The 55,933-nt window shown below is 42.1% G+C and carries 36 protein-coding genes; 18 read left to right on the plus strand and 18 right to left on the minus strand.

Annotated features, from left to right (window positions below; translation table 11 throughout):
* A partial coding sequence (locus WCM76_09975; protein MEI6765958.1) for a hypothetical protein occupies positions 1–220 on the minus strand: 220 nt, incomplete at its 3' end.
* A gap of 1,198 nt (positions 221–1,418) precedes the next feature.
* On the opposite strand from WCM76_09975, the gene WCM76_09980 reads away from it, so the two are divergent.
* From WCM76_09980 to WCM76_10005, 6 genes are all read left to right on the plus strand, one after another.
* Entirely contained in the window at positions 1,419–2,996 is a 1,578-nt protein-coding gene (locus WCM76_09980; GenBank protein MEI6765959.1) for a class I SAM-dependent DNA methyltransferase, read from the plus strand.
* Positions 2,997–3,015: 19 nt separating this feature from the next.
* Positions 3,016–3,933, plus strand: coding sequence for an ORF6N domain-containing protein (locus WCM76_09985; protein MEI6765960.1), 918 nt, complete (start codon positions 3,016–3,018; stop codon positions 3,931–3,933).
* Between the two features lies 1 nt (position 3,934).
* Positions 3,935–5,161 carry a restriction endonuclease subunit S gene (locus tag WCM76_09990; protein MEI6765961.1) on the plus strand — a complete coding sequence of 409 codons (1,227 nt, stop codon included), beginning with the start codon at positions 3,935–3,937 and terminating at the stop codon, positions 5,159–5,161.
* A gap of 98 nt (positions 5,162–5,259) precedes the next feature.
* Positions 5,260–5,604: a hypothetical protein gene (locus WCM76_09995; GenBank protein ID MEI6765962.1), complete on the plus strand. Its 345-nt coding sequence runs from the start codon at positions 5,260–5,262 to the stop codon at positions 5,602–5,604.
* A gap of 48 nt (positions 5,605–5,652) precedes the next feature.
* Entirely contained in the window at positions 5,653–6,678 is a 1,026-nt protein-coding gene (locus WCM76_10000; protein ID MEI6765963.1) for a virulence RhuM family protein, read from the plus strand.
* 1 nt (position 6,679) lies between these two features.
* Positions 6,680–9,919 (plus strand): type I restriction endonuclease subunit R, encoded by a 3,240-nt coding sequence (locus tag WCM76_10005; GenBank protein MEI6765964.1) that lies wholly within the window; start codon positions 6,680–6,682, stop codon positions 9,917–9,919.
* 51 nt (positions 9,920–9,970) lie between these two features.
* On the opposite strand, the gene WCM76_10010 is transcribed toward WCM76_10005, so the two are convergent.
* Both WCM76_10010 and WCM76_10015 read right to left on the minus strand, forming a co-directional pair.
* Positions 9,971–10,654, minus strand: a complete 684-nt coding sequence (locus WCM76_10010; protein MEI6765965.1) for a helix-turn-helix domain-containing protein — start codon at positions 10,652–10,654, stop codon at positions 9,971–9,973.
* A 1-nt stretch (position 10,655) separates the two neighbouring features.
* Positions 10,656–11,891, minus strand: coding sequence for a site-specific integrase (locus WCM76_10015; GenBank protein MEI6765966.1), 1,236 nt, complete (start codon positions 11,889–11,891; stop codon positions 10,656–10,658).
* 479 nt (positions 11,892–12,370) lie between these two features.
* Here WCM76_10015 and WCM76_10020 point away from each other — a divergent pair, with 479 nt between their 5' ends.
* A complete protein-coding gene (locus tag WCM76_10020; GenBank protein MEI6765967.1) occupies positions 12,371–28,654 on the plus strand; it encodes a T9SS type A sorting domain-containing protein in 16,284 nt (5,427 codons plus the stop codon).
* A 196-nt stretch (positions 28,655–28,850) separates the two neighbouring features.
* Here WCM76_10020 and WCM76_10025 read toward each other — a convergent pair whose 3' ends face one another.
* A complete protein-coding gene (locus tag WCM76_10025) occupies positions 28,851–30,038 on the minus strand; it encodes an ATP-binding protein (protein MEI6765968.1) in 1,188 nt (395 codons plus the stop codon).
* Positions 30,039–30,223: 185 nt separating this feature from the next.
* Between WCM76_10025 and WCM76_10030 the strand changes: the two genes are divergently transcribed.
* Positions 30,224–32,059, plus strand: a complete 1,836-nt coding sequence (locus WCM76_10030) for a peptide MFS transporter (protein ID MEI6765969.1) — start codon at positions 30,224–30,226, stop codon at positions 32,057–32,059.
* Between the two features lie 137 nt (positions 32,060–32,196).
* On the opposite strand, the gene WCM76_10035 is transcribed toward WCM76_10030, so the two are convergent.
* Both WCM76_10035 and WCM76_10040 read right to left on the minus strand, forming a co-directional pair.
* Positions 32,197–34,299, minus strand: coding sequence for a hypothetical protein (locus WCM76_10035; protein MEI6765970.1), 2,103 nt, complete (start codon positions 34,297–34,299; stop codon positions 32,197–32,199).
* Positions 34,300–34,317: 18 nt separating this feature from the next.
* Entirely contained in the window at positions 34,318–35,172 is an 855-nt protein-coding gene (locus WCM76_10040) for a hypothetical protein (GenBank protein MEI6765971.1), read from the minus strand.
* Positions 35,173–35,401: 229 nt separating this feature from the next.
* On the opposite strand from WCM76_10040, the gene hpt reads away from it, so the two are divergent.
* The 5 genes from hpt (at position 35,402) to WCM76_10065 (ending at position 39,248) form a co-directional block, all read left to right on the plus strand.
* A complete protein-coding gene (gene hpt / locus WCM76_10045) occupies positions 35,402–35,941 on the plus strand; it encodes a hypoxanthine phosphoribosyltransferase (protein ID MEI6765972.1) in 540 nt (179 codons plus the stop codon).
* A 58-nt stretch (positions 35,942–35,999) separates the two neighbouring features.
* A complete protein-coding gene (locus tag WCM76_10050) occupies positions 36,000–36,596 on the plus strand; it encodes an adenylate kinase (protein MEI6765973.1) in 597 nt (198 codons plus the stop codon).
* A 73-nt stretch (positions 36,597–36,669) separates the two neighbouring features.
* Positions 36,670–37,674, plus strand: a complete 1,005-nt coding sequence (gene obgE, locus WCM76_10055; GenBank protein MEI6765974.1) for a GTPase ObgE — start codon at positions 36,670–36,672, stop codon at positions 37,672–37,674.
* A 9-nt stretch (positions 37,675–37,683) separates the two neighbouring features.
* Positions 37,684–38,283, plus strand: coding sequence for a phosphatase PAP2 family protein (locus tag WCM76_10060; protein MEI6765975.1), 600 nt, complete (start codon positions 37,684–37,686; stop codon positions 38,281–38,283).
* 77 nt (positions 38,284–38,360) lie between these two features.
* Positions 38,361–39,248: an SPFH domain-containing protein gene (locus tag WCM76_10065; protein ID MEI6765976.1), complete on the plus strand. Its 888-nt coding sequence runs from the start codon at positions 38,361–38,363 to the stop codon at positions 39,246–39,248.
* 20 nt (positions 39,249–39,268) lie between these two features.
* Here the strand turns inward: WCM76_10065 and WCM76_10070 are convergent, their stop codons facing one another.
* Positions 39,269–40,489: a DEAD/DEAH box helicase gene (locus tag WCM76_10070; GenBank protein ID MEI6765977.1), complete on the minus strand. Its 1,221-nt coding sequence runs from the start codon at positions 40,487–40,489 to the stop codon at positions 39,269–39,271.
* A 74-nt stretch (positions 40,490–40,563) separates the two neighbouring features.
* Entirely contained in the window at positions 40,564–40,989 is a 426-nt protein-coding gene (locus WCM76_10075) for an Rrf2 family transcriptional regulator (GenBank protein MEI6765978.1), read from the minus strand.
* Positions 40,990–41,357: 368 nt separating this feature from the next.
* On the opposite strand from WCM76_10075, the gene WCM76_10080 reads away from it, so the two are divergent.
* Positions 41,358–42,701 carry a hypothetical protein gene (locus WCM76_10080; GenBank protein ID MEI6765979.1) on the plus strand — a complete coding sequence of 448 codons (1,344 nt, stop codon included), beginning with the start codon at positions 41,358–41,360 and terminating at the stop codon, positions 42,699–42,701.
* A gap of 194 nt (positions 42,702–42,895) precedes the next feature.
* Complete coding sequence (locus tag WCM76_10085) at positions 42,896–43,372, plus strand: Rrf2 family transcriptional regulator (protein MEI6765980.1); 477 nt, start codon at positions 42,896–42,898, stop codon at positions 43,370–43,372.
* Here WCM76_10085 and WCM76_10090 read toward each other — a convergent pair.
* From WCM76_10090 to WCM76_10115, 6 genes are all read right to left on the minus strand, one after another.
* Positions 43,369–43,746, minus strand: coding sequence for a hypothetical protein (locus tag WCM76_10090; GenBank protein MEI6765981.1), 378 nt, complete (start codon positions 43,744–43,746; stop codon positions 43,369–43,371). The genes WCM76_10085 and WCM76_10090 overlap by 4 nt on opposite strands.
* Positions 43,747–43,838: 92 nt before the next feature.
* Complete coding sequence (locus WCM76_10095) at positions 43,839–44,513, minus strand: YceI family protein (protein MEI6765982.1); 675 nt, start codon at positions 44,511–44,513, stop codon at positions 43,839–43,841.
* A 23-nt stretch (positions 44,514–44,536) separates the two neighbouring features.
* A complete protein-coding gene (locus WCM76_10100) occupies positions 44,537–45,121 on the minus strand; it encodes a YceI family protein (GenBank protein MEI6765983.1) in 585 nt (194 codons plus the stop codon).
* Between the two features lie 197 nt (positions 45,122–45,318).
* On the minus strand, positions 45,319–45,783 hold the full coding sequence (locus WCM76_10105) for a pyridoxamine 5'-phosphate oxidase family protein (GenBank protein MEI6765984.1): 465 nt from the start codon (positions 45,781–45,783) through the stop codon (positions 45,319–45,321).
* An 8-nt stretch (positions 45,784–45,791) separates the two neighbouring features.
* Entirely contained in the window at positions 45,792–46,493 is a 702-nt protein-coding gene (locus WCM76_10110; GenBank protein ID MEI6765985.1) for an outer membrane beta-barrel protein, read from the minus strand.
* A gap of 15 nt (positions 46,494–46,508) precedes the next feature.
* Positions 46,509–48,080 (minus strand): S8 family serine peptidase, encoded by a 1,572-nt coding sequence (locus WCM76_10115; GenBank protein ID MEI6765986.1) that lies wholly within the window; start codon positions 48,078–48,080, stop codon positions 46,509–46,511.
* Between the two features lie 133 nt (positions 48,081–48,213).
* Here WCM76_10115 and WCM76_10120 point away from each other — a divergent pair, with 133 nt between their 5' ends.
* Positions 48,214–48,879, plus strand: a complete 666-nt coding sequence (locus tag WCM76_10120) for a DUF2461 domain-containing protein (protein ID MEI6765987.1) — start codon at positions 48,214–48,216, stop codon at positions 48,877–48,879.
* 11 nt (positions 48,880–48,890) lie between these two features.
* Here WCM76_10120 and trxB read toward each other — a convergent pair whose 3' ends face one another.
* The 3 genes from trxB to WCM76_10135 all read right to left on the minus strand — a co-directional run bounded on the left by trxB (position 48,891) and on the right by WCM76_10135 (position 53,211).
* Positions 48,891–49,820, minus strand: coding sequence for a thioredoxin-disulfide reductase (gene trxB / locus WCM76_10125; protein ID MEI6765988.1), 930 nt, complete (start codon positions 49,818–49,820; stop codon positions 48,891–48,893).
* A 138-nt stretch (positions 49,821–49,958) separates the two neighbouring features.
* On the minus strand, positions 49,959–50,831 hold the full coding sequence (locus WCM76_10130) for a DUF4249 domain-containing protein (protein ID MEI6765989.1): 873 nt from the start codon (positions 50,829–50,831) through the stop codon (positions 49,959–49,961).
* A gap of 13 nt (positions 50,832–50,844) precedes the next feature.
* Complete coding sequence (locus WCM76_10135) at positions 50,845–53,211, minus strand: TonB-dependent receptor (protein ID MEI6765990.1); 2,367 nt, start codon at positions 53,209–53,211, stop codon at positions 50,845–50,847.
* A gap of 310 nt (positions 53,212–53,521) precedes the next feature.
* Here WCM76_10135 and WCM76_10140 point away from each other — a divergent pair, with 310 nt between their 5' ends.
* Positions 53,522–54,889: a hypothetical protein gene (locus WCM76_10140; GenBank protein MEI6765991.1), complete on the plus strand. Its 1,368-nt coding sequence runs from the start codon at positions 53,522–53,524 to the stop codon at positions 54,887–54,889.
* 107 nt (positions 54,890–54,996) lie between these two features.
* A complete protein-coding gene (locus WCM76_10145; protein ID MEI6765992.1) occupies positions 54,997–55,401 on the plus strand; it encodes an SET domain-containing protein in 405 nt (134 codons plus the stop codon).
* Positions 55,402–55,432: 31 nt separating this feature from the next.
* On the opposite strand, the gene WCM76_10150 is transcribed toward WCM76_10145, so the two are convergent.
* The gene (locus WCM76_10150; protein MEI6765993.1) at positions 55,433–55,810 is read right to left on the minus strand and encodes a hypothetical protein; all 378 of its coding nucleotides are present in this window, start codon (positions 55,808–55,810) and stop codon (positions 55,433–55,435) included.
* Positions 55,811–55,933: the final 123 nt, after the last annotated feature.

Here is a 55,933-nt window from a genome sequence, read left to right on the forward strand (position 1 = left end):
CGAGGTGGTCAATTTGAACCGGCGCACACTGGATATTTAGAGCGTTTTTTCCACCGTAATCAACAGAAACAGTAACCTTTGTGCTTAGAAATTTTGCAGTTCCAACAAGTTCACAATAGACATATTTTGTTGTTAACGAGTCTCCTGCTGCTTGGCAATATACCTTCGGCGAAGCGCAGACCAATAGTGAAACCAAGGTTATTAACGCTAATCTTCTCATGGGAATAGGTTGTTATTGTTTCTCAATTACTAATCTGTCAAAGTTTCAATAAAAATTATGATTGTGGAGTGTCAAACTGGCTATTATCATGTTTTCGCAAAAATTCCAGTCAATGAAATTGCCACTTCAAATATAAAAAAATATAATATCAGCGCCGATTTATTTTGTTTAATATTTCAGAATTTGACCAGCGCCTGAACCAATCTTAACATTTGACTAAGCTTCGCTTTCAACTTTGGTCTTTCTCGATCCTTTAGCAATCCCTCCACTCTTTTACCCCCCATAACGGCATCATTACGGTAAAAAATGGGCAATAATCGCCCGGAATAAGTCCCGCACAACTTTAAATCACTCTATTTCAACACACTAAATAGCAGCGCATCCAGGAATATGCCATTTTCAGTTGGTTTTCGGTAGATTTTAGTAGAAAACCACCGTTTTTTGGTAGATTTTGGTAGAAAAGCACCGCTTTTTGGTAGATTTTGGTAGAAAAATATCGTTTTTTGGCAGATTTTGGTAGAAAAGCATCGCTTTTCGGTAGATACATTGCGGTTTTAAGTAGTAACTATCCTTTTGCAGGTAGAAATAGGCCGGAGCATGGCAATTTTTAGCAGAAAAAGGCTTTTTTATTTTGCCGAAACAAGCAATTGACAGAAATCGTACAGAATTTGACAGGAATTGACAGGAATCGTACAGAATTTGACAGAAATCATACAGAATTTAACAGGAATCGAGCAGTTTTTGACATTTTTTGAACAGCCTCTCGTAATTGGGAAATATGCACCGTCCTGAAAAAAATAAGGCTCCTACAACGGATATCCGGTTGGTTTTGGCCGTTTACCCTCAAGATATTAGTAAATAATTCCTTCTTTGACCCCTTGGATAAAATTAATTTGGTTGAAATCCTCCCGATCTGCTGCTAAATTCAAAATTTTAACCGGGGAATCACCTGTCATAGATAAAAAGTCGCATCCCTTAGTTTTAAAAATGAACCGTGACCTCCCCAACAACATATTTTATCCAATAATGCCTCGCTTGCACGATTCAATCGGAGTATTCTCTGTATTTTCAACGCAAAAAAACGGGCAGGTGTGCCAATCAGGTTGTTTTTACCTCGTAATGTATGGCTACATTCAAAATATAAAACTTAAATTAGCAGACTTGTTATAATGTAACCTGAAAATATTGACACCGATTCATGGCAAAGACTAAAAAAGAAGAACAGGAAGAGCCCTTAGAGAAGAAATTGTGGAAAGCGGCAGACAAACTGAGGAAGAACATGGATGCTGCCGAGTATAAGCATGTGGCATTGGGTCTCATCTTCCTGAAATATATTTCTGATGCGTTTGAGGAAATGTTTCAGCAGCTCACATCTCAAAAGAGCGATGGCGCTGATCCCGAAGATAAAAACGAATACCTTGCCGAGAAGGTTTTCTTTGTGCCGTCTGATGCACGTTGGACTTATATACAGGGCAGGGCAAAGCTTCCAACCATCGGTAAAGATATTGACGATGCAATGGATGCCATTGAAAAAGACAATCCATCTCTAAAAGGGGTCTTGCCGAAAGTATTTGCACAGGAGAAATTAGATAAAGCTAGTTTGGGCGGTCTGGTTGATCTTGTCAGCACCGCGACTCTGGGCACAAAAGAAGCTCAAAGTAAAGACCTGCTTGGAAGAGTGTTTGAATACTTCCTCGGTGAGTTTGCATTGGCGGAAGGTAAAAAAGGCGGACAGTTCTATACGCCCGGAAGTGTAGTGAAACTCCTTGTTGAAATGCTGGAGCCTTATGAAGGCCGGGTATTTGACCCCTGTTGCGGCAGCGGCGGAATGTTTGTGCAGAGTGAAAAATTCATCAAACATCATCAGGATTATTATAAAAAGAGCAATGGCAATAAGCTTTCCCTGAACCCTTCTGACCACATTTCGATATACGGGCAGGAGAGCAACCAGACTACATGGCGGCTGGCAAAGATGAATCTTGCCATACGAGGAATTGACAGCAGTAATGTGAAGTGGAACAATGAAGGCAGTTTTCTGAATGATGCACATAAAGACCTGAAAGCCGATTATATCATTGCGAACCCACCCTTTAACGACAGCGACTGGAGTGGTGAACTCCTACAAAAAGATGCCCGGTGGGTTTATGGTGTGCCGCCAGCAGGAAATGCGAACTACGCATGGATACAACATTTTCTTTACCATACTGCGCCTAATGGACAGGCGGGCTTTGTGTTGGCGAAAGGTTCTCTGACCACCAAGACAAGTAATGAAGGCGAAATACGAAAGGCTCTTATTGAGAACGACCTGATCGATTGTATCGTAAACTTGCCGTCTAAATTATTTTTGAATACGCAGATTCCGGCTTGCCTGTGGTTTTTAAGTCGCAACAAACAAAAGCGCAAACGTGAAATACTTTTTATTGATGCCCGCAACCTTGGCTTTTTAAAAACACGAAAGAACCTTGAGTTTACCGATGAAGATATTGCTAAGGTAGCAAGCACCTACCACAACTGGCGGGCTTCGGTGGTTGAGCCTGTCGAATCCACCGATTATCAGGACATACAGGGTTTTTGCAAAAGCGTTTCTATCGAAGAGGTGAAAGCCCTGAATTATGTTGTTACGCCCGGCAGGTTTGTTGGCTTGCCCGATGATGAAGATGATTTTAATTTCCCCGAACGCTTCAATGCGCTGAAATCTGAACTGGAAAAACAAATTGCGGAAGAAGCAGAATTAAATAAACGGATTGCAGAGAATCTTAGTAAAATCAATGTGTGATTAAACGTTTTATGAACTCATGACAAACAATAAAATAATAAATCGGATAGATATTGAAAACCGCATCTTTACTGCCCGGGGCTTTCAGGTGATGCTCGACAGCCATCTGGCAGAACTGTATGGCGTTGAAACGAAATTATTAAACAGAGCCGTCAAGCGTAATATTGGACGTTTTCCTGCTGACTTCATGTTCCTTCTTAATGAAGAAGAATGGGAATCTTTGAGGTTCCATATTGGCACCTCAAAAATTGATTCTTTAAGGTTCCAAAATGGCACCTTAAACACCGGTCGTGGACAACATCGTAAATATTTGCCCTACGTATTTACAGAACAAGGAGTTGCAATGCTCTCCGCAGTGTTGAAAAGCGAAACAGCCGTTAAAATGAGCATACAGATCATGCAGGCTTTCGTGGAGATGAGAAAATTCATTGCAGATAATGCAGTTGTTTTTCATCGTCTGGACAAGGTTGAACGCAAGCAGATCGAAACTGATGAAAAGTTCGACCGTATTTTTACAGCATTGGAAAAAAAGGAACTGCAACCCGAAAAGGGTATTTTCTTTGATGGCCAGATTTACGATGCCTATTCCTTTATTGCTAACCTCATTCGTAATGCTGGCAAATCAATTATCCTCGTTGATAATTACATTGATGATACTGTACTCACTCTTTTTATAAAAAGGAAAAAAGGTGTACAACTCACGATTTACACTAAAGCATTAAGCAAGCAGCTTCAATTAGATATTAGCAAGCATAACGCCCAATATGAACCGGTACAGGTAAAGGAACTGAAACAGGCGCACGACCGCTTCCTGATTATTGACGAAAAAGAACTTTATCATATCGGTGCTTCATTAAAAGACCTCGGTAAAAAATGGTTCGCTTTTTCTAAAATGGATACCGAAACTTTAAGTTTGCTGAAAAAATTGAAGGGTTAATATGAGTGAGTGGAAAGAAACTGAAATAGGAAATCTCCCAAATGATTGGAGTGTCGCAGAATTAGGTGAAATATGCACTGTAATTACTGATGGTTCTCACTTCTCACCTAAAGTAGAACTTTCTCAATATTATATGGCATCAGTGAAGGATATGCGATACAACTACTTTGAATTTGAGAATTGTAAAACTATTTCTGAGAAAGATTTTAATTCATTGGTTCAAGCCAATTGCAGCCCTAATAAAGGAGATATTTTAATTTCAAAAGACGGAGCTAATTGTTTGGATATAATTTTTGTCTACGCTCAACCTGAAAAGATTGTATTGTTATCATCAATTGCGATTGCAAGATTGAAAGAAGGTTTTGATCCATATTTCTATATGTATTACTTGCTTTCTCCTATATCACAATACTTAATGAAAAATAGTTTTATTTCAGGCACAGCAATTCCTAGAGTAGTATTAAAAGATTTTCATAAAGTTTCAGTTCCTTTAATATCCTACTCAGAACAGTGCGCTATATCATCAATCCCCAGCAGCCTCGATGATAAAATAGACTTACTGCACCGCCAAAACAAAACCCTTGAGCAATTAGCCGAAACACTTTTCAGGCAGTGGTTTGTTGAGGAGGCAGAGGAGAGTTGGAAAATTGTAAAATTGAGTGCGTTAGGGAAAATAATTTGCGGAAAAACCCCGTCTAAAAAGATATCTGAATATTTTGATGGGGAAATTCCATTTATTAAAATACCAGACATGCACGATAATGTATTTGTTTTTAGCACTGTTGATAGCCTCACTCAATCGGGCGCTTACTCACAATATAATAAAAACCTTCCGCCGAAATCTATTTGTGTCAGTTGTATCGCAACCGTTGGGCTTGTCGTAATGAATGCGAAAACGGCTCAAACCAATCAACAAATTAATTCAATTATTCCCGTAAAAGAGTTTTATACGTATTTTCTATTTTTGAAAATGAGCCGTATGAAGGATGAATTACTGGCTATGGCGAGTGGTGGTACAGCAACAGATAACTTAAATACTGGTGATTTTTCAAATATCGATATTAATCTACCTCCTGAAAATATGCTAATAGAATTTAATGAAAGAGTTAATTCAATATTTGAAAAAATATTTACAAACCAATTACAAATCCGCAGCCTTACCCAACTTCGGGATACGTTATTGCCAAAGTTGATGAGTGGGGAGGTGAGGGTAAAGAATGAAAAGTGAAAAGTGAAGAGTGAAGAATTGAAAGTATGTTTAGCGAAACGAATAAATACAAAAACAAGGGGCATTTCTTCTTTCAGAGAGGGGATAATTTAGCGTTTGTGAGCAAAGATGTTCCTGAATTGCCGGGGATTTACTATATTCTTCGTTTGGCAAAAGGGCATGTTGATCTGGTTTACATTGGTAATTCAGGAACCATCACACAATCCGGCATTTTTAAAGAACAATTATTGAAGGGCAGGATCAATAACAATCAGGATGGATTAAACCGTCAGGAGTTCTTTGATAAAAAAATGGCCGTGGGAAAGATTGATGGCCTCGACATTTATTGGTTTGTTACAATGGATGAAACTCACAACGATTTACCCGGATACGTTGAGGGATTATTAATGCAACGGCATTTTGAGGTGCATGGGAAACCGCCACTATGGAATAAATATTTTTAACTTTATCGTGATTTGTATTTGCTTAGTGAAAAAATAGATATTGAATAAATGAAAAATAAAAGTCTTCAAATACGAAACAGCACGGCTGAGTTTCTGATTTTCACCTCACAAGCAGGTGAAAATGGAATAGAAGTACGTTATCAGGATGAAACGATATGGTTATCCCAAAAAATGATGGCGGTTTTGTTCGATTGCAGTGCGGATAATATTTCACTTCACCTGAAAAATATTTTTAAAGAACATGAATTGGACGAGAATTCAGTAACCGAGGAATTCTCGGTAACTGCAACCGATGGTAAAAACTATAAAACAAAACATTATAATCTTGACGCCATCATTGCTACCGGTTATCGTGTAAACTCACAAAAGGCAACCCAATTCAGGCAATGGGCAACTTCGGTATTAAGAGATTTTGCTATTCGCGGTTATGTTCTGGATAAGGAACGCCTGAAGAATGGGGCATTTCTCAGCAAAGAATATTATGAAACCCTGTTGGCCGAAATAAGAGAGATTCGGGCAAGCGAAAGAAGATTTTATCAGAAAATAACCGACATATACGCCACGGCAGTTGACTACAACACGGATGACACGGTAACACAAAACTTTTTTGCCTCTGTTCAAAATAAATTGCACTTTGCTATTCATGGGAACACTGCCGCCGAACTGGTAATGAACCGTGCCGACAGCAAAAATCAAAACATGGGATTAACCACATGGAAGAATGCGCCGTCAGGAAAAATTATCAAAACCGATGTTTCTGTTGCTAAAAATTATCTGAAAGAAACAGAACTAAAGAACCTTGACCGTTTTGTTACCATGTATCTGGATTATGCCGAAACACAGGCAGAACGGAGTATCCCCATGACGATGAAGGACTGGGCAGACAAGCTGAATGCGTTTTTGCAGTTCAATGAAAAAGACATTTTAAAAAATGCAGGTAAAGTTACACAAGCGATTGCCAAAGCATTTGCTGAAAATGAATTTGAAAAATACCGCATTGTTCAGGATAAACTTTTTGAAAGCGATTTTGATAAAGCCGTGAAGAAACTCAGTCCATCAACAAAGAAAAAATAATTTGAAACCCATCACTGAAAATATCATTGAAGCCTCAGCGATTGAAATGCTGCAATCGCAGGGATGGGAATATGCCAACGGCAAAGAGCTTTCGCCCGAAGGTTTGTTTTGCGAACGGGAAAGCTATCAGCAGATCCTCCTCACAAACCGTTTACGTTCGGCCATAGCAAAAATAAATCCGCACATTCCGTTAGAAGCTCAGGAAAACGCTATTCAAATAGTATTGCGGATATATTCACCCGTGTTGTTGCACAACAACGAAGAGTTTCATAAATTGTTAGTCGAGAAAGTTAAAGTTCCGTATCAGCAAAACGGTTACGAGCGCAGTCATGAGGTAGCATTGATTGATTTTGAGAATCCGGCGAACAATCAGTTTTTAATAGTCAATCAATACACCATCATTGAAAACAATCAGAATAAACGGCCTGATGTGTTACTTTTTGTAAACGGGTTACCGTTGGTGGTGATTGAGCTTAAAAATGCAACTGACGAAAATGCCAATATTCTGAGTGCATACAAACAAATTCAAACGTACAAGGCGATTATTCCAAGTCTTTTTACATACAATGCCGTCTGTATTGTTTCAGACGGTCTGGAATGCAGGGCAGGCAGTGTTTCTGCCGACCTCAGCCGCTACATGACATGGAAGAGTGCAGACGGAATAAAAGACGCTTCACGCTTCAAACCACAGTTGCAAACCTTGTTGCAGGGCATGATGCAGCCATCTACCCTGCTTGATCTGGTACGCAACTTCATTGTATTTGAGAAAACAAAAAAAATAGATACAAAAACAGGACTGATACAGATATTCACCGAGAAAAAATTAGCAGCATATCATCAATACTACGCCGTAAACAAAGCGGTTCAGTCCTCAATTATTGCATCAGGCGTGACCGGAGATAAACGTGGTGGCGTGGTATGGCACACACAGGGTTCAGGAAAAAGTTTAAGCATGGTTTTTTATTCGGGCAAGCTGATAACCGCACCCGAAATGCAAAACCCGACCATCGTTGTCATTACCGACCGCAATGATCTGGACGACCAGTTATTCGACACATTTGCCGCTTCCGTGCAGTTGTTACGTCAAGAGCCTGTACAAGCCGAGAGCCGTGAACATTTGAAACAATTGCTGAAAGTGGCCAGCGGTGGTATCGTCTTCACTACAATTCAGAAGTTCATGGTTGATGCTTCGGCAAGTTCTGCATCCGGCTCTGTGTATGAACAGCTCTCCGACCGAAAAAATATTGTAGTGATCGCTGATGAAGCCCACAGAACGCAATACGGCTTTGAAGCGAAATTGGTTGACGAAAGAGATAAGAAAACGAAAGAGATTATTGGTAAACGCATTGCCTTTGGCTTTGCCAAGTACATGCGGGATGCCCTGCCCAATGCTACTTACATAGGTTTTACAGGCACTCCGATTGAAGGCACGGACGTAAATACACCGCAGGTTTTCGGCAACTACATTGACCGTTATGATATCAAAGATGCCGTTACCGATGGCGCAACAGTAAAGATATTCTATGAAAGCCGCCTTGCAAAAGTAAATCTTGATGAAGAAGGTAAACGCCTTATCGAGGAGTTTGATGCTGATCTGGAGCAGGACGAAGAAATCACCGAAAAGCAAAAAGCGAAGGCCAAGTGGACTAAGCTGGAAGCCATTGTTGGTAATAAAGATAGGATAGTCAATCTGGCAAAAGATATTGTTACTCATTTTGAAAAACGACAATCCGTTTTTGATGGTAAGGCAATGATTGTAGCCATGAGCCGGAGAATCGCAGCAGATATTTTTAAAGAGATTATTGCTATTCGCCCGGAATGGCAGAGCGATGATATGACGAAGGGTACTATCAAAGTGGTTATGACCACTAATAGTGCCGATGGCCCTGAAATTGCGAAACATTATACAACCAAGCAACAGCGAAGGGATTTATCAGAACGCATGAAAGACCCTGCCGACCCTTTGAAAATTGTGATTGTTCGGGATATGTGGCTTACCGGATTTGATGCACCCTGCCTCAACACCATCTACGTTGACAAGCCGATGCGTGGTCACAACCTGATGCAGGCAATTGCAAGGGTAAACCGTGTTTTTAAAGACAAACCCGGCGGCTTGGTGGTGGATTATCTGGGCATTGGCAGTGACCTTAAAAAAGCGCTTTCCTTTTACGGTGAGGCTGGTGGCAAAGGTAATCCGGCGGAGAACATCATCAAGGCTGTTGAAGTATTTAAAGAAAAGCTGGAAGTGGTTCAGCAGATGTTTGACGAAGACAGCAGCACCCGCAAGGATATTTTGGTTGAAGAACCCGAAGCATATTACGGAAGCAGCAATAAATTCAACTACAAACGATTTTTTACGGTTGATTCAAAAGAAAAACTCTCCATCATACTGCAAGCGGAAGAACACATTTTTGGATTGCAGGAAGGCAATGAACGCTTTATTCGTGAAGTCAGTTTATTAAGTCAGGCTCTTTCATTGTGTATCACCAGAGATGAAGTTCAATCTCATTTGCCGGAAGTGGCATTTTTTCAGGCGGTACGGGCACGACTGGTGAAGTTTGAAGTGCCGGGTACAGGCAAGTCGGATATTCAGGTTGAAACGGCCATCAAGCAAATTGTTGATGAGGCATTGAGTTCAGATAAAGTGATTGATATTTTTGAAGCCGCCGGAATCGACAAACCGGAGATTTCAATACTGTCCGATGAGTTTCTTTCAGAGGTGAAAGGGATGAAGCATCAGAATATCGCGCTGGAATTGCTGAAAAAGATATTGAATGATGAAATAAAAACAAGGGCAAAGACCAACCTTGTAAAAAGCAAGAAACTACTGGAAATGCTGGAAGGTGCGATAAAACGCTACCAGAATAATTTATTGACAACAGCAGAGATCATTCAGGAACTCATCAATATTGCAAAAGAAATAAAGGAAGCCGATCAGGAGGGTGAACGTCTTGGTTTGACGAAGGATGAAGTAGCTTTCTACAATGCTTTAGAAGTAAATGATAGTGCCGTGAAGGTTTTAGGCGATGAGCAACTGAAAGAAATTGCCAGAGAGATCACCGACAAAGTCAGGGCAAATGCAACCATTGACTGGACGATCAGAGAGAGTGCAAGAGCAAAACTGATGGTAATTGTAAAGCGGACACTCACAAAATGGGGATACCCGCCCGACAAGCAGCAGAAAGCAATTGATACGGTTTTGAAACAAGCAGAGCTGTTGGCGGATTATTTCACGAAGTAATAAAACATCTTTTGAGCGAGTTGAATAGATTTTTGAATGCCATCAACTATTTCAGCTATTTTTCTTTCTTCCCAATTTCGGTTTTGCCTCAAGCACCGCATATATTTCACTTTTTTTGAAAAACACCCGGCTGTTAATACGGTGAACAGGCAATTTCCCTGATTTCATCCAGTCATGCACGGTTTTCAAAGAAACAGAAAACAATTTCGCCACATCCTTACGCTTTAATAATATTTCTGTATCGTCAGCGCTTGATGTCTGTGGTACTGACTTTGAAATGACTTCCGAAAAAATGGACTTTAAATCTTCAACATCATTTTCCGTCAGTACTTTGTTCGTCTTTTGTTTGAATGCTGCCAAAAGATCGGGAGTTGGCTGTTCTTGGTGTGCAGAAATGACCAACGGTGTTTGCAATTCCTTTTCTGTACCAAGTAGCTCATCCATTATGAAATATTTATCACGGAGGATTTTCACGTAGTCAGAAAGCTTGTTGACGGTTTCCTCAAAAATGTTTACCGTCCGGCCATCTTGAAGCGATGGATTTGCTGCATTAAAAATTCGTATTTCAATCGCAATGTATTTAAGTATGCCAGAAACCCTTTCGAGATAATTAATTATTTCGGTTGTCCCGGAAAATTTTTCGATGTTTTCATGCAGTGCCGTCCTCGCATCAATGTATTCTTCGGAATTTAATACAAAGAATTCTACCATCTCATCTTTATGTGCCTTGTCCATGTTAAACGGTTTGAAGTTTCATTTCGGTGTTCCAGAATTTGCCAAGCAAGTCCGCATTTTGCTCCGGTGAAATTTTAAGATATCTTGAAAAAGCTTTCTCAGTCCGGTGTCCTGTGATTCTCATAATTGAAATTGCAGGGAATCCGGCAAGAAAAAGATTCGTTGCAAAGCTTCTGCGGGCGGTGTGCGTTGAAATCAAATCAAATTTCTTAAAAGTAGTTTTTATTCTTTCGCCACCCTTGTTTTTTGTAATCTGTATATCATCATTTATTTTTGCCAGCGCTCCTATTTCCTTCAAATACTCATTCAGTTTTTGGTTCGATATTGCCTGTGGCAGTTCATTACTGTACTTCTCCATAATCGCGCTTACCCTTTGATGAACAGGCACTACAACTACCTCATCAGTTTTTTGAGTTCTAATTTTAATAACCCCGTTATTGAAATTTTCGGGGCGAAGCTGAGAAAAATCCGAAAATCTTAATCCAGTATAGCAGCCAACAATAAACAAGTCTCTTGCTTTGTCGAGTCTTTTTGAGTAATCCAATGGCAAATTATAAAGCAGGTCAAGTTCCTGTTCACTCAGATAGATTGCTTCCGTATCTTCTGTAACGACTTTGAATCGTTTGCTTTTATAATCCATTTTAGTATTAAACCCTCTTTCAGTGGCTTCGTTCAAAAATACTTTAAGAATTTTGATGTGCTTACCGATAGTGTTTGTACTAAGTTTTTTTTCTTTGATGAGGTACTCTGAGAAATCATTATAAAAATCAAGATTGATGGTATTAAAATCAAGATTCTTTTTCGTCAGATCTTTATAGTCGTTCAAAATGTTCAGCGTTGTTTGATATGCCTTGATAGTACCCACCTGTTTCAATGTTTTGACAGAATCTATAAACTGTTTAATAAACGAGAACAAATTTAACTTTGCCTTCTTTGTAACAGAAAAGCGCTCATCAAGTTTTTCCTTTAATAATTGAAGACTTATAAACTCATCTCCCGTCTTTAGCTGCCTGTAAATATTCATTGTGTCCTCGCCGATTTTATCTAAAAAACCATTTAACTCCATCGAGCCAGCAGCAGAACCGACAGACCGTTGCTTTTTAGCATTCCATAGTATGGGGCGGATAGATTCGCCCGAAGAATACTTCAATCGCTGCTTGTCATAGCTAAAAAAAAGATAGATCAAAGTTTTGCCTTTTGCATTCGGATTTTTCAAATAGAAGTTTACTTCGGCCATACTGTCTTTATTGGGTTACGAAGGTAAACTAATAAATCAAACGGGGGGACACTGGGGGGGACAGATTTCACTTAATTCAGCTTTATTTAAGGTAATTCAGCTTCCACACAAATCACGTTAAATACTGATAACATGATGATTATTAGTTACCTTAGATGTAAATGTAATTTATAGGTTCAAGTCCAGGATGGACCATCTCTTCCAACAATTTCTTCCAGACTGCCGGTCGCACTGCTACAACCGGTGCGACACATTGCGGTATTAATTTAAACTCAACGAATCTCAATAATTTCACGATAACGGGAAATTACGTTGGAGGAGGTGCTGCCTCCTGTGGCGGCTCTGCATGGAGCATTTCCGGCGCCGTTGCGAATAGATTTATCGGTATAAATTTAAACGTTGGAACAACGGCAACAAGTAATATCAACAACAATACAATAAAGAACTTTTCATGGTCATCATCCAGCGGTGCTACTACTTTGCCGGGTGTATGGTGTGGTATCTATGGTGCAGCCGGGAACCTTAATGTTGGATCTACTACAGGCAACACTATTGGTAATTCCGGCACCGGATCCGTTCAGGTTACCATTTCCACAAGCGGAGGTATAAGTTTTGGAATTGGCAATGCATCTGCATCTGCCATTAATATCTCAAACAATACCATCGGGTCTGTAACCGTACTGGGTTCATCAACATCCGTTTCTCATAGTTTTGTGGGTATTCAAAGCACAGGCGGCACAATGACCTTGAGCACAAACACAATTGGGAATACCGGCACCGCTAACAGCATCAACGCATCCACGGCCTCAACAAGCACTACGGCACAGCATGTGGCGGGAATTCTGTATTCCGGCACTTTGCCCGTCAGCATTACCAATAATGTTATTGCTAACCTGAACAACGCGTATGCAGGTACCGGCACTACTACGTTTTATGGACAAACCCGGGGCATTGTTGTTTCCGGCGGAACCCCAACTATTACTGGAAATACGGTGCGCGATCTGTACAATGCTTCGCCATATTTAGGAACCGCTAATCTTGCAGTGCTGATTGGAATCAGCCAGACTTCGACCACTGCGGGTTTGACAATGTCGAATAACACTATTTATGGGCTTTATAGCAGTGCCGGCACGGCAGCAGTTTATGTCACGGGTATCTATCAGAGCGGTGCTGCAACGGGTACAAATATCGTTGACGGGAATTTTATCCATAGCTTCTCACTTGCAACTACAGGTGCTGCTTATGTGACAGGCATCGAAGCAGCCGGTGGTCTTTCGACCTATTCAAACAATATGGTTCGTCTCGGTATAAAGCCCGATGGCACTGCGCTTAGTAATGCCGGCGGATTTTACCTGCGAGGATTTTATGTAAACAATGCCACGGTTTCCAACTTCTATTTCAACAGTATTTATATTGGAGGAACCACAGCAGGCGGCGCGTTGAATACATTCGCATTTTTGCAGAATGTTGCACCGGGAAGCGCATCAACCAATATTCAGAATAATATTTTTGCGAATGTTCGTACCGGCGGTACCGGAAAGCATTTCGCCTGCGTGTGGAAAACTGTTTCCAATAATGTTTCTGATTATAACCTGTATTATACGAATGGAGCAACCAGCTATTTTAGTGTTGACGGCGGAACCACCGTGCTTTCAACTCCCTATATGCAGAAATTACGTGAAGCATTCGGCTCACAGGAATTGCATTCAGGAATCGGTGACCCGAACTTTGTATCGCCTGCAACAGATGCTGCAACAGTAAGCCTTAAAGTTCAGGGAAATACTGCAGCTGAAGGTGCCGGTGTTGACATTAGCGGTATTACTGCCGACCGCGAAAATGATACGCGCAGCTCGCCTCCCGATATTGGTGCTGATGAAGGAAGTTATACCGCTGTTGATGTTTATACCCCGAACATTTCTTACACAAATCTGATTAATACCGGCTCAACATCAAACAGAACATTGTCGGGAGTTATAATAACAGACATCAGCAGCGGAGTGCCCACTGCAGGTGGCAATGTCCCACGGCTATGGTTCAGGAATCTTACAAAAGCAAGCTCATGGGCTTCTTCAGCCGGTACACTGAATTCAGGCAACGGGAATAACGGCTCTTGGAGCTTCACGATTGATTATTCCTTAATTGGTGGTACACCTTCACCCGGCGACCAGATACAATATTATGCTGTTGCACAGGATCAGGCCGGATCGCCATATGTCTGGTACAACCCTTTTACAGGAGCATCGCACAGTAATGTGAATACACAGACAACTGCCCCCACGACACCGGCTTCGTATTACATCTCACTTTCGGGAAGTGTCAGTGTGGGGAGTGGTCAGACTTATACAACACTCACGGCGAATGCGGCCACAGGTCTGTTTTATTGGATTAACCTTGTTGGGATGTCAGGCGATCTGACTGCCTTGGTGACCTCCGATATTACAGAACCCGGTACGGTTGCACTCAATCAGTGGGCAGAATACGACGGTAGTGGATATAAATTAAAGATACAACCATCAGCGGCGACAATCAGAACATTGTCAAATACCTACGCCGGTAGTCTGATACGGCTTGACGGCGCCGATCGCGTAACCTTCGACGGTAATTACGGTAGCAGCGGCCAGTACCTCAGGTTCAGAAATACTAATGGCTCGAATGCAACCTTTGCTTTTCTGAACGATGCGACGAACAACAATATCAAGAATTGCATTATAGAAAGTAATAATACCGGTGGAGGTTCAGGAACCATTCTATTTAGCACGAGCACCGGAATTGCCGGCAATGATAATAACACTATTTCGGGTTGCGATATTCGTGACAGAAGTGATGTTGCCGGTGTTCCTGCCAATGCAATTTATTCAACTGGAACTGCCGGCGCAACAAATTCTGACAATACTATTCTTAATAATACAATCCGCAATTTCACTACCACGGCATGTTATATTCCTAATTCCAATAATGGCGATAACTGGGTAATCGACGGGAATAATATTTATAATGAAGCAGCCCGCACCACAACACTTGCATGCGTATCTATTGTGGCAGGCAACAGCCATATCGTAAGGAATAATAATATCTATCAGACTGCAGGAACAAATTCCGGAGCGTTTACCGGTATTTCAATCACAAGTGGAGGCACCGGTTTTACAGTGAGTAATAACTTTATTGGTGGAAGTAGTACAGGCTGCGGAGGAAGTCCGATCACAAACAGCGGAGCTGTTTCCATTACCGGAATAAACATAGCGGCAGGAAATTCTCCTGTTACAGAAATTCAGGGCAATACGATTTCAAACTTGAATATGACAAGCACCGGTGCGTCAGCTTTTGTCGGGATTAACCTCTCTACAGGTGTCGCGAATATAGGAACTACAACAGCAAATACCATTGGCGGCAGCAGCACGGCGATCAGCTTTGCCGGTACAGGCGGCTTTTACGGTATTTTCGTGAATACTACCGGAGCCGGATCAGATATTTCAAAGAACCTTATTTCTAATATCACGGCATCGGCAGCCACGGCATTTAAAGGAATTTACGCGGTGGTCGGAACAGGCTCTGCCACTTCATTACAGAACAATACAATAAAAAGTATTACGATGAGCAGCGCCGGGGCAAGTTCATTCAAAGGCATTGATCTGGGAACAGGTATGTTCAATTGCGGTGGAATTACAGGCAATATTATCGGTGATGCATCATCAGCCAACAGTATCAATGTTTCTGGAACAGGCACTACCATTGGTATAAACAGTGTATCTGCAACATCTGCGTTGGTAATTTCAAATAACACTATTGCAAATCTTACGGCAAGTGGTACAGCGGCTACAGTTGCAGTTCGCGGTATCGTTCATAGTGCCAACTGTGCATTGACAATGAATGGAAATGCAATTTACAAACTTACAAGTGGTTCGGCAATACTCACAGCCGGCTCAACATCTGCAGTGCTCGGTATTGGAGTCACTTCAACAACCGCCCCGATTAATATTTCTCAAAATACGATTCACTCGCTGAACAGCACCGCTGCAGCTGCAGCTGTTTATGTTACAGGAATTTATCTGAGTGGTGCAGCCGGGGCAGGTAACTATATTTCGCGGAATTTTATTCACAGCCTGGGTGTTGTTTCCGGCGGTTCATCTTATATTTCAGCGATTGATATCGGTGCCGGAGCCAACACGGTTCACAATAATATGATCAGACTGGGCATTATGGATGACGGTACTGAAATACAGGGTGGACATACCATCAGGGGAATTTATAAAAATACAACGACCAACAATCTGTTTTATTACAACAGCGTTTACATTGGAGGCTCTGCGGTGACCGGCATTGCCAACACAAGCGCGTTCGCGAGAGTTCAAACCGGAACTGACGAATTAAAAAATAATATTTTTGTGAATAACCGCAGCAATGGTACCGGAACCGGAATTCACAGAGCTATCTACATTAACGCTACAACAACTTTTACCAGCAATTACAATATGTTGCAGGCAACCGGAACCGGCGGATATTGCGGCTTTGACGGTACCGTTGACAGAGATTTACTTACTGACTGGAGAACCGGTTCGGGGCAGGATGCGCAAAGTGTATACGGCGACCCGAAATTCATCAATGCTACCGGAAATGCCGGTGCCGTCAATCTCCACCTCAGCACTTCACTCGAAACACAAGCAGAAAGCGGCGGAACCAATGTTGCGATTATTGATGATTTTGATGCTGCCGGTTTACGCGCTTCGGGCAATTATCCCTTAGGCGGACAGTTGAATGGTGGAGGTACGGCTGTTGATATTGGCGCCGATGAAGGCGATTTCAAACCTCAGGATCTTACACCTCCCGTAATTGCATATACGGCATTAGCGCATCAGACTACTTTTACCGCGCCTGTTTTATCGGGTGTTTCAATTACTGATGCCGGTACAGGTGTGAATGTTACATCAGGTACGAATCCGAGAATTTATTATAAACGAAGTTCGGATGCAAACACCTATAATGATAACTCAAGTGTTACTGATGGCTGGAAATGGGTGGAGACCGCAAGCGGTGGTACGCCTTTTAGTTTTACAATCGATTACTCAAAATTGAACGGAGGGGCTGTCGGCCTCGAAGGGGCCGTGATACAATACTTCATTGTGGCTCAGGACAACGCTACGGTTCCCAATGTGCAGATCAATTCCGGAACATTTAATACTGCCGCTGCAAGTGTTGCACTTGTGGCAGGTAACTTCCCGCTTACGGGCACTATCAACAGCTACGTAATAAAGATTTTCAATGGCACATATACAGTGGGCACCGGGGGGACTGCACCCACTCTTACCAATAACGGCGGCTTTTTCCAGATGATAAATACAGGTTCCCTTTCGGGAAATGTAACCATCAATGTTATCAGCGATCTTACGGAAGACGGCACAAATGCTTTGAATCAATGGGCAGAATCTGGTGGCGGCGGCTATTCCGTCAAGATTATTCCGAATAGTTCAACAGAACGTCTGATTTCAGGAGCAGTTGCCAATGCCATGATTCGTATCGACGGTGCGGATAGAGTGACATTTGACGGGCAGTACAGCGGCGATGGTTTGAAACATCTGAGGATAAGAAATACCAATACGGCGAATGCTACTTTCAGCTTTAGTAACGATGCTTCCGGCAATGCTATTCAAAACTGCTGGGTGGAAAGCGCAAACACAAGTACTGCCGGTGGTGCAATAATTATTGGTACCACAATAGGAGCCACCGGAAATGACAATATCACCATAAAGAATAACAAAATTGGAAGTTATACAACAACGTATCCGGCGAACTGCATCTATTCTCAAGGGACAAGCGCCAAAGTAAATAACGATAACTCTATCGAAGGAAATGAATTTTTCAACTTTAGTAATATCGGAATCTATATTGCGAGTTCCGGATACGGAAATGGCAGTAACTGGGTGATAAAGAATAATTCATTATACAACACAGTCGGAACTTTTGCAACGGTGAAAGGAATATCTTTTGATGCAGGACCTAATTCTGATAACAACCTTATTGAAGGTAATTATATTGGTGGTTCAGCTGCATCCTGCGGCGGCGGCGTATGGACCAACACCCTGGCCGGCTCTTTCTCCGGCATTTATTTAAATGTTGGAGAATCTTCGGTTTCAACAGTGCAGAACAATGTTGTTCAAAATTTGCTGTTCAGCGCTTCAACAAGCGGTGTTGATGTATGGGGCATCAATGTTGTTGCGGGTTCTGTAAATGTCGATAATAACACTATCGGCCATTCAACTACTGCCAGCAGTATCCAGAATAACGGACAATGGACCACGGCCGGAATTGTGAATCAGGGCGATGGCGTTGTGAATATACGTAATAACATGGTTGCAAACTTGAACGGGAACAATGCCGGAACAAGTGTGCATGTTGCGGGTATTTATTCCGATAACGGAAAAACCATCTGTAATATTACGGGCAACACAGTCAAGAGCCTATTCACCTTGTCAACTGCTACAACCGCCGGCAGTACTATCGCGACAGCCGCATCCGTAGTCGGAATTTCTGATGTGGCGCTGTATTCAAATACTGTTCAGAATATTTTAAATAATACAATCTCCAATCTGGTCAACAATCAAACCACTGCGACTGCAGTGACTCTTTACGGCATAGAGTGTAAAGGAAATGGAAATGTTGGTACTGATATCAGTTTTATTGATGGCAATTTTATTCACAGTCTCGAAGCAAATGCTTCCAACACTTCGGCGATTATCACGGGCATTTATTCGAAAGCCAGCTGGATCAATACGATTATTACTAATAATATGATACGGCTGGGAATTAAAAATGACGGTTCATCACTCACACAATCTATAGCAATTAATGGTATTGTTAAAGAACATGTTTATCCGCTCAAAATGTATCACAACAGCATTTATATTGGTGGAACAGCTGTTGTGAGCGGGGCTGTGAATACTTATTGCTTTAACAGGATAACGGCTCCGACAAGTTATTATGACGACTACAGAGATAATATTTTGGTGAACAACCGGTCCAATACCTCCGGTACGGGCAAGCATTATTCATTAAGACTGGTCAACTTAACTTACATTACAGCTTGCGATTACAATATTTTCCAGTCGTCAGGAACAGGTGGCACTCTCGGTCTGGTCAATACTACTGACTATTTTGATATTCCAACATGGCAAACAGGAACCGGTTTAGATGCACATAGTGGGCAAGCTGATCCTGTATTCGTTAATCCTACCGGCAATGCTGCTGCTGTTGACCTTCATTTGCAAACGAATAATCCATGCGAAGGAGCAGGAATAAGTATTGCCTCGGTTACCAGAGATTTTGACGGGCAAACACGTGCATCTTATACTCCTGTTGATATTGGAGCTGATTGTGGTAGCTTCACATTCATTGATAACAGTGCTCCTGTTATTACTTTTACACCGCTTGCAAATGCCACTGACCTAAACAACCGCACACTTTCAAACGTAAATATTTATGATTACAGCACGGGAATTCCAACAAGCGGTTCACTCAGACCAAGAATTTGGTACCGCGATTTTTCAAAAAGTTCGGCGTGGGTAAGCAAGGGTGGAACCTTGACCGCCGGAACTTCAATAAATGGAACGTGGTCATTTGATATAGATTACTCCCTGTTAGGTTTGGGAAGCCTTTCGGGTGACAGCATCGAGTATTATATTGTTGCTCAAGATCAGGCTGCAACGCCTAATATTGGTTATAACCATACTGCAGTACATTCAGATGTAAATACACAAACGAGCGCTCCATCAATCCCAAATGGTTATTTGATAACTCTGTATAGCGGGTCATATAATGTAGGTTCTGGCGAACGTTTTCTTACACTTACCGGTACCGCAGGCTTTTTTAGATGCATCAACACAGGCACTGTAATTGGTGATATTGTACTTAATATAACATCGGATATCACTGAACCAGGCACTTATGCATTAAACCAGTGGAGTGAGAGCCCTTCTGGCAGTAATTATAAAATCACAATTCAGCCAAACGGCAACACCGTACGCACATTGAGCGGTAATTATAACGGTGCGAGTGCCGCTGTTGCGGGACTTTTCAGAATCGATGGAGCTGACAGAGTGACCATAGATGGACGGGACCCGGGTAACTTGGCCGGAGGCGGGCAGTACATTACTTTTAGAAATACCAGCACTGCGGCTTCTTCTAATTATAATTCGTGTTTTACTTTTATAAATGATGCTACGCTGAATACTATAAAGTATTGTGTTCTTGAAGGCTCATCAGTGGGACTGAGTTGTGGTGTCGTCCTTTTCTCTACGGCCGCATCTGGGTCATCAGGTAATAGCAGCAATGTAATTGATAATTGCCAGGTGAAACCGGCCGGCGCAAACCTTCCTGTGAATGCTATCGCATCTGTGGGTAGCAATACTGTTCCAAATCTCAATAATACAATCTCCAATAATTATATTTATAATTTCTTCTCGGCGACATCAGCAACTGCAGGTATTAAAATTGGTTCAGGCTCTGCAGATATCAGCAATGCCTTCTGGACAATTTCCGGAAACAGTTTCTATCAGACATCTACACGCACCATGACTGCTGCAACCGGCGAATACCGTGTGATATACATTTATGCCGGCGGAACCAGCGGATATGTAATTACCAATAACTGGATAGGAGGGACCACGGCAAAATGTGGTGGCACTGCCTGGATTCAGTCAGCAGCAGCTATTGCTGATAATTTCAATGGCATGTGGCTCTATGGTGGAGGCACCGCACCTTCATTCAGTGTTCAGGGTAATTTTATTAAGAATATTTCATTTACATCAACCGGCGCATCAACCGCGTCAACCGGCATTCGAGTTGAGTCAGGTTCGGCTAATATTGGTACTGCAGCTGGAAATGTAATCGGCGGTGCAACGGGCAAGGATTCGATTAGTTTTAGCACTGTCGGTGGACGTTTCGATGGAATCTATTGCAATACCAGCAGTGCCCTGAACATAAGAAATAACAGCATCGGTGCTGTTACTCTTGGTGGAACGGGCGCCGGCAGCTCCTTCGATGGTATTTTTGTTGATGGAGCCGCTCCCTCATCTCTTACTATCGATAATAATGTTATCGGGAGTACAAGCACGTTAAATAGTATTGAAAACGCTATCAACACCGGCTTTACGATAGGTATCCGGTTTTATCATGCTACTACCACCCAGACAGTGACAATCAGTAATAATACGGTAAAAAACCTGTTTCTGAATACTTCCGGAACTTCGGCCCGTATGGCAGGTATTCATACTACAGCTGGTTCGGTTACCATCAGTGGAAACACAATCAGCAACCTGAGTACTATTTCACAGAATGTGGGAACCGGTTCTTCACAAGTGATTATTGGAATTTATACGAATACGAATGCTGCAAGCCAAACCGCAACCATTAGCGGCAATAATATCAATACATTCAGGTTCTGCCCCGGCGGTCTTGGTTCAGTTGCCGTTAAGTTTTCAGGAATCTACTATGAAGGTACATCTACGGCCACCAACATCATAAAAAATAATTCCATCCACAGTTATTATATTTTCTCAAATAACATTGCTGTGGAAGGTAAGGGCATTGAAATTGCTTCCGGAAATGTAGCCGTTCAAAATAATATGATTCGTTTGGGAATTGACCATCTGGGAAATCCCTGCGGTTACTACCCGATTTTCACCGGAATTCTTGATGCATCAACAACTGCTAACAGCATTCAGTTCAATTCAGTTTTGATTACAGGTGCCGGCCCCGATGCAGTGCAGGTCGCAACTTCCTTTGCTTATCGCCGCACCGCAGCCAGTGGCGCTGATGATATTCGTAATAATATTTTTGCAAATAATCGCACAGGAGGCGCCAGTGGCTCAAAACACTATTCCTGTGTTAGCAACACACTTACCGGTATTACCTCAATGGATTACAATATTTATTTTTCTAACGACGGAAACCTGTTTTCAATTGATGGCGGCACTACCTCTTACGCCGATCCTAAGTTGCAGCGGCTGCGGGCGGCCATAAGCGGACAAAACCTGCATTCCGGAATCGGTACAATGGCATTAATCAATTTTGTTGCACCTTCCGGCGATGCTTCCACTGTGGATTTGCATTTAAATACACCTACATGTGCCTCGGGCGCTGGTTATACAATACCCGGAATTACAACGGACTTTGATGGAGCTACCCGTAACAATCCTCCGGATATTGGTGCTGATGAAGGTGCGTTTACTGCGCTGGATGCAACAACAGACATTTACACTCCCATTATTTCCTTCACCAATATTCCCGATAACTTTTCTTATACAACATACAGTTTCAATGATATTACTGTTACTGATGCCGGGACAGGAGTTGCAAATTCCGGCGGCAATGCTCCGCATATCTGGTTCAGAAATTCAACGAGCACGAGTAACTGGATCGGGACAGAAGGCACATTCAATGTCGGTACCGGCAAATGGGATTTTGTAATCGATTACAGTTTACTTACGCCTTCCGGTTTAGTATCAATGGCAGTGAATACAATACAATATTATGTAACAGCTCAGGATAAGGCAACATCACAAAATGTATGGTACCAATCATTTGATGCCACGTCGCCCACGCATTCTGATGTGAACACTCAAACTATCACACCTGTTACACCGCTTACCTATAACGTCCTGCCGGCGTTTTCCGGAACCATCAATGTGGGTCCTTCTGAAAGTCCTTACAAAACATTTACGCGAACTGCCGATGGGATTTTCAAAGGTTTGAATGCCGGTGTACTTTCAGGTAATCTCACTATTCTGGTTACGGGAGATATTACCACAGAAGATGGAGCTAATGCACTGAATCAGGTTACCGAATCGGGTGGTGGCGGATATACAATCACCGTTCAACCTTCGGGGGGCGTTAGTCGCGCTGTTTCCGGCACAAATGCAACATCTCTTTTCACTATGAACGGCTGTGACCGCGTAATATGGGATGGAATCGATGCCGGTGAAAAACTTACTTTTTCCAATACAGGTGCCGGAGCTACATGGACTATTCAGAACGATGCCACTGACCTGAAATTCAAATACCTCAACATAAAAGGCGTAAACACTGTTGCAGCAAGTGGTGTTGTTGTTTTCGGCGCCACGACAGGCTCTTCAGGCAATGATAATATTTCGTTCAGAAATTGCGATATTCATGATGGCGCTTCCACACCGCGAAATCTAATTTATTGCGCCGGTACTGCTGCAAAAGAGAATAGCAATGATACCATCGACAATTGCAATCTGTACAATTTCTTTGAGGGAACATCCGGAACATCGTGCGGAATACTTCTGGCTTCAAATAATACCGACTGGCAAATTAGCAACAACAGACTGTATCAAACCACTGCCAGAGTATTTACAGTAACAACACAAAAATATTACCCGATTTCAATAATCGGTGGGAATAATTACCTCGTGAAAGGCAATATTATCGGTTATGGTTCATCTACTCAAACAGGCACTACAACCATAAGCGGTCAGTCGGGCATGATACGAGGAATTCACCTGAATGTAGGCACGGCTACACCTTCATCTGTGCAGGATAATACCATAGCAGGCATAACACACAGTTCATCGCGCAGCGTGGTAACCGCAGGAGAGAATTTCTTTATAGGAATTTTTGCTGAGGCAGGCAGAGTGGATATTGGCAATGTTAACCCGAATAAAATTGGTGTGGCTTCCGGTACCGGTGCCCTTACCCTCAGCTCAACAGCAACCACAGCTGCCGCAACTCTGCCGGCAGTGGGTATTCTAAATGCCGGAACTGCGAGTAATACTATTTACGGGAATACTCTCGAGAATATATCTGTTGCCGTCGCAAATATTTATTGTCCCGGATGGATAGGCATAAAATCCGAATCATCGGGCAGTACAACAATCAGCAACAATACCATCGGCGGAACAGCCACGAATAGTATTTTAATTTCAGCCTCGGCGGCGATGACTTCGCTCCAGAATATCGGGATTAGCACAACGTCTGGGATAAACACGATTTCCGGAAATACGCTGCGAAACCTGTCTTCAAGCGGTGTCAACAATACAGGAACCGGAAGCACTGCTTCAGTTGCCGGAATATTACAGGTGTCTGCAACTGCAGGTCAGGTTATAAGTGGAAATACAATGTATACATTGGCAAACACGGGCGTAACAGCCAATCAACTTGGTGTATGTGGCATTGTGAATAGTGGCGCAAATACCGGTACAAACAGTATTTCGGGTAATTTTATTCAAAGCCTGAACATCGCTTCTACAAACACGGCATCAACTGTAAAGGGTATGCTAATCAGCGCGGGCGCCTTCACAATTGCCAATAATATGATCAGACTCGGCATTGATGCAGCAGGTGCATCCATTACCAGCGCTTGCACAATGTACGGCATAGAAAAAGCAGCTGCCGCAAATGATAATTTTTATTTCAATAGCGTGTATATCGGTGGCAGCGGACTTTCAACTGCTGCGACGACCTACTCCGGTGCTTTTGTCCGCACATCATCACCATCTTCAGGCAGCGATGATGTTCGTAATAATATTTTTGTGAATGCACGTTCAAGCAGCGGAGGCAGCACACAGAAACATTATGCCTGTGTGCTCAATGCGAAATCGGCCATCAGCTGCGATTATAATATCTATAATGCATCCGGCACCAATGGTGTATTGTTCTACGTGCCTGCAACTGCTTACACAACACTTCAGGCGTGGCGGGCGCTTACCGCAAATACCGACCTGCATTCTGGTGTGGCAACAATTTCACAGGTGAATTTTGCAAATCCGGGCGGAAATGCTTCCTCGGCAAACCTTCACCTGAATGATCCGAATTCTGCATCAGATGCCGGTATTGCTATTTCATCTGTGACAACTGACTTTGATGGTGCCACACGCAACGACCCACCTGAGATTGGTGCTGACGAGTCAAATTTTGCAGCACTTGATGCAACAACCGATATTTATTCGCCAACGTTCGCGTATACGGCTTTGCCACCCCAGGGTATTTGCGCAACGCCTCCAACGGTAACAATTACAGTAACCGATGTTGGCACGGGGCTTTCAACTTCGGTAAATCAACCACGGATGTTTGTTCGCAAATCAACCGGGTCTGCTCCGGGTACAGCATGGGCAAGCGGACAGTCATTTACAGGTTCCTTTGTTTCAGGCACGGCAAACAGCAGCGTATGGACTTTCACAATGGATTATGCAGCACTGGGTATAACACCCGCTAACAATGATGAGTTTGAATACTACTTCACTGCCGCCGACCGCGCCACAACACCCAATATCTGGTACTCTACGTTCAATGCAACATCACCCATTCATACTGATGCAGCAACCTTCTCAACGCCACAGGCAGGCACATTCACTATGGGCACCAACAGGTATAAAATAATGAGCGGGTTGTCAGGAACAGTAACTTTAGGAACCACCGGAACTTACACAACTTTTAATGGAAGCTCGTCATCGGCCTTCTTCTATGATCTTGCAAATAAAGGAATCTCCGGGAATCTGTTTGTGGATTTGGTTGGCGATGCTGTTGAAGGCGCTAACTATTATCCCATGTCGGCACCAACCGAATTATGCGGAACTAATTATACAATCACAATTCGACCCGAACAATCCACGGCAACTGTGCGGACTATATATTCCAACAGCTCCGCAAGCAATGCGCTGATTGAACTGTCTGCCGTAAAACGATTGGTAATCGACGGACGGGTCAGCGGAAGCGGCCGCTATCTGTTGTTCAGGCAGGGAAGCACATCCGGTTCTTACATTCCTTCAACATTCTATATCGGGACCGGCTGTCAGGATATCACCGTAAAGTATTGCAATATTCAGGGGAATAATTTCCAGGATGTAAGTGCAACAAATTACAGCGGACCGGGCGTAGTCAATTTTGCCTGTTTCTCCGGCGGCAGCTCTGCTATTTCAAATATTGCATTTGATAATAATATTATCAGAAATAGTACTGCAACCTCCGGTAATCCTGTTGTTGCTGTTAATCTCGGAATTTACAATTCAACATCGGCAACTTTAAATAATATCAGTATAAGCAACAATGAAATATTCGGATTTTCACGAAGTGCCGTATATGGCGAACAAACTTCTGCAAATGGTCGGATATACAATGCAATAAGCATAACGGGGAATTCGATCTATCAGCCGAGTACTCCCACATTAAATCCTTATCCCGTTTATCTTCAGGATGGTGCTGTCGGAGCGAGTGGAAAGCATGTGATTACCGATAATCTCATCGGCGGTAATGCCTCACCTGTTGGGGGCATTATTCAGGGTACCTGGACCAATGCGGCAAACTGCGAATTCTGGGGTATCTATCTGAGCACCGGCGGTGCAACTGCATCAGATACATCTGTAATAGCTCGAAATACGGTTGCAAACATTAGCTTATCGGGTACCGGAAATGTGTCTTTCATTGGAATATTATGCGATGGAGGTAGAGTAAACATACGGAATAATACAATTGGGAATCCTTCGTCTGTAAATAATATTGTGAACTCCGGTGGTGGAAGCAATTTATATACAGGTGATATGTTCGGAATATGGTCGCTCTCATACCTTGATATGAATATTACCGGAAATCAGGTTGGTGGATTGACAACAGATAATCCCTATTCATACCTTCATGCTATTGCACATGGCGCTAATGTTACCTATCGGTCGGTATCATATACAGCACCGGGCGGAAAAGTAAATGTATCTGATAATGTGGTCAGAAATTGCCGCTCCGGCAGCGCACTTCAAAGCTATTCAATCAGTCCGGAAGGATTTATCGGGCTGTATTGCTGGTCCGATCAGGCCGGAAATATAATCGAGAATAACTGGATTCGGAATTGCGGATCAGGAAATTCGGCGTATAATTGTAACGTCAGGTTTCATGGCATATACGTTGGAGTGTTCGGAGAACCATCAGCAGAATCCGGAATTATCAGCCGAAATAAAGTGTCTAATATTTTCAATAATAATGCAGGCGATAACACCGGTACGATTAATCCTGTAATTTATGGGATGACCATTGCTGACGGAAACTGGACCGTCAGTAACAATCAGGTATTCATTAATAATGGTGATGAAAGTGGAACGATAATAACCACGCGCAATACCTCAATATACGGCATTCTTGATGGTATGCTTTACAATCAGGCTGATTGTGAAGCAAGGTATTTCAATAATACAATCGTGATAGACGGAACAAATGCCGGTTCGAATGGTAGCTACGCCTTTTTGAGATTTCCTGTAGACTATAATCTTATTAGTGTTACCAAAGGTGCTCCAATTTCTTTAATGAATAACTGCTTTCTTAATAACAGAACCGGAGGAACCGGTGTAAACAGAGCAATTGGCAATATCGCCAGTAATAATTCCGATGCTGCAACCAACTGGGCCGCCAATGCTTCAAATTATAATTTTCTGGCCTCCTCAAATGCAAATACAGTGGGCCGTTGGGGTGTAAGCGGTGGCGATTACTCGTTTGCCGATTGGAAAAGCAATTTTAACCAGGACAACAACTCATGGTCCGTACAGCTTGCCGCTTCTTCAAATAACGTTCAACTGAACCATACTGATTTGTTCGTGAACTCTTCAGGTACTGGAATTGCGAATCTGAACATTAATACCACATCGCAAACTTGCTGGTTTGTCAACGGGAAAGGCATTGCAGGCGCTGGTATTGGCGGTCTTGCCACTGATTATGCCGGTGGTGTACGAAGTACTACATACGGTATCGGTATCGATATTGGTGCCGATGAATTCAACCCTGATGCCGGAGTACTTCCGCATGCCATCACGGCAACGCCTTCGTCAGGCGGAACCAATACATTTACCTTCGCCGGAAGGCAACTCGGTTCCATCACATGGGGAAATGCTGGAACTGTTCCTTCTTCAATCGCAATGCGGTATTACAGTGGCGACTATCCAACGGGTATGCCCGGCGCCATGAAGAAAATGAACGTTTATACTAATATCACCGAAACAGGCGGAAGCGGCTTCACCTATGATGTCACGCTGAACTATGATGAAGCATTGCTTGGCACAATTGTGAGTTTGCCCCTGGGCGAAGGCAATATGCGTTTCATTAAAACTGTCAATGGTGCATGGGCACCTATCGCAAGTCAGGTGGTGAATACCACCGCTAATAGTATGTCGGCTACAGGGCTTGCTTCTTTCAGCGATTTTGCCGGAGCCGATGATGTTACGCCGCTGCCGGTTGAGCTGCTTTTCTTTACAGGAAAATGCACCGGACACTCTGCTGTGCTTACCTGGGCTACGGCTTCAGAAACCAATAATGATTTCTTTACCCTTGAACGCAGCATTGATACGAAGGAATGGACTGAAATATCCAGAATTGCCGGTGCCGGCAACAGTAATACAATTACTCATTACAACAGTGAAGATGATTTCAATCCGGAATCAACGGTATACTATCGTTTGCGGCAAACCGATTACGACGGTCATTCCAAAGAAATCGGAATACTTGCACTCAACTGCAGTGATAATTCTGCAGATGCATTTGACGTATATCCGAATCCATTTACCGATAATATTTTCTGCACATGGAATGAAAATAATGAGAACATTGCGATACGGTTATTTAACGCGGAAGGTATTAAAGTATATGAGAAGTCATGTGCATCAGGCGAATTGAAGCATCAGCTATTAATTGAATTGCCGGGCCTTGCAAGCGGTTTCTATACCCTGGAATATCACGCGGGAAATACATTGGTTCATAAAAAACTGGTGAAGAATTAATTTCAGCGAACGATTGATTTGACTTGAATCACATACGTTGATGTTAATCCGGATGATAAGGTTGTTAATGCCTTCGACTAAAATTTGATGATGACAAACACTACTCGACAAAATTATATAATATTGTCGAGAGCTACTCGACAAAATTGAATGTAAACTCTGTAATAATCAGATATACAATAAGTAAAAATTAATTTTATAATGTTTCAAAAGGTATTGCCCAGGATTCATCACAATACTGCTTTGTGATAAAGTAGGTGTGCGATAGTTTTATCTGTTCGGCATTGGCGCGTGTTTTATTGTAATCCAGCTTTGAGCCCTTGGTCTTTACTTCCAGTGCGGTCTTGCTTTCGGGAAGTACAAAATCAATCTCATGGCCGGTTCTTTTCTGATAGTAATTGACTTTATGCGATCTCATCAGGTTGCAGTGAACGGCATTCTCAAACGCACTGCCTGCCGATATCTTCCCGAATACCGACAATATTCCGTTATCACAGAAATATACTTTACGTGCGCCGCTTACTTCACGACCGGTATTGAGCGAATAGGGCTTCACCAGACTAATCATATACGTGGCTTCCAGAAACGACAGATAACTATACACGGTATCGCGGCTAATTCCTGCTTCGGCAGCGAGCTTGCTGATGTCGAGCTTGGAACCGGTACGGTCAATCAGCAGCATCAGCAAATCTCTGAATACACTGATATTCCTGAAATCTGACAATTGCAGGATGTCCTTTTGATGGTATGATGAGAAGATATCGCCGATAATCCTACGTTTGTGATCTTCGTCCTTGGCAAGTACCACCTGCGGAAAGCCGCCCCATTTAAGGTATTCATCAACATAGGATGCAAGCTTTTCATGACGCGTGCTGCTTTTGCCCTCTGCTTTTTTATGAAAGGTTTTGTCAAAGGTTGAATGAACTCCTTTAAAAAGCAAAAATTCCTCAAAATCCAGAGGGTACAGTTCGAAAATAGTTTTACGACCTGCAAGGCTTTCGGGAAATAGTCCTTTTAAATAAAAGCTGCTGGAACCGGTTACAATAAATTTAATCTGATAATGATCGTATAAGTATTTTAATGCCCGCACCGAATCAGGATAACTCTGAATCTCATCAATAAAAACAAATCCGCCTTTTGCTTTGCTCAGCCCTACTTCTTTCAGCGAGCGAACAATGCGGTTGTAATCCTTAACTTCAAACAGTGCACGGTCCAGGAAATTTTCGAAATCAAGGAATACCTTGTTATGACCGGGCACTTCATCATACAGTTTACGAAGTACTGAGGTTTTGCCCGAACGCCGTAATCCTGTCAGAACAATAATTTCTGATGTATTCATTGCCTTGCGGACAGAAGCCAGTATTTTGCGGTCGAATATTTTCATGTCGATACCTTTTAGACAAAATTATATAATTTTGTCGACTCATACAAGACAAAATGCAAATTAATGATTTTTTAATTTCATATAGTGCATATAACCAGTTTGTTGAAAGAGGCGTAAGGTGAATCATTTTTATAGAATTATTTTGTTTATTTTTGTCTCAAATCATTCACTAAAAACACACATTTATGTTGAAAGACCATCCTAAAGGATTATTGGTAGCCTTTTTTACGAACATGGGCGAACGCTTCGGCTTCTATACCATGATGGCTATTCTTGTCATGTTCTTGCAGGCTCGCTATGGGCTTGATGCCGAATCGGCCGGCAGTTATTACTCATGGTTTTATTTTGCCATTTATGCTCTGGCACTGGTTGGCGGTATGATTGCTGACTGGACTAAAAAGTACAAGACAATTATTTTTATCGGTCAGGTGATTATGTTTGCGGGCTACTGCATCATTGCTATTCCCGGCCTTGAATTATGGGTATCAATCAGCGCATTGTTTGTTATTGCTCTCGGAAACGGGTTGTTTAAAGGCAATCTTCAGGCTGTTGTTGGTCAGATGTATGACAATGACAAGTACCGGAAATTCCGCGACAGCGCATTTATGATTTTTTATATGGGCATCAACGTTGGTGCATTCTTCGCACCCTTTGTTGCAAAAGGAATCAAGGGCTACTGGCTTAAAACAAATGGTTATTTGGAAGATGCCGATTTGCCTGCACTCTGCCACCAGTTTATTAACGGTACGATTAAAGATACCGCGCAATTGCAAAAACTTGCCGATGCATCTATTATTCAGGGTGGTGGTAAATCGGCAGCGAATCTTACCACCTTCACGGCAGACTATATTAATGTATTCTCGACCGGATTTAACTATGCCTTCGGAATAGCTGCAGGCGCCATGATTTTATCACTGATCATTTACCTTATCTTCAATAAACTGATTCCTGCCAAGCAAAAAGAAGAAGTTGTGGTGGCTGCAAAAGCTGACGATAAATCTGTAGTCGGTCTCGGAAGTAACATCAGGGCATTGGTGATATCGCTGGTGCTGATGGGCGTTGTGGCGCTGCTGTTCCATGTGGCTGACCGTTTCACGGATATCAAAGATATCAACTATCAGATGGGCCTGGCAGTTGGTCTGTTTGTTGGCTTTGTTTCACTGGTATTCCAGATTTCCACCAAAGACGAAAGACCTCGAATCGTTGCACTGAGTCTGGTATTTCTGGTGGTGATTTTCTTCTGGATGTCCTTCCATCAGAATGGTCTTACCTTAACGATGTTTGCACGTGACTATACCACAAAATTTGTGGGTCCGTACACGCATCTGTTTTTTGATATCTGGTCAATATTGTGTGTAATTGCTGCAATGGCAGGATGCGCCATGATATTCTTTACCAAAAAAGCCGCAACACGTATTGGCGGAGCCATTGCTTTCCTGGGATTCGGATATCTGTGTTATTATCTTGCCAGCCAGAATACAGCTTCAAATTCGATATCACCGGAAGTATTCCAGTCGTTCAACCCGTTGTTTATTGTAGCGCTGACTCCGCTTGTAATGGGCATTTTTAGCTGGCTTAACAAAAGGGGCAAGGAGCCTTCGTCACCCAAAAAGATTGGCATCGGTATGTTTATCGCGGCCGTCGGTTTTATCCTGATTCTGATTGCATCGCTTTCGCTGATATCGCCTAAAGATATGGCAGGCGCTGCTGTTGAGGAAAGTGCAAGGGTGTCGCCATACTGGTTGATGAGTTCTTACCTTATACTTACCATTGCCGAACTTTTCCTGAGTCCTATCGGCCTGTCATTTGTTTCTAAAGTCGCACCTGCCCGCTTTCAGGGTTTGATGCAGGGCGGTTGGTTACTGGCAACTGCAGTTGGAAATAAATTTTTGTTTGTGGGAAGTTTGATGTGGGGCAAAATTGAGCTGTACATGCTCTGGGGAATATTTATTATCTGCTGTGTTCTTGCAGCCATCTTCATTTTCTCTATCATGAAACGTCTTGAAAGAGTTACAAAATAGGTGTACCTGATGCATAAAGAAAGAGGCTGCCTTGCAAGGACAACCTCTTTTTATTTGTACTTTGAAGTGACTAAAGTTTGAATTACTGCCCCAAAACTTCTGACTTCTGTTTTTATCTTATGCCTGTTATCTTAACGCTAGAATTTAAATATCACTTCTGCCTTGGCTTCCGACTTTGTGTTGCCTGCAATGGCTGTCATCCCTGAGCCAATAACATTTTTATTGGTATAAATGGTCTGAGCAAAGCGAGCGTATAAAACAATGTAACGGTTTACATGGTATGATGCCAGTAAATACCAGCGGCTTCCTTTATAATACAGACCGGGAACGGAACTGCTGTACATCACATCGTTTTCGTAAGTGTACATTCTGGCTTCGTATGCATCAGTATCAAAGAGCATGTAGCGTAAAGTTACACTCACGGGGCTGTTGTTTGCTTTATATTTTACATCCTGATAAATCAGAAAACCGTTTTTTGCATCTTTGCTGTCTTGTTTATAACGAAGGTATTCAACGCGGCTCTTCAGCGTGAACGAAGGGCTTACTGCATAGGAAAGGTTAAACCGATAGCTTTGTTTCGTATAATACTCTGCGTAATTTATAATATTATCGAGGCTTGTATTATTGATGCCTTTATGCTCGTAGCGGAAACGCCCGTATAATTGCAGTTTTTTATTTGGCGTGTTAATTATATCGACTAAGTAATCTTGTCCCAGTGAGGGATTGTTCACTTTATATTTTAACCACGGAAAGTTCACGTTGTCAACATAAGCATTCAATGCCCATTTTTTATTAAAGGCAATTGCCAGTCCGATGTAAAGACCGTTTTCATTGCTGCTTCTGCTGCCATCGCCAAAAGCCGATGTGTAAAGCGCCTGATAGTTGCGCTGGTAATAGCGGTGAACAACCGAAAGACTCACTTTTTTATCGAGGCTTACCATTAATCCGTTTAGAGTTGCTATACCACCACTTTGGCTGCGCGAGGTTTCACCGAAAATATTGAAGTTGCGTACAATGTAACTGTAGTCTATTCCATAATTATAATTCGTGTTACCATTGAATTCAAACTGGTTATAATAAACGAGTTTGCGCTGAAGGTTAGCGCCGTATTTAGTATAAACGCCTGAAATTCCAATATTCAACCGACGTGTCCTGAAGGCAAAATGCCCACCGGCTATTTGTTCTTTGACGGCATGTCTGTCGGCCATTTCAGCAGGTGTTGAGTGTAACCCTGTTTCCTGCAATGAACTGATGTAATTCAATTCGCTGGTCAATGAATCGGTAGCGAGTACGTTACCATCCACTTTTTTCTGGCTGTAAAAACCGGTGAGTTCAAAGCCGTTCTTGCCTAAAGTAATTCCGGCACCACGCAGGAATCGGTTTTCATCGGTTGAAGTGTAAGGCCGAAGACCCTGAGCCAGTTTTTTTACTCCGGCAACATCCGATGATTTTCCGAATCCCATGCCAGTCCATAATGTGAGTCCCTGCCCGAACTGTGCGTGAAAATCGCCGATAGCAAGCGCTTTAATGATACTGATGTCTCTTATAAATAAATGTGCGGAGTAGAAATCAAAACCATTTTTCTGACTGCCCTTAAAGAATTCTTCGCCATAATCTTTTTCTCCTGTAATGCCCCAGCTTATCTTGTTGCCATATTTGAAACGATAGCGTGCATTCAGTTTATCAGGGCTTCCCAGATAACGCGAGTTTGGTTTTAATGCCAATAAGCTGTCGCTGATGGGCGCGTAGCCTGCCTGATCTTCCAGTATTCGTTGCCAACGCACATATACCTCGCTGGAACCATTCTGAAAAATGCCTTTTATTCCTGTGCTCAGACCTGTGGAGGGAGCATCAACAGTAACATAGGGCAGCATTTTGCTGATAATCGCAGTATCAAATGATGGAATTCCCTGTAATTCATATACCGAAAGAAGTTTTCCGTATTTTTTTATATGCTCCAAAAGGTTGCTGATCTGGATATCAGTCATGAAAAATAATACGTGAAGCTCTTCAACACTGGTCTTGTTAAGATTGATTTTGTGTTTTTGGTAGTATTCAATATCTTGCAGAAGGTCGTTATAGTCAAGCTCGGCGTCTGTTTGTTCTGCCACTCCTTCTATTTTCTGTTCCTTTTCCTGTTCGGTCTGCGGTTCCAGTTCCTGAGCAAATCCCCTGACAGAAAAGATGAGGAAAAAGATCAGTATCCAGAATATTTTTTGAAATCTTAGTGCGTTGTGCATTTTCTGATATTTTTCGAATTAGTTTGAGGATTTTTGTGGTGCATTGGAACTGCCGCCGAAATTATATGATAATGAAACCTGCGGCGAATATCCAAGAACCGGATGCCTCATTGCTGCAACGTCTATTTTAAAATTGTAGAGTTCAAGACCTACGCCCACTGTATTAACTAATGGTGATGTGCCAATTCCTATACGGACGTAAAGCGGTTTTACTATATGGTATTCTGCACCTGCCTTCACTACTGCTTTATAATTGATGTCTTTTTCAACTTCCGCACTTATCATAGCTTTTTCGGAGAAAGTGTAAGATAAGCCGCCTTTAATGATAGACGGAATGCGCTCGTCCGTATATTTTGATGTTTTAGCGCGCATCGGATTAAATATATGTGCAGCAAACACCAGATTCTTGACAAGCACAGCCCTCACGCCGACTTCAAATGTGAAAGCGCCTCTGTTACCGTAGTTTTCAGCAATGTGAGTATAGATGTAGTCAAGTTGTACACCGGCCGATACGCGCTCACCAAAAGACATCGCGTAAGCAAGACCCACTTTATTTTCGTTGTAAAGGTTGTAACCGAAATTGGAGTAATTGATGCCAAAAACGCCACTTTTTTTAACGGGCAGCACAAATGTAACAGCCTTGAGCCCCATTTCTTTCATCAAAAACCGGTTTTCGTAATAAACGCCGGCGGCCATGGTTTTGGCATATGCCATTCCTGCCTGATTATTATGCGCCGACCACAAGTCGGTAAACGTTACAGAAGCATTGCCCATGCCTGCAGACCGCCCGCCAATACTGGAGTTCTCTTTCTGTCCCCATACGTTGGATACCATCAGTATCCCCAAAATCAATGCTAATAAACGAACCTTCATTTCACGATTTTTTATTGAACAATTAAAAAAAATAAATTTATTTCAACTTTTTATTGACACTTTATAAACATCCTGATTTTGTAATGTTCTGAGGTTGCTCACATTATGTTTTAACTACAGGAAAATGCCCCTGCAATTTCTATCCGCAAATATAAAATTATTATGGCTTACTAAAACGGTTACGGACTATATTTTGTATTTTTGACCTCTCTAATTCATTTTCCGGTATATGACGAACATAACACTGAAGGATAAATCCTTCTCATTATCAATTCCATCTGAGGAAATTCAGAAGTCCATCGCCAGAGTCGCAGAAGAAATAACGAATGACATGAATGGCAAAACTCCGGTCTTTCTTGTAATCCTCAACGGTGCTTTTATGTTCGCGTCGGATTTGCTTAAAAAATTAGATATGGATTGCGAAGTTTCATTTGTGAAACTGGCGTCCTACTCGGGCACTTCTACCACAAATCAAGTGAAACAGTTAATAGGTCTGAATGAAGACCTGAAAGGCAGGCATGTTGTAATACTTGAAGATATTATAGATACAGGCATTACTATGGAGCATATGCTGGAGCAGTTGAATAAATTCGGACCTGCCGATATCCGCATTGCCACCTTCCTTCTTAAACCGGATGCGCTCATTAAGGTATTCGACATTCATTATGTCGGCATCCGCATTCCGAATGATTTCATTGTTGGCTATGGTCTTGATTACGATGGTTTGGGACGTAACCTGAAAGACGTGTATAAAATAATACCTGAATAGTTTTTTCCTGACGATTTTTATAAAATACTGAAATAACCACTAACCCTCCTTATAATTTATGTTAAACATAATCATTTTTGGTGCTCCCGGCACAGGCAAAGGAACTCAATCTGAGAATATTATTAATAAATACCGCTTGGTGCATCTTTCAACGGGCGATATCATGCGCGAAGAGATTAAAGCTGGCAGCGAAATAGGTAAACTTGCCAAACAGTATATTGACGACGGTTTGTTGGTTCCCGATAGTGTAATCTTCAAAAATCTTTACTACCGCGCGTCCCGTCATACCAATCCTAACGGGTTTATTTTCGACGGTTTTCCGCGTAACATCACTCAGGCCGGCACGCTCGACAGCGTACTCAATCATAAAAGTATTCCCATCTCTATGGTGCTTTATCTTGATGTTACCGAAGAAGAACTTTTCAACAGAATAAAAATACGCAGCGCACACTCAAACCGCACCGACGATAATGTTGAAGTGATTCGCAAAAGAATCGTTGTTTACAATACTCAAACCTTGCCGCTTTTGGATTATTATGCAGAACAGGGAAAGCTGTTACGCATCAACGGAATGGGTACTGTTGAAGAAGTTTTTGGAGCAATCAGCAGCGCAATTGATAATTTCATAAGTAAAAACAATATCAGCCTGAATTAGTATTTAAAGCCGTTGCTAAGTGCGGCTTATGTGATATTTTTACTGACTGTTTTCATTCCCGAAAGGCTCTGTAATGTCCGACTCAAATTTTGTCGATTATGTGAAGATTTGTTGCCGCAGCGGCAATGGCGGTGGTGGGTCTTCCCATCTCCGTCGTGAAAAATATATACCCAAAGGCGGACCCGACGGTGGTGACGGCGGTCGGGGAGGACACATCATTCTTCGCGGTAATGCGCAATTTTGGACACTCATACACCTTAAATATACCAAGCATGTTGTTGCAGGTCATGGTGCTCATGGCAGTAAACACAACAGCAGCGGCGCTTATGGCGACGACGTGATTCTGGATGTGCCTCTGGGTACTGTTGCCCGGGATGCGGAAACCGGTGAAATAGATTTTGAAATTGTAAGCGATGGCGAACTCCGCATCATTGTCCCCGGTGGCAGGGGCGGACAGGGAAATTCTCATTTTAAAACAGCCACGAACCAGACTCCGCGCTATGCACAACCGGGCGAGCCTGGCCAGGAAGTATGGAAAATTCTGGAACTGAAAATTCTTGCAGATGTTGGTTTAGTAGGCTTTCCCAATGCCGGAAAATCAACATTGCTGTCTGTTGTTTCAGCCGCTAAACCCGAAATTGCCGATTATCCCTTCACAACACTGGTCCCCAATCTGGGAATTGTAAAATACAAAGAAGATAAGTCGTTTGTGATGGCTGATATTCCGGGTATTATTGAAGGTGCGCATGAAGGTCGTGGCATTGGTTTGAGATTTCTCAGGCATATTGAACGGAACTCCATCTTGCTTTTCATGATTCCTGTTGATTCGGCAGACATCAAAAAAGAGTATAAAATATTGCTGAATGAGCTTTCGGAATTTAATCCCGAACTGCTGGACAAACCACGTCTGCTTGCTGTTACCAAATGCGATATGCTTGATGAAACTCTGCTTGCGGAGGTTAAGAAAACCCTTCCAAAGATAACTTCAGTGCTTATTTCTTCCATTACCGGAATGGGTATCAGCAAACTGAAAGATTTAATATGGAAAGAACTCAATAAACCGGCTCCCGATTTCTGAAATTAAACTATGCTGCATCACCTTGAACAACTGGACATCCGGGTAACGCTGTTCTTAAACAGCCTTCATTGCCCGTGTCTTGACAACCTTATGATGTGGTGCACCAATGGCATGAACTGGCTGCCGCTTTATGTGTTAATACTGGCGTTACTTGTAAAATATTACGGCAAACAAACCATTATAATTCTGCTGTTTGCTGCATTACTGATTGCTATAACCGATCAGGTATCGTCCAATCTGTTCAAGAATGTTTTCATGCGGATACGCCCATGCTCAGATTCCCACATTAATAATATGATTCACATTGTTGGTAATTACAGAAGTGGTGGATATAGCTTTACATCATCTCATGCAACCAACTTTTTTGCTATAGGGGTTTTCCTGATTGGTTTGCTTGGCAAAAAAATCAAATATTTCACACCCATTACCCTGCTTTGCGTGTCATTTATTGCTTATACCCGTATCTATCTGGGTGTTCATTTTGCAGGCGATGTGCTCTGCGGTGCGTTTGCCGGCACATTGGCCGGATTTCTGATGCAACTGCTTTTTAAATTCTCAGAACGCAGATTTCTGTCACGAAACGATTTTTTCAGGTCGTCTCAGATGTAAATCATTTTGCGTTTTATTTCGTATTTTGACCTACCTTTACGGAAATAGAATATTAATAGATCAAAAAAAAGTCTAATATGTTAATAGCACTGTATATTGCAGTACCGGTGATTCTGATACTGCTTATGGGAATCAGGATAATCAGACCTACCCATCGTGGACTCATTGAAAGGTTAGGAAAGTACAACCGCTTTGCCGAACCCGGATTTCATCTGATAATTCCATTGGGCATCGAAAAATTGTATCAGGTAAACACTACTGAGCAGATGGTGGATGCTGAACCTCAGGAAATAATCACGAATGATAATCTGAATGCGCGGGTGGATGCACAGGTGTATTTCAGAGTGAAAGGTGATGAGGAGAGTGTGAAGAATTCGCTGTATAACGTGAACCGTTACCAGTGGCAAATTGTGAATCTGGCACGTACAACACTCAGAAATATTATTGGTACGCTCACGCTGAAATCGGCTAACAGCGAACGCGGTAAGATTAATGCAGAGCTGCATCGTACGCTTTGCGACGAAACAAAAAGTTGGGGCATTGATATTGTACGCACAGAGCTCAAGGAAATTGACCCTCCCAAGGATGTTCAGGAAACGATGAATAAAGTTGTGAAGGCGGAAAATGAAAAGATTGCTGCTATCGACTATGCAACAGCCCGGGAAACGGTGGCCGACGGTGAGAAACGCGCCAAAATTAAAGAAGCCGAAGGCGTGAAGCAGGCTCGCATTCTTCAGGCTGAAGGTGATTCTGAAGCAATAAGGCTGGTAAATGAAGCCGCCGAAAAGTATTTTATTGGCAATGCCCAGATTCTGCGTAAGCTGCAGGCGCTTGAAACATCGCTACAAAACAATGCAAAAATTGTTGTACCGGCAGGCTCAGATCTGGTAAACGTAATTGGTGATATGGCCGGTATTTTACCTTTGATTAAAAATACAACGGGCATCAACGCTCAGGAAAAATAGGGTTAATAGTAATTGGATGGTTAACGCCGGGAATGCCTGAAGGAAGGCTTTTTTCCGGCGTTTCCTCTTTTAAATCCACCACTTTTCTTATCAGGATTATAGACGGGCGCTTCACCAAATTCAGCAGGGACAGGTATTTTAAAAACAGCTGAGCCAAGCAAGCGCTCAATAATACCGAAGCGCCCCATCGAATTGTCATTGATAAAAGTGAGTGCAACACCTTCGGATGCCGCACGGGCAGTGCGTCCTATGCGGTGTATATAATCTTCTCCATCGTTCGGTACATCGTAATTAATAACAAGGTCAATATCTTCAATATCGATACCGCGTGAAAGAATATCGGTAGCTACCAGAATATTAAGCTTGCGGTTTCTGAAATCAAGCAACACCTGTTCACGCTCATCCTGTGTGAGATCGGAATGGATATCACTTACAGCAAGCCCTGTTTTCCTAAGTTCGCGATTCAGGATTTTGGTACTGCTCTTTGTTGAGCAGAATATTAGTATACTCTGCAGCTTGCGTGCACTCAGCAAGCTCAGCAGCAAAGGAATTTTTTGTGTTTCATAAACAACATAAGCGCCCTGTAAAACGCGTTCCGATGGTTTGCTGATGGCAATACTTATTTCAACAGGATCAACCAGAATTTTGCGGGCCAGGTCTCGGATTTCTTTGGGCATGGTTGCCGCAAACATGAGATTCTGCCTTTCTTTGGGCAAGTAAGAAATTATCTGCATAATGTCTTCGAAAAAGCCCATGTCGAGCATGCGGTCGGCTTCATCCAAAACTAAATATTTCAGTCCGCTGAGACTCACATTGCCCATATTTAAATGAGCAATCATACGACCGGGAGTGCAAATTACAATATCCGCGCCTTCGGCCAGTGCCTGCCGTTCACGCGAGAAAGCTGCACCATCGGTACCGCCGTATATGGCCACTGAGCTAATGGGCGTGAAGTATGAAAACCCCTCAAGTTGCTGGTCAATCTGGGAGGCTAATTCGCGTGTGGGTACAATTACCAGCGCTTTGATGCTGTTCTTCTGTTCAGTAGTAATGATGTTGTTGATAATTGGAAGCAGAAACGCTGCTGTTTTTCCGGTGCCAGTCTGCGCGGAACCAATGATATCTTTACCTGCAAGTATCGGAGGAATGGCTTGCTCTTGAATGGGAGTGGTTTCATTAAAACCTATTGCATCAATTCCTTCGAGCAAACGGGAATCAAGATTCAATTCTTTAAACTGCAAAATATTTTAAAATTTAGTGGTAAACAGAAACCTGCGTGGTGTCTTAATGCAAAGGTAAGCAATTATTTCCGCATTTACTTTGCATTTGCTGCCATGATTGCGGTTTCGCGAACAAGACGCGCAAGTGTTTCTTTTTTCATATGCCTGACAATACTCTCATTCAAACCTGACCAGTATTTTTTTGCAGCACAAACAACCGTACGTTTGCAAAAATCATCGTCGCAGATACATGGTATGAGCACGGGCTGTTCAAAGGCTCTGTAGATATCATACACGCTTATTTTACCTGCAGGGCGGTTGAGAACGTATCCACTCTTTTTGCCGCTGGTGTTGCGGATAAGACCGGCGGTTTTCAAAGATGAGATTATGCTGTCAAGATATTTTTCTGAAAGATCCTGATTCCTGGCGATGTCTTTCTGGAATACGCCTTCTTTTTTTTTATCGAGACCTAATTCAATCATGGTGCGCATTCCGTAACGGATTTTAGTATTGATCTGCATAGCCTTCTTTTTTATAATTGCATTTATTTGACTTACACCTTTGAGTTTATAGGATTCTATTCCGCAAAATTAGCTCTTTTTCTAAATTCAAGGACTTTAATGTTTTTACGCTATGCAACTCCAGTCTGTACTTATAAAATGCTCGCATACTGCCTTTCTATTGATTATAAATGAAATTTTTTCATTGATGGAAATATTGCTTTCATATTTTTTGCTTTCTACCTGCGTACTCTTAAAACTAATATAAATCAGTTTCCTTAAAAATAGTTGAACGCAATGTTGCTTTGCTTTGTTGTTGCCATTACTTTTGTCCTACAAATATGATAGGATAAGTAGTGTAAATTAATAACAAACCAATCTCAAACAACATGAAAAAACTAATCTTTGTTTTTGTTGCGACAGTTTACGCAGCAGTGGCCTTTGGTCAGGATTCACTTAAAGCATGGGACAAGGTCTTTGAAGAGGCCAAACAAAATCCTGCTGCATTTACAAAATTGAAAGTTCGCGTAGGTGCAGATTTTGCGCTTCAATTTCAATCATTACAGCATCATGCTGACTCGTTGCTCATTCCTCTTGGTGGAAACATCAACCTTCCTGCTGCCAACCTCACCGTTGAAAGTGAATTGGCTCCGGGTATCAAAGTAAATCTGGTAACTTATCTGGCAGCCCGTCATCACAACGAATCATGGGTAAAAGGCGGATATCTGCTGGTTGATGCATTGCCGTTTTTCAAATCGCAAACAGTTGATAATATAATGAAGTATCTCACACTTAAAGTAGGTGTGATGGAACTTAACTACGGCGATGACCATTTTTACAGGTCTGATAACGGTCGTGTTATCAATAATCCGTTTGTGGGTAATTACATCCTTGACGGTTTCACAACAGCTCCCGCCGCTGAATTATATTTCCGCTGGAAAGGAATTACAGCAATGGCTGCCGCAACAAGCGGTAACCTCAAACCTGCCTTAGGCGGATACAACGCAACGACAAAAAGCTGGGATCCTTACAATATGGGTCGTGAAATGGCTTACTATTTTAAACTGGCTTATGATAAAAAATTAACTGAAAAAATCAGAATTCGTCCCTCAGTTTCCGGTTATCTGTGTTCAGATACCCATGGTGGAACCCTTTATGCCGGCGACCGCGCTGGTTCACGTTATTTTCTCGTGATGAACAAACAAAGCCTCGGAACATCTCCTGCATATGATATCACAGCCAATGTTACCAACGGATATTTTGGTCCGGGAAGCTTCACCAAGAATACTTCAATTATGGGAAATCTGTATGCATGGATATATGGCTTTGAACTGTTCGGAACCTATGAAATGGCCAATGGGAATACAGGTTTTGAAGTAACAAGCCCTACCGGTGTAGTTACTCCTGCCCGTAAATATTCTTTCACCCACATGAACATTCAGGGTCTGTACTATTTTGGCGGACAAAAGCAATTCTATGTTGGTGGTCGCTATAATGTAGTTTCGCGTAATGCAACCGATGCTGTGGGTACTGTTCCTGCCATGGACAAAATGAGCACAAGCCGCATTCAGGCTGCTGCCGGCTGGAAAATTACTCCTAATGTAATTGCAAAAGTGGAATACGTAATTCAGGATTACAAAAACTTCAATAAAGATAAGACCGGTTATGCCAACTATGGTCCCGGTGCTGCCGGATTCAAAGGCCTGATGGTAGAAGCAGGTATCTCTTTCTAAATTATTGATCCGGGACTGTCATGAATCTATCTGATAGATGATAATCCGAAACCGTGTTGTCACTGTGTGACAGCACGGTTCGTTTTAGGGAGTTGAAATCAGGTTTGCTTAGGGAAAAGTTTGTCGTGGCAGTCCCTTTTTTCTTTTCTTTTTCTGTTGAAATATTGAATCAATACTTACCGATCCTTCGTCAGATGAAATTCAATTCAAAGACACGATACGGAATACGCACCATGCTTGAGATAGCGGGCTGCACTCCGGGCGAAGGTATTCTTCAGAAGGATATTTCTATCCATCAGGGAATCTCAGTCAAATACCTTGATCATATAATACATGCGTTGAAAGTTGCCGGGCTAATTATAAATGCCCGTGGCAAGAAAAGCGGTTACCAGCTTGCACGCCCTGCAGGTGAAATAAGTATGTACGATATTCATAATGCCTTTGAACCGGGCATCTGTATTGTGGAATGCCTGTCGCAAACCTGTGTTGTGTGTGAAGGTCACTCAGGATGTTCGTCAAAAATATTCTGGACCAAGCTTAATATGAATATTATTTCTTTTATGAGGGAAGTAAGCCTTCAGAGCCTGCTCGATAAAGGCATTGCTATAGCAGCAGATGATTTAGTCGGGTTTCCGGAATTGATAAAGAAATCCGGAATTTCACCCGCTTAATTTTTTGCCTGCTCAATTTTTTCTGATGACGGTCGTTTTTTAAACAGTCGTACAATCAATGTAACAATCGTTAACAACCAGCCTAACGGATAAGGGAGTATCAAAAGTGCCCACCACCATGAAAGATCTGAAGTGCCTCCAAAACCACCTAATGAGGAGAAGTAGAACAGAAAGAATACTCCGATTACAATCATTATCATTGATGTCATAAAAAGTTTGCGGTGCCTGTCGTGAGCAAGTGCTGTAATTACGGCCATAAGAATTGAGCCGGCGGCAATAAGTACTGAACCTTCCATTGGATCTAATGTTCCAAGAAGAAATACTACTACACTAATTATATAGGTAATACGCATCCACATTGGTTTTGCCTTCATAATAATAATTTAACGTTTATATCGCATATATTTTCGAACACCTGTTTCCGGTGATATAAAAGTATTAAAATGTCATACAGCTTAATCAAAAATCAGTGATTCACACTGGATAAGGCCGGTGAACGGTAGAGCTTGAACAGTAAGTTGAAATCAATATCAATTACGCTGGAAACTTTCACGAGGCCGAAGAATTTAGTAGGAGTGGAGATCTGATAATCGTTCAGGTCAATGGTGAGGCGACCGCTTACCATGAGATCATTATTGCGAACAAAACTCTTGAGCGCGACTTTATATACCTTGTCTTTGCCGTCAATATTGATGGTGAGAGCTCCTGAGCCACCTTTAATAAGATTTCTATCCAATACAAAATTGTTAGTGCTTATTAAGATGGACGGATAAATATTCGCGTTCAGCATTTCCTGAAGATCGCTGTTCATCATTGGGCTGTGGCAGTCTATCAGTTTTATAGGAATATTAAACTGACGGCAGTGAAGGTCGTATTTATCGCCTGTACGGGTTAGCGAGGCATCCAGCGTATCGTTGATTTGATTTGCATAGTCACAGGTAAACCCTTCAACATTGGTTTCAACACTGATTGAGAGATCGATGCCATTACAAATAAATGCGCTGATTGGAAGCGGATCGTTCCCTGCCCGTAAGGGGAAAGAGCACGTCAGCAATGATAGCAGTATCGCTGACGAAAAGAATAACCCTGTTCTCCGGAAGGAGAAACGGAACACATTTCTTTTTGGGGATGATGTATTCATGGCTGTTTCCCTCTTTTTTTAATCTATTGGAAATACATTTTAAAATTTGCTGTCACCAGTTTGCCGGCTTTAACAGTACCGAACAATGCTTCGGGCGGTGTAATACCGTACTCTGTCATGTCTATTTGTTTGTTGCCCTGAAAATATACTTCGCCGTTGGTTCCGACAAAGCTGAGCACTGTCAGGTCTATTTTTTTTGTAACACCGCTAATGGTTAGGTTACCCGATGCAACCAACTGCTGAACTTTGCTCACCATTTTTTTCTCTTTTATTTCCAGCAGTTTAAATGAAATTGCCGAGAATTTGTCGGTCTTAAGGGCCGTAAATGTTTTTTCATCCATGCCGTCTTTTCCGCTTCTGAAACTATTCGAGTAAAAATTTACTGTCAGCGTGTTAATCTGGTCAATCAGGTTATTGGGGCCGATTACGGCTTCGAGGTTGCCATCAAAATTCGTGACCTTGCTTTCCCAGTCATGCAGGTTTGATGTGCCCGATACGGTCACTGTTGTTTTGGCTTTGTCTACTTTAAATGTTTTAACAACACTTACCGAATGACCCAAAAGCATAAAAGGGACAAGCATTGAAATAATCAGAATTCTTGTTTTCATGGTTATGTTTTTAAAATGGTTTTTATTGAATCCTATCAATCCTATAAAATAGATAGGACAAATTTACAATAACCATTCCAAATCAACAAGCAATTGTGATTATAATTTGAGCCGCCCGTACTGATAAAAATCAATACGACAAGGGGCGAAATGGAGTAAATCCGATGTTAAATCTGAGAAAGAGAACTCATAAGTTTCTAATAGCCATATTCTTTACCGGTAATCTTTTCGATGACTACCCGGTAACATTCAACTTCAAGTACTGACGGCATACCATAGGGAAACTCACGACCGGTATATTTCTTCATCATGATGTTTAATGCCTCTTTTTTTAAATCGGGGTCTTCAATAAACTCAACATGTCCGAAAGCTACCACACTGCGATATTTCATAAGGTAACTGCAGGCAACATCTTTGTTTTGAAAACCTATTTCATGGTCGGTACTGAATGCAACAGACACTTTAGGATTAGCGTGCAGAATATCCATTTTGTGCCCTTCTTTGGCTGAATGCAGGTAAATGTAACTACCGTCAAATCCAAAGTTAAACGGGAGTACGTAAGGCATATTATGAGCGTCGCTCATACCTACAAAACACACATCACATTTATCAATAATCTTCCTGATACTTTCAGCATCAGTCAGCATCCTTTTTGTTCTCATACCTGTATTTATTTATGAAGGCCAATCTGAATGCCTGCTACAAAGCGCGGCAGTTCGGGGTAAGGGCAGGATTTTACAAAAATATCTGTCATGCGGTATTTGGCATAGATTATATAACGGTTGAATCCTAAACGAGCGAAGAATCCGTAACCCAGCGGCTCATAATAATTCAGATGCGAAATTTTTGTGCGAACCAGATTGCCGTTGTCAAGTTTGTCTTTTGTGAAATTCACTGCCGAAAAAGTATAGCTTCCGTAAGCGCCCATATCAATATAGTTGCCCATATAGTTCCCTCTGCGGCCATAATTGATGCGTTGAAAAATTCCCAATTCAACAGCGTGGTCGGTATAGCTTTCTTTCTTGTGTATTACGGTGTCAGGAAATGTTTTTTCTTTTTCCTGTTTCAGATTGTAAGAATGCATATTGTATGAAACTTCTGCTCCGAGCGCATAATGGTTGCACAGCTTGAGTTTATAACGGATACCAATGTCAAAATGATTAGAAATACCGTAGTTTACTGCACTTCCGGCGTTCTCTGAAGATCCGAGAACAAATCCGAAACTGATAAAACCGTTGAGGTAATTGCGTTGATTCGGACCAAAATGTGATTTGGCAGAATCAGCAAGTACATTCTGTTTCATTACTACTGTCTGCGCAGTAATCGTAAAATTTATTGCAATGATGGCTATGAGCAGTGTGAGCTTTTTCATAATTGAAATGATTATTTAAAATGTAAATTCTTTTGCATAACCTCTGTAGAAAACGGTCAGCGTTTTTCCTTTTGAATATTTTTTCAAGGGTATCTTAAGTGCTTCCTGCTGATAAACGGAAATTACGTAGTATTCTTCTATGAACCCTTTTGAATCTGAGATTTTGTAATACAATAACCCTTGTTTGCCGGGCCAGTGATTATCATTAATTGTGTCAGTTACAATGACAAGATTGCTGTCAACTGTTGTGATGTTGAAGGTTGGCAATGCGTTTGTTTTTCCATTGACGAACCACGATGCCTGCGGAACGCCATAACCGTGAGCGTAATCAAAATAGGGATAAAGGTCGCCTGATTTCTGGAGCTCATCAAACATTTGCATATTGGTACGGTCGCGGTGAACCTGCCATGCACATGCTGCAAATCCTGCAATGAGCGGACTGGCAAATGAAGTTCCCTGAACATTGGATAAACCGGTTTTTCCGGCCGCTATCACCGAGCCATATGCAGAGATATTCGGTTTCATTCTTTTGTCGGAGGTAGGGCCATACGAACTGAATGAGATATGATAATCCGTATCCGGATCAATACCTCCTGCAGAAATAATACTGTCGGCATCGGCCGGTGTTCCGATAAATTTCCATTTACTGCTGCCTTCGTTTCCGGCGGCGTTGATAACAAGAATGCCTTTGCGTGCGGCCAGATTTGCAGCTCTCGCCACAAGGCTTGTTTTACCGTCCATTTGGTCGTTGAAGTATCGGTTAAAAGTGTAACCCAGCGAGCTGTTGATAATGTCGGCGCCATTCTTATCGGCCCATTCAACGGCAGCAAGCCAGTTTTTTTCTTCCGAATAGGGTTCTGAATTGACTTCTGTGCGAGCCAGCATGAATTCTGCACCTGTTGCCAATCCAATCTTACGACCGTTTATCATACCTCCGATACACGACATGACCATACAGCCGTGTGAGTTGAAGGAGTAAACAAATTCTTTATTACGGGTAAAATCCCATGTTTTTAAAATGCGTCCGTCGCGGCGGATATGCTCAAAAGCGGGATTCACGTCAACTGTTGGAAAACCTGCATCGAAGATTGCAATACGCAATCCTTTTCCATCGATATTTTTTTGCGTGAACAGTTCGCCACCCATGCGGGCTGTCTGGTTTATCAGCATCACAGATTCTTCTGAGCTAAGAACCGAATCATAATCTGCCTCCGGATTTATCATGGCCGGAACCATAGAACCAAGAACCGGTTCAACTGTTGTAACGAATGAAAATTCTTTTATTTTTTCAATTTGTGATACAGTCGCATCCACATAGGCCATATTGAACCACCTTGATACAAACAACACTGAATCAGCCACAGACGATACTTGCGAAATATAATTTTCGTTCACAGGGAAGTCGGTGATGTCGTAAAGTGAAATGTTATTTACAATGCGTCTTTCAATGGCTTTTGCATCGAAGTAGGAATATGGATCAAATGTACTGCCGTCTTTATCGCGGAAGAATACACGGTAATTCTGCTGCGCATTTACAGAAAGCGTGCAGAAAATCAGTAGAATCAACAAATATTTCGTGAGCTTCATAATATTAAGTATTATGCCTGTAAAAGTACTAAAATTGATGAGTAATGGCTTAATCCATTCTTGACTTATTACATTATTTGCTTTTTGCTTCAGACCCGAATTTTGTTTTACTTTTGTTATAAATATTGACATTATGGTAAAAGATATTCTTGATTTCCTGAAAAAACTGGCTGCCAATAATAACCGTGAATGGTTTCAGCTTAATAAGTCAAAGTATGAGGCTGCTAAAACAGAAGTTGATGTTATTGTCGCAGAGCTGCTGAAAGAAATTTCTGTATTTGATTCCGATATTAAATTCACTACTCCCAAAGATTGCGTTTTTAGGATTTATAAAGACGTTCGTTTTTCGCATGATAAAACCCCTTATAAAACAAATATGGGTGCCATTATCCGCAAAGGCGGGAGAGGAGGACCCAATTATGCCGGTTATTATTTGCATTTTGAACCGGGCGGCTGTTTTCTTGCCGGCGGTATCTGGATGCCCGAAGCGCCTTTGTTGAAAGCTATCCGCAGCGAGATTTTGTACAATACGGATGTTTATTTGAAATTGATAAATGATAAGCAATTCAAAAAATATTTTGGTGAAATTGACGGGGAGAAATTAGTAAATGCGCCCAAGGATTTCCCAAAAGATTTTGAACATATTGAACTTCTGAAATTGAAGAGCTATAACATGATGCACTTCTATGACCCGTCTGCCATGACGCAGAAGGAACTTGTTAAGTATGTGGTGAAAATGTTCAAGTTAATGAAGCCTTACAATGACTTCTTAAACCACGTTGTGCCGGAAGCGCTCTGAAAATCGACGGTTTAAACAGACGCCAGAAAACGTTCTGCTTCAATCGCTGCCATGCAGCCGCTGCCTGCAGCCGTAATTCCCTGCCTGTAAATGTGATCCTGAATATCGCCCGCGGCAAATACGCCTTCAATAGTTGTTTTTGTTGAGCCCGGAATCGTTTTTACATATCCCATTTCATCCAGCTCCAGCTGACCCTTGAACAATTCAGAGTTTGGAGTATGACCAATAGCAACAAAAAAGCCGGTAACATCCAGTTTTTTTGTTTCTCCGGTTTTTACGTTTTGCACTACAACGCCATCAACGCCTTTGTCGCCGGTAACTTCAACAGGTACATGTTCAAATACCGTTTCAATATTTTTGGTAGCGAACACTTTTGTCTGCATGGCTTTCGATGCCCTGAGTTCGTTGCGGCGGTGTATGAGATAAACTTTATTACACAATTTAGAGAGGTAGGTAGCTTCTTCGGCTGCCGTATCGCCTCCGCCAACAATTGCAACATCTTTACCACGGAAGAAAAATCCGTCGCAGGTGGCGCAGGCCGAAACGCCGTATCCGCGCATGCGCTGTTCAGACTCAATCCCAAGCCATTTAGCAGTGGCACCTGTCGCAATAATAACCGATTCAGCTTCTATAAGCGTACTTTCGTCGGCCCATACTTTGAACGGACGCTGCGAAAAATCAACTTTACTAATGATTCCAAAACGAATATCGGTGCCAAAGCGCGCTGCCTGCTTGTGCATATCTTCCATCATCTGGTTGCCGTCAACGCCATCGGGATATCCCGGGAAATTGTCAACTTCGGTAGTGGTGGTGAGCTGGCCGCCCGGCTGAAGGCCCTGGTACATAACAGGTTTGAGTTCGGCGCGTGCCGCGTATATTGCTGCAGTGTATCCTGCGGGTCCTGAACCGATAATCAGGCATCTTACTTTTTCCGGATTCATATTTTAAAATTAGTCGTAAGTAATTAGTCGTAAGTCAAAAAAAAACAATTAATGGTCAATAATTTAACAATATAGCAATTTTGTTCAATTCATTCCGACACGCACGGACATTTGATTATAATTCTTACTTTATAGTTATTACTTCCTGCAAATTACCGTATCATAGCTTGCTCCAAATCCCCACCAGATTCCCAATCCTCCGTTATCAATATTAGTCGGAATGGTAGTTGTTGATGAAAATGGATTCGCACCTCCCATTATTTCCCGTTCGGCACTGCGCCAGAAAAGGTAGCTTTCCACATCTATGTGGCAAAGGCGCGATATTACGGTATCTCCAACACTGAAATGAGAGCCTCCGCGTCCGATACTATCCTGAGTTAAATTGCTTGCCGAGCCGCGATAAAGCGTAAAATTAAATTTCTGTCCGTTAAAAAATTTATCGTCCCATACAGAGCCTGAGATGGGTACAAACCCTTGGTCTTTATGAAGCCGCTTGGTGAAAATGCGGTAATAATCCGTGGTAGCGCCGTTATCAAAACCGGTAGCATTCACAAAACCCAGACTGTCGCCATGGCTTGGGTCTGGCGCAAACCAAACGCTGTCGAGATATACCACTTCGGGGATGCTGGTATGCGCCGTGTAAGTCTTTCCGTCGGCTTCAACCGTGAGCGTATATGTTTTGCCAACCACGCCTTTTAATGTGCTGCCCTGATACATAATGAACGGATACATCGTTGGGCTGACAGTGAGAATCAACGTTTCAGTGTTCGTTCCGTCACTTACTTTTACTACAGCATCCGTTACAATACTATGGATCAATGATGCTGAATCAATAGGGTCGAAATAGGGCGAGCTGCGTGTAACTATTACTGTGGCTGTCTGATTCTGTTCAATCCAGCCTTCCACAACAATTTTCTGTTCTACTTTCGGCAAGGTGAAGTCTATATTTTTTGTGCATGATGACAAAAGCACAATAATAAATACCGGGGCGAGAAAAAATATTTTTTTCATTTTCGTTTCCATTTTAATAACTGAAATTCCATGTAATTGATGGTATGATCGGGAACAGAGAAACCTGTTTCGCCTGCGTTTGCAGATTGAAGTTTGTCAGGTCGCCCGTTGTTTCAAAATAAATGTAATACGGGTTCATTCTGCTGTAGACGTTATAAACAGATAAATTCAGACTGTTTTCAAAACGTTTTTTCGTTTTAAATGTATAGTTAGCCGAGATGTCCAGGCGGTGATATGCCGGCATTCTGAATTCATTGCGCGCGCTGTATTCATTGATGATATTTCCGGAAAGGAAATACCGTGACAGCGGAAGTGTGATGGCATTGCCTGTGGCATATACCCACACCGCTGAAATTGAGAGCCGTTTCCCGATTTCCTGTGTAATTACAATAGAAACATCATGGCGGCGGTCGTACTTTGCGTAGTATTCTTTACTCTGATTAATATCCGGAAATTTGCGCGTGGTCCACGAAAGAGTGTAGCCAATCCATCCGGTTGTTTTACCTGTACGTTTCTTAATGAAAACTTCACCGCCATATGATTTTCCGTTGCCAAAAGTGAAGTTGTTGTCGGTATTATTCTTCAGATTATCTTCGGGGGTGCTTCCCTCTTTGAATTCTATCTGATTTTTCATTTGTTTGTAATAGAACTCAACTGAAGTTTCCCACATATTTTTGTGGAAATTCCGGAAATAACCAAGTGAGTACTGTGTTCCGAACTGGGGTTTTACGATTGATGAACTGGGAACCCAGATATCCGTGGGCAGCGATACTGAAGCGTAGGAGGCAAGGTGAATATACTGGTAATTCTGCGTGAAGCTTGCTTTAATAGACGATTTGGAATTAATTCCGAACTTCACAGAAACCCTTGGTTCTATATGATTATATGTTTTTACAATCTCATTGGGCTTGTAATATATCGTATCATTGATCTGACCAAAATTGTCCTGCTGGTAACGTGTGAATGGACCTGCCTGAGCAAAGAATGTGTAACGAAGCCCGGCATTAATTTTTATGGTTTCGGTAAGGTCAAAATCATCGCTGATGTAGGCAGCGGCTTCATGACTGTATAGCTTAACCGAGCCACCGAGGTCAAATACTGTTTCGCCCGATTTTGCTGAAGCATTGCTTGGCTGCATTACATGAAAAACATAATTACCGCCGAACTTAAACGTATGTCTTATCGAAGGCAGCCATGTGAAATCCATCTTGCCGTTATAGTCGGTGATGCCCGACATCAGCTTCATTTCATAAAGATTTTGTGCAGCCGAAAGGTTGAATTTATAATTGCTGTAAATGAGTGTAGTATTCGAGAAGAGCTTATCATTGAACAGATGATTATACCGAAGTGAAAAAGTTGCATTTCCCCAGTCAATGGTATTTTTAAAAGAAGTGCTGCCGGCAAGATTGAATACATCGCGCCCGAAGTAGCCGCTCAGGTAGAGGCGGTCTCTATCCGAAAAAATGTAATTGACTTTAGCATTCAGGTCGTAAAAATAATAACCGCCTTTTTTAAATGGATTATCGGCACCAACAAAGGGTTTCATAATAAGGTCAATATAGGTGCGCCTTCCAGACACCATGAAGGAACTCTTTTCTTTTTGTATAGGTCCTTGTATGGTAAGGCGCGAAGAAATGAGCCCTATGCCTCCGTCAACATTAAAATCTTTATTGTTCCCGTCTTTCATAGAAATATCAAGCACGGAAGCAAGTCGTCCACCATAATTGGCAGGCATTCCGGCCTTGGTTAATTCAACATTTTTAAGTGCATCGGCATTGAATACAGAGAAAAAACCAAGCAGGTGAGAAGCATTATATACCACGGCTTCATCAAGCAGAATCAGGTTTTGGTCGGGACCGCCACCGCGAACATAAAAGCCCGTATTGCCTTCGCCTGCATTCTGGATGCCGGGAGTGAGTTGAATTGTTTTAATAATATCAACTTCACCAAAAATTGCCGGTAGCTTTTTAATCCGGTCAACCGGAATCTCAAATTTTCCGACCTGAGTACTCTGGGTGTTCTGGTCTGCCTTTTCGCCGGTGATAACCACTTCCTTTGTTGTTACCACCTTTTCTGAAAGCGTGGCGTTCAATTTATAGTCTTTATTAAGATTTACTTTTTCGGTATAATCAGAATAGCCTATAAAGCTGACTACGAGATTGTAATCGCCTTTATCCACGGTAAGTGAATAAAACCCGTATGAATTTGTAGTAGTGCCTTTCATCATTTCCTTGATATACACATTGGCGCCTATCAGGTATTCGCCGGAGGCAGCATCTTTCACAAATCCGCTGACGGTGAATTTTTGTGCAAACAAGGTCGCCGGAAATAAAAAGGAAATAAGAAGAATGATTTGTATCGTTCGCTTGAATAGAGTCATAATCGCGTCAATTTGTCAGTTTGTGGCAAAAAAATCAGGTTGAAATTATTCTTTTTTTCTCGATTTGCCTGTAATGAACGGAAAATAATTGCTCATTATTGCTGTATTAGCAGGGTTTAAAGTACAATTTTCAATCATTGTTGGCTTTGTCGTATAAGTAAATTGTTAAAAAACATGCCATAAATTTTAATGTCAGTGATTAAAAGACCTGTTTTATCATAATTTTCCTGCATGCATTTGTAATAATTGTAATTTCGGGATGTTTTTTAATCGGCATTTTTTTGATGCCGGAAGTGTGAATTTCTTTTTTATGACCATCAGGACTCCAAGTATAATTATTGCTGCAGTTGCATTGTTCATTTGCATCAGCTCCGTTGACGCGCAAAAAGCCTGTTACGAAAAAGCACGTAAAGATGCAATTTCATCCTATAATGCAGAAGATTACGAAATGGCTATGAGTGCCTTGATGGTTGCTGTTCGATGCAGCGATTGTCCCGCAAAAAATGACCTTTCCGCATGGATTAAGAAAGTAAAAGATAAACTTCCATCACCCGAAAAGGCCAGTGGATATACCTTTGGTGGTGATAATGGAGAAGAAGCCCGCGACATTTTACAATACGATGATGGCAGTTTCTATATTCTGGGGCGGACCAATTCATATGGGAGCGGTGAAGACGACATTTACCTTATTAAAACAAATAAATCAGGCAAAAAGCGATGGGAAAAAACCTATGGCGGAAAAGCCCCCGATTATGCAAGCCGCATTATTAAAACAAAAGATAATAAGTTACTGATTTGTGGGAGTACCGGAAATTTCAACGCCATCAGTGAAAATATCTATCTGATAAAAATTGATACTTCGGGTACTATATTGTGGCAGTTCAATTACGGAGGCAATTTTCTGGACTATGGCAATTCGGTGATTCAGGATGCCGATGGCGGATATACGGTGATAGGGCAGTCGTCGTCATTTGGTAATGACAAAGATGTATCGGGAGCGACCAAAGACGACATCTACATTATAAAAGTAGATAAAGACGGTAAGCTGTTGTGGCAGCAGAATTACGGCAGTGCCAATGAAGATTTAGGGGCTGATATTGCACCTTTTGCTAAAGGAGGATGGTATGCGCTCAGTACCGTAAATACTGTTGATAAGGGCTGGGAACTAAACCTGATGAAGCTGGATAAAACCGGAAAAAAAACTTCTGAAAAGAATTATGGGGGTGCCGGTTGGGACTATGGTGTTGCCATGGTAAGCCTGCCGAATGATAATTTTGTGATTGGCGGAACCACGAGCTCCATGGGTGCCGGTGGAAGCGATATGTGGTTGTTTAAACTGGATGCCACAGGCAAGGTGCTTTGGTCAAAGGTGTATGGTGGTGCACAGAACGAAGAGCTCTCGCGCATTGTAAAAGTGAAGGACGGTGGCTTTTTGCTCGTTGGAAGTACTGAATCATCGGGTTCGGGAGAATCTGATATGTATATCGTAAGAGTAATGTCAAATGGTGTAATGAGCTGGCAGAAAACATTCGGCGGCAAGAAAAATGATTACGGTATTTCAGCTGTGGCGCTTTCTGATGGAGGCTTTGCCATTATCGGCTACTCCGAATCTTTTTCGAGCTGGGAAAGCGATATTTGGTTAATTTTTGTTGATTCCAAAGGGAATCTCAGGAAATGAGCCGTTACCGGTCATCTGTATTTTAGTATCGAAAATTTAAAAACGAATCGAATAATTGCGGCAATATCGTTGGCGTTTACTAATTTTGCGTATCTAAATAAAAAGTAATGCTGAGTATTAAAAAGTCACAGATACCCATGGCGGGCGATGGATTATGGGCCGAGCGGGATTTTAAAAGGGGTGAGTTTATTGTCAAATACGATGGCGAAAAAATTTCCAGGAAAGAATGTGAGCGACGCAATTCCATGCAGGAGGGCTATGGCGGATACTATTTATTTATCACCAAAAACAAATGCATTGATGCGCAGCACACAATAACGGCGCACGGGCGTTATGCGAATGATGCGGCCGGTTTGTGCCGTATTGAAGGTTTGAGAAACAATGCAAAATATGAGCTGGTAAACGGAGAACCCTTTATTAAAGCCTCCCGCAATATTTCGGCAGGAGAGGAGATATTGGTATCTTACGGCAGAGGTTATTGGAATACCATGCGGCAGGTGATGGGAAAATAAGGATCTGGAATCATTCAGGCCGGAAGTCAGGTCAATTTTCAGAAATTAGCCAGGAAACAGCACTTTCCCTGTCGCTGAATACCTTTACATCGAACCCTCGATTAATACAGGTAGTTTCATAGAATTTCAGATTTTTCGCAGCTTCCTTATTCTCGGGCAAAATAATTGCTTCCTTGAATTTATGAGATTCGAAAATTGTAAGATAGTATTCTGCTAAGCTGTAAATATCAACCAATGAACCGTTATCGCTGAGTCCTTTGCAGTCGCCCAGCAAGAGTAAGGTATTCTTTTCCAGTGCAAATTCGAGTGTTTGAGTCACGGAGTTAAACAGTTCATCTTTAGGAAACGGTCCGACATAAACCGTTTCAACTACTTTAATATCCTCATGATAGCATATTTTTACAGCCATAGTATTTTCGTTGAGTATTTCCGATAGGGACAATGGACATATTGCGTAAATGTACAAAAACATGATTTAAAAATCACTGTTGTCCGGTAAAAGTTTGAAAGAAGCCGAAGCATAAGCCCGGCT

This window comes from Bacteroidota bacterium, from assembly GCA_037133915.1.
Classification (GTDB): Bacteria; Bacteroidota; Bacteroidia; order Bacteroidales; family CAIWKO01; genus JBAXND01.

What these genes read in the sequence shown, in the direction of transcription:
- WCM76_09980 (MEI6765959.1), top strand. Translation starts at nt 1,419, where the DNA reads ATGGCAAAGACTAAAAAAGAAGAACAGGAAGAGCCCTTAGAGAAGAAA.
- WCM76_09985 (MEI6765960.1), top strand. Translation starts at nt 3,016, where the DNA reads ATGACAAACAATAAAATAATAAATCGGATAGATATTGAAAACCGCATC.
- WCM76_09990 (MEI6765961.1), top strand. Translation starts at nt 3,935, where the DNA reads ATGAGTGAGTGGAAAGAAACTGAAATAGGAAATCTCCCAAATGATTGG.
- WCM76_10000 (MEI6765963.1), top strand. Translation starts at nt 5,653, where the DNA reads ATGAAAAATAAAAGTCTTCAAATACGAAACAGCACGGCTGAGTTTCTG.
- WCM76_10010 (MEI6765965.1), bottom strand. Translation starts at nt 10,654, where the DNA reads ATGGACAAGGCACATAAAGATGAGATGGTAGAATTCTTTGTATTAAAT.
- WCM76_10015 (MEI6765966.1), bottom strand. Translation starts at nt 11,891, where the DNA reads ATGGCCGAAGTAAACTTCTATTTGAAAAATCCGAATGCAAAAGGCAAA.
- WCM76_10025 (MEI6765968.1), bottom strand. Translation starts at nt 30,038, where the DNA reads ATGAAAATATTCGACCGCAAAATACTGGCTTCTGTCCGCAAGGCAATG.
- WCM76_10030 (MEI6765969.1), top strand. Translation starts at nt 30,224, where the DNA reads ATGTTGAAAGACCATCCTAAAGGATTATTGGTAGCCTTTTTTACGAAC.
- WCM76_10035 (MEI6765970.1), bottom strand. Translation starts at nt 34,299, where the DNA reads ATGCACAACGCACTAAGATTTCAAAAAATATTCTGGATACTGATCTTT.
- WCM76_10040 (MEI6765971.1), bottom strand. Translation starts at nt 35,172, where the DNA reads ATGAAGGTTCGTTTATTAGCATTGATTTTGGGGATACTGATGGTATCC.
- hpt (MEI6765972.1), top strand. Translation starts at nt 35,402, where the DNA reads ATGACGAACATAACACTGAAGGATAAATCCTTCTCATTATCAATTCCA.
- WCM76_10050 (MEI6765973.1), top strand. Translation starts at nt 36,000, where the DNA reads ATGTTAAACATAATCATTTTTGGTGCTCCCGGCACAGGCAAAGGAACT.
- obgE (MEI6765974.1), top strand. Translation starts at nt 36,670, where the DNA reads ATGTCCGACTCAAATTTTGTCGATTATGTGAAGATTTGTTGCCGCAGC.
- WCM76_10060 (MEI6765975.1), top strand. Translation starts at nt 37,684, where the DNA reads ATGCTGCATCACCTTGAACAACTGGACATCCGGGTAACGCTGTTCTTA.
- WCM76_10065 (MEI6765976.1), top strand. Translation starts at nt 38,361, where the DNA reads ATGTTAATAGCACTGTATATTGCAGTACCGGTGATTCTGATACTGCTT.
- WCM76_10075 (MEI6765978.1), bottom strand. Translation starts at nt 40,989, where the DNA reads ATGCAGATCAATACTAAAATCCGTTACGGAATGCGCACCATGATTGAA.
- WCM76_10080 (MEI6765979.1), top strand. Translation starts at nt 41,358, where the DNA reads ATGAAAAAACTAATCTTTGTTTTTGTTGCGACAGTTTACGCAGCAGTG.
- WCM76_10085 (MEI6765980.1), top strand. Translation starts at nt 42,896, where the DNA reads ATGAAATTCAATTCAAAGACACGATACGGAATACGCACCATGCTTGAG.
- WCM76_10090 (MEI6765981.1), bottom strand. Translation starts at nt 43,746, where the DNA reads ATGAAGGCAAAACCAATGTGGATGCGTATTACCTATATAATTAGTGTA.
- WCM76_10095 (MEI6765982.1), bottom strand. Translation starts at nt 44,513, where the DNA reads ATGAATACATCATCCCCAAAAAGAAATGTGTTCCGTTTCTCCTTCCGG.
- WCM76_10100 (MEI6765983.1), bottom strand. Translation starts at nt 45,121, where the DNA reads ATGAAAACAAGAATTCTGATTATTTCAATGCTTGTCCCTTTTATGCTT.
- WCM76_10105 (MEI6765984.1), bottom strand. Translation starts at nt 45,783, where the DNA reads ATGAGAACAAAAAGGATGCTGACTGATGCTGAAAGTATCAGGAAGATT.
- WCM76_10110 (MEI6765985.1), bottom strand. Translation starts at nt 46,493, where the DNA reads ATGAAAAAGCTCACACTGCTCATAGCCATCATTGCAATAAATTTTACG.
- WCM76_10115 (MEI6765986.1), bottom strand. Translation starts at nt 48,080, where the DNA reads ATGAAGCTCACGAAATATTTGTTGATTCTACTGATTTTCTGCACGCTT.
- WCM76_10120 (MEI6765987.1), top strand. Translation starts at nt 48,214, where the DNA reads ATGGTAAAAGATATTCTTGATTTCCTGAAAAAACTGGCTGCCAATAAT.
- trxB (MEI6765988.1), bottom strand. Translation starts at nt 49,820, where the DNA reads ATGAATCCGGAAAAAGTAAGATGCCTGATTATCGGTTCAGGACCCGCA.
- WCM76_10130 (MEI6765989.1), bottom strand. Translation starts at nt 50,831, where the DNA reads ATGAAAAAAATATTTTTTCTCGCCCCGGTATTTATTATTGTGCTTTTG.
- WCM76_10135 (MEI6765990.1), bottom strand. Translation starts at nt 53,211, where the DNA reads ATGACTCTATTCAAGCGAACGATACAAATCATTCTTCTTATTTCCTTT.
- WCM76_10140 (MEI6765991.1), top strand. Translation starts at nt 53,522, where the DNA reads ATGACCATCAGGACTCCAAGTATAATTATTGCTGCAGTTGCATTGTTC.
- WCM76_10145 (MEI6765992.1), top strand. Translation starts at nt 54,997, where the DNA reads ATGCTGAGTATTAAAAAGTCACAGATACCCATGGCGGGCGATGGATTA.
- WCM76_10150 (MEI6765993.1), bottom strand. Translation starts at nt 55,810, where the DNA reads ATGGCTGTAAAAATATGCTATCATGAGGATATTAAAGTAGTTGAAACG.